The following is a 56,580-nucleotide window of genomic DNA, read 5'->3' as shown; positions in this document are numbered from 1 at the left end:
CAGCGTCGTGTTCCGCAAAACGGGCGCCCCAGAAGTTCAGCGACATGCCGAATCCAAGCTTCCTGAATGGGGTTGGATAGCGGGGGCTGAGCCTTGGATGTAGGAACAAGGTGATCATGTTCGTTAGAATCGAACAAATGGAAGGTTTTAGCTGCTGGCGAAAATGCTGCTGAAGAGGCATGCAATGGCATCCGCCATTTCCTCGCGGCTCCTATGCCAATCTGGTCATCTGCGATTCCCTGTAAAGGACTCGCGACCGGTTCCTCCTTTAAACTAGCTTCATAGAGTTCGACAATTTCTGACATATTGATCGAACCCCCGCCCACTCCGTTAGCGGCAGCGCCGGTTAGGTCGAGGTTCTGGAAACGGCGCAAGAGTTCTGCTCGGTTGCAACCAACTGCGCGCAGAAAGATATTGGATTGTGCGCTCCAATTCACATCAAGCGGCTTGAGCGTCCCGGCGTGGGCGCCGATCCGGCGGATCACCAAGTCCGCCTCGGCTTGAGAGCAGCGTTCAAAATGAGAATGACGGCAGCGAAGCTTATGCCGCTGGCGAGGCACATCGCCACGCTCCCAGATTTGAAGGACGCACGGGACGTCAACCACCCTGCCTGCATGGCTAAACGAGCGCGAGGGGATATCTTGCTGGTACATCAGGTGCATGTTCGAAGCGACCCGGTTTTGCTGGCTCTTTTTCTTAAAGGTCGCAGGCAGAATGAAGGCGACCACATCAGCGAACGCCGCTGCATGGTTGAGGAACTTCATGGCAGCGCCCCCAGAGAAAGGTGGGTTGCCAATGACCAGGCAGCGTCCCGTGAGAATTTCTGGCTGCCAGGTCAGAAAATCGGCGGTCTGGATGTCCGGTGCCTTTGGATCGAGGTCGAGAGCGATACAATTGCTCCCAAGCTGCCTTGAGAAGGCGCCCGTGCCGGCGGAAGGTTCGATGATGGTTTCGAAGGGCTGGTCCGCATAGTAGTCGAGTGCCTGATCGATGCAATCTTGGGCGACCTTGGGGGCCGTGTAGAACTGATCCAGAGCTTTAGCGGTGGTGGGTGAAGTGTCGTTGAACTTAATCTTCATGGTGCATTCCTCGTTTGTGTGACGAGGACGTGCGTTCGACGAAGATTTTCAGAAACGCGGTTTGAAACCCCTTTCTGGGCCGGCGTTAAACACCGAGAGAAATTCGTGAAAACTCCTGTAAGTGTATGTAACTTATAAACTTATCCATATAAATTTTTCGACGGATGCAAAGCGCCGGAATGTCCCGGAACTCTCTAAAGGATACTTTTCTTTTTAGAAATTGGTTCTTGGGAACAGACCAACACCCGTTTTTGGAAGCCCGTTCCGAAGAGCGACAAGCCTTAAGCAGCTCACGCCTGCGCCGCTCAGCCAAAGGCAGTCACGACAAATCCTAAACGGAACATTCTATGACAGAGGAGCTTAATCTCGCGACCGCTGTTGTGCAGCGAGAAACCTTCGATATTCTTCAACTGGGATCACTGCGTTGCTCATACCGGACACGTTCAGGGCAGCCGCCCTGTTTCCGGCCGCTGTTCTGAAGCCTTTAGGCGTCACTTGCCGGAACTGGATGAACAGCGGGCAGTTGCCCTCAGGCTCCGGCATTTTGAGTCTGGGGATGCCGGTTGCAGCTGGATCTTGAGGCTGGAGATAGTGCTGGTTCTCAAAGATTGAGGGTTGATAGCGCGCCCATGTAAAGCTTGCCCGCCCCGATGCGGTTCTCATCTATGAAAATTCTCGGAGCCTATTTTATGGCAGTGAAACAGGGGAGCGGCCCCCATAGGGCCGTGGACCTGCGATCTGATAAAATGTCTCGCGCTGACAAACGGTGCGGCATTGAGGGACCTTCGCCTCGAACCACGGACGGTCAAAACTTAAAATATGAAAATTTTGGCTGCGTGGTCAGGGGAACAATCTTCTGCACATGGAAGATGATAACGACTATAACCTGACCGTTGCAGAGGTTGCCGCGCATTATAGCCTGTCTCCCCGCACGGTCCGTACCTGCCTGAAAAACGGAGCGCTGGAGGGCGTTCGCCTGAGCGGTAGCTGGCGGTGTTGCTGGACCGATGCCTGGGGGGACCTGCGCCGCGCGGAGCGCGTTCCAAACTCTATAAGAGACCGTTGAAGAGCAAAAAGGCACTCGCCACAAAATGGCAGGTCAGCGAACGCACGGTTGAGCGCTGGATCGTAGAGGGGCTCCCAACGCGCAACGTCTTTGGGAGCGTACGAATAGCGCCGGAAGATGCGGTGGACTGGACAGAACAGACGTTTGGCGCCACAAAAAAAGGCACGCTTATGATAGGGCCGCACAGTCAAATGATCGAAACCACGACATGCTGGAACTTCTCGCGACAGGCGCACATTGGCCCCCAAACATTTATTGGCGAAATGTTTGCGGACCTTTTTGCGTAAAGTGGCAAAACCCCGACAACTTGTGCGTTTTCCGCAGTGAAGTAAGAGCAGACTGAGGCCGGGGCCGGCGGCCCCCGACGAACTCTTTTTGCGCGCCTAAATTGGGAGCCGTCAAATCCGAGCTTTCACGGGGTTCTTGTCCTTGTCGATCCGGGTCAGACGGTCGAGTTGCGGCACGCCTCGTCCGCTTGAGCTTGGCGTGCCGCGTTAATCCGATCAAACGTCAGTTTGACTCTTGGCGAGCTTCTCCACCCAAAGCCTGTGATCGGGGCGGCATTCTTCGGAGCAGTCCTCTTGGATGCTGCTCAGCTCTGGCAAGGCTTCTTGGATCTCGTCGGAAACATCAGCCCAGATCTCTCGGCTAAGCTTAATGTCGAGCTCGTAGGCTTCGATCACGCTGTGACGATTTTCCAAGGCGATGCGCCCCGGGCCAGTGAGTTCACCCTGTTCGTCGAAAGGTAGCAGGAAGGAAATGACGTGGTCATCGTCAGCGTCGCTGATTTCGAAAACGCCATACTCTCCAGAACGGGCGGAACGATTGACGCCATGAAAGCTGCCGAACATTTCCCACGCCTCGGAGATCGGTTCATCCCGAAGTAGTTCTGCTAGCCCCTCAACATCATAACCAAAGTTCTCCAAGAGTGGATACATTTCGGCGTTCGCTTCGAAGCGGTCCTCGGCGGTTTGGTCGTGAGTGTTCATTGCGTTTCTTCCTGGGTTGTAAGTTGAGGGCAAACGAGGGTCAGAGGCTGGGAACTGCAGCAGTATGTTGGGTCCCAAGAGGTTTTTTCCTCTCCGTGACGGTTGTTCGATTTTTGTAACAGTTAGACATGAGCTATCCTTGGTGTGGTGAAAGGGCCCGCGCCGCCGTGATGGCAATGCAGGTCTCGTTTGAGGGTGAAGCAATCGGCCGACCGCCTGCATTCCGATTCCAGAATGCGTTACAAAGCAACATGGGTATGAACGCGGAAAGAAAGGCAGCAATCTATCGGCGTGTTCCCAATAGGTTCGCGCAGAGGTCTCCAAGAGCTTTGTGCCAGGATTGGTTTTAGGGTTTTTTACATCTGAGATATCAGTAGACAAAGAGGTGCCAGCACCGCAAAACGGTGTTGAAACAAAGACGCAAACCGGGTAACAAGCCTGTGCTAGAGAACTTGAAAGCCCTTTGAAGCCTCGGTTTCGGAGGGTTTTCTTCTGTCTGTTGCTGCTCCTTTTTCCGTTACACTCTTGCCTCGAAACGACCGAAGAGGTTGTGACCGCAATTCGCGGTTTGTCTCAGGTGCTTCGAAACACACCCTCTGCTTAGACATATTGCTGAAATTTGAAAATGGGTGGATTCAAACCATTTCGCAAACCTCCTATTTGCATTTTTATTCATTTAATATTAATGTGTTACAAAGGGGCATTCTAGAAACTCCCGGCTTCCAAAGCGCCTTGATCACAAAAGTGTTACCAGGAAATTGACAGACAATTCATGTGGCCGCTGACGATCACTGAATCCCACGTTCTCAGCGCGACAGTCTACAGTTGACGGGATGGACAGGCGTTCGCGCTGCATCGGTGCTGTTCGAGCACCACTGTCGGTTTTGACGATCTGCGCACAGCATAGCTCTAGGCCCCTTTAAAGCGTCTGGTCGCATCAGGCTTTTATGGCGCATGTATAAATCGTCGCCGATCTCCAAGCCGAACTGGTTGGACTGGCACGCCATAGCATATTAAGAGGCGCGGTCTGTTCATGCCAGAAGTTCCGGCAGCGACAATTCCGATAGCGTATAAATGAACTCCAAAGCGCCACTGAGAAATCGCTGACCCAGCAGCCAGTAAACTTTATTGAATGCGGTTTTGCTTTAAACAGACTTACTCTCCGGGCATGTGCTTGCGGCTAGGTAGGAGCCGTCGTCACCGACTATACGCAGATCGACGGTGCCGTTAGGCTTACGGGTGAGAATTTCGATATCCGGTTCCACAATGAGGCCTCTGAGCCCTGCGAACGCGTTTGCGATCTGATAGGGAGTTGGATTTGGTGCGGTCATTTCTTTTCCTTTCATTTGTCAGACTAGGAGGTGCGGGGCACCTGAGAAACAACTTGGCGATGTCAAAAAGCTCTTTCGCGTTTCCATGGCGGGGGCTCGGAGATTTTAGCAGAGCCGGGCTTTTCTTGGCGTCCTCTCAAACGCAAAAAGATTAAGAAAAACCGTACAGCCGTTTTGAAACTGCGTTCATTTTCCCTCTGTCCTTTTCACCCCCAAACCGATGGAGTGAAAATGACAGAAAAACTACCCACCCCAATTTCCAATGACGTGCCAGTTTTGCTGGAACGTCCGTTCCTGATCCGGCGCTGGCAGAAAGGGAGCGACGCGTTCTTTTGGCGGCAAGAAAAACTCGGCAAGCTATGCGTTGTGAGCGATGGCACGAAGCGGCGCTACACCTGGGATGCTGTGTTTGCGTTCGAAGGCGGCGCGCCGCCTGAGGGCATGCGCGCGGCGTATCAAAATAACTTACTGACAGAGCATCAAGCGGCCGGGCTTTGCTCTGTAAAGCCGTCGTACATTCTGAGTGCGGCGCGGCGCGGAGACTTGCCCTGCCGGCGCATTGGCAGCGCCTACCGCTTTGTGCCTGCCCAAATCGAGGTGTGGCACAAAGCACGGTTCGTGAACCGTAATGCACGGAAAATAATAGTAAATCCGAGCGATGAACGAGACGGGGGTGAGCTTTATGGCCCAAAGTGTACCCCCGTTTGGTTCATCTTGCTGCAGATGAACGCTCTTAATTTCAAATGAACACTCCCAGAAGGTAATGAACGATGACACGACACACCCCCATCCAGCTCGTCTCTTTGAAAGATGTAGATCTGCTGCTGCCCGCGCTTTACTCAGCAGCCTCTGCGGCGGTCTACAGCGCTGCTCTAAGACGCGTGACAAAGCTTACAGGCAAGCCCCTGTCGCATATCCCTGCCGATGAAAGCGCTTGGTTCTTATTTAGCCGCGGGATCGTCTGGGTTGGCGAGTTTCGCGGCGACACACCTGGCGCGCGGCAAGAAGCTTTTGAAGCTTGGGTCAAGAAGGTTGCCAATGCGATCCGGCGGGCGCAGGCGCATATTGCAACGCCGGTGGTCTCTATGTCTGAGGATGCGGCATGGGCGCGCCTTCAGACCTATGCCGCGGAAGTGGAAAACACCCGAGACCAACACGGCGCTCTTTTGCTGCCAAACATGTTCTCTCTCTCCATTGCCAATTTGCGTGCACGCTGCAGAGAGACCCATCCCGCAGAGCTAAATACGCAGGCAGCAGCGCAAGCGCTGGAACATTGCCGCTCTGACAAAGCAGCCACTTTGCGCCGATCAATCTTAGCCTTCAACAAGCTCATCGGCGAGCGCAACCGGCATCCGGCCATTCAGGATCTGGTGCCCCTCGCACCCATCGGAGACCTGCCGCGCCTGCGAGATCGTCCGCTGGATTGGTCTCAATTCAGCGCCAAATTTATAGCGTCGCGGGACCGGGCCCTCAAAGTGGCGGTCCGCAATGATGCCCGCAAAAAGAAAGATCGCTTTGGCGATAAGCTTGGCGCTGATCCCCTGAATGGGCGTGACCGCACGCGCCGAACGCGCCCCATTCGCAACCCCGAAGCTGCCCGGGCGCGTCATTTGAATGCGTTGAGCTGGCTTGTGCGGCACGCGTTTGAAGACCGTAGGGCGGCCTACCGCATCGACAGCATTGAAGCGCTGGTAACAAGTGAGGCCGTCGAACAGGCGACGATGCGCTATATCGCGCGGGCTGAAGCCTCACCCGTCCTTTTGAACCCGGCGCAGACCTCAAGCGGTGCATCCATCTTGTCCGCACTTGAGACCCTGGCGCGGCGCAATGACTTGGATCAAGACGTTATCTGGGCTTTGGAAGATGCGCGTTTTGATCACGTGGATAGCTATCAGACCCGTGAGATGTCCGCGGAACGCGAAGCCTTCATTAAGCTCGTTGAGCGCAACCCGGCAATTGCCAAGGCCATTGTTTCGGGACCCCGTCTGCTAAAAGCCGAGGCCGAAGCTGCCTTCGCCACCTGGGATGACCTGGGGGCGCATTCAAAGAGCGAGGCGCTGCATCTATCGATGGGTGCTACGATGATGGCTTTGCAATTGGCGCGGTCCGTACGCAGCCGGAACCTTAACGGTATGATCATTGGCGGGCCCGACCCTGAACTCATCCGACCGCTGCGCGAAAGCCGCCCTTGGCTTGATATCCACCGGTCTCGGGTAAAGAACCGCCGTCCCATCGAAGGAGAAATCCCCGAACGGCAATGGCAGGTCATTGTCGCTTGGCTCGATGAAGGTCTGCCGCGCTGGTGTGCAATCAAGGAGATCGACGCTGAGGCGAATATCTTTTTGTTTCCCGGGCCCAATGGTGTGCTGAGTCGTCAGAGCTTCAACCGCATCTGGAACCGCTGTGTGAACCGGATCGGTGTGCCAGGGTTGCGGCCGCATATGATGCGTCATGTCGCGGCGACGCTTTGGCTGGCCGTCAATCCGGGGGACTACGCCACGGTCGCGGCGTTCCTTGGAGACAGCATTGCTACTGTCGAGAAGTTCTATGCCCGCGGGGAAGGTGCTGCGGCTGCCAAACTGTTCGCCGGAGTTATGGAAACCATCGATCCCACGCTTGCGATTTTTCTTAGGAGAACCTGAACATGCCAATGTCAGCCGAAGAACGCGCGGCAAACCTTGCAAAACGCGGACCTCATATTCCTGCCGACGTAGTGACGCGCATGCAAGCGCAACTACGGGCAGGGCAGACCCTTGAACGCGGCATGCCTGCTGCGATTGAGGATTTTTACAATCGGCTGGCCCAGGCCAAGCTACCTCCTGATCTCGTAACTGAAGAGATCTATGCGGCTGTTGCCACATCGCGTAGCCGACTGCGAACGTTGCTGAAGGGTTTGCGTCTTTTTGCGCCCGCCGTGCCGTTAAGCCCGGCGGCGCCGGTCACACAGCGGTGGGACGCTTGGCTCAACGCGCGTTATAATGCCAAACCGGCGCGGCCGAGAGATAGTCGGCGCGTTGGTTTGGCACCGGAGGATTGGCCGAAAGCTTGGGCGGCAGCTGTGCCAAACTTGGGCAGGACTGTCCGGCCGTACGGCAACCGTCTGCCGCGCTTGGCAGCTAAAACACAAGTCGCTGTGATCAGTGCAGTGGGTCTTCTCGCAAAAAGCCGCGAATGGGCGGCAGCACAGGGAGTGGAGATCGCACCCACCCCTTCGGCGGACCTTTTTGAAGCGTTTTTTCGGTATCTGATCACACAGCGCGGGGTCTCCTTCGGAACCGCTGCAGATTATTGCGAACGGCTGCGCATGTTTTTTATGCGCGCGGGTCTTTTTGATGAGGCCAGTCTGGCCGCTTTGGCAAACCTTGCGGGGGCGTTGACGGAAGAAGCGACGGAAAGTGATCCGGGCAAATGGACGAAGCTGCGCGCGTTTCGCAAGCACTTCACCATGAGCGATCTTCTGCATGCTGCAATGGCTGCCGCGCAGGAGGCGGAAAAACTGCCGGGTCACACCACTTCGGCCCAGCGTCTGCGGCAGAAGGCGGTGTCATATGCATTGCTCGTCAACACCGGGGATCGGCAAGGCGATCTGCGGCATTTCGACATCGGTGTGGATTTGATCCGCGATGCGCAGGGTGACTGGCATCACGCAATCCGGACGTCGAAGACCGGCCGCCAAAAAGAGATTGATGCGCTTTGGCCGGGAACCTCAAAACTGATCGACGCCCATATTTTAGGGGATCGGCCTGCCTGGATGATTGAGCGGCGTGTGTCGGAGTTGCAGGGTGCTAATTTGCTGACCCTTGCCGACGCCGTGGTCAATGAGGGGTTCATTAACCTCCGGCTTAAAGACGACTTCAAAATCCACGGGCATCTGGTTCGGACACTTTTGACCGATCTGATGCGACGCGAACGGCCCGGTGCACGGTGGGCAGCCCAACATATGCTGGGGCATGAAGACCGCTATATGCAGGAAACCTACCGCAGCGACTTTGCCGAAAGTGGTGCGATCCAAGCGATGGACCGCTGTATCGCGAAGCTGGAAGGGGGTGATCTCGGCGTGAGCCGGGCGGGGCTTCTTTGCTGCCTTTGCCCCGCTCAAGTCCGACGCCGTTACGGCCAATTCAACTGGGAGGGGCAGGGCGCTCTTGATAACCCGCCCCTCCTTCTGTTCGCGGAAAAACTTTTTTCATCAAAATGCACGATTTGATTATCGGCCTCAGAAAAAGGTTCCCAGTTCATTTTTAGGCACTGCACGTGCCGTTCAACTGAAACCATCACATTGGAAAGGATACACAGATGGGGCTGGATATTGGCTTTTATCGGGATGGGGAGGAGCTGTTCTACCTGCGCAACCACGACGATCTCTTTGAGGCGCTTGCGGAAGGCTCTGGCGGGAATGTCTATGAGACCTATAGCGACTTCTATGTCTCTCTCGGCACGTTAGCAGTGGTTGCGACCATGCTCAAAAAGGAGTTCGCGGCCTTGGGGCTCACCACCGCCGATGCCGTGTCCGACATCCCTGAGAAATTTTACGATTTGGATGCACGGGATGCGGAATGGAAGGACTTGCTGCGCTACTACCCTGCGGTTGTCACGTTCCTTGCCAAGGATATCGTCGAAAACGGCCCTCTCATCTGCAGCTGGTCTGCCTGAATGCGAGGCGCCGGGTAGAGCACAGAAGAGCTTCCGGCGCCGCGAAACAGAACCCTACTCCCCCTGAAATCTCTGCTCGGCGACGTGCCTCCGCTTTACGTCCCGCAAATTCAAAAATCAAAAAAGGTAAACCATGACCAAATCTCCTCTGAACCACACCAAAGACATGATTGAAAAAGCCCAGAAGGGGCAACAATGGATGGGGTATCGTTCCGACCCTGTGCCCTCGATGGAAACAGAATTTTCACCTGAGGAGCATTGGCAAAGTCAGTTGACTGCTCTTTGTGCCCAATGGGAGGGCTCCAGCGCCGAAGTCCGAGCCATCTCTTTCGTGTTCACCGATGAGCCCTATCACCTCAGCAAATTTGTCTTTGACGCTGTTGTTGTATGGGATGAAGAAGCGTTTCGACGGGTCGAAATTGGTGACCTGCCGGAACGTCTCAGAGACGCGCTCTCGAATTTTCAAAAGCGCCACGGACCCGAACTTCTTTGTTATGTAGGTGATACATTGATGCGGATGGCCGACGAATATTCCCACACGCTTCTCACCGGGCAAGCTTATCTGACGATGGATACGCTCACCGTTTTGAACGTCTGGGGAGCAAACTGCTCGGGTGTCAAGCAGCTTACGCCTGCTCTACCATATGCTATTACTGCGTTGGTCTCAGGTAGTATGCACGATGCCGCCGCGCGCCTAAGTCAGGACACGCGCCAAGGTGGTCTTTTGGACTTCCTGGACTGGACAACTATGGATCAGGATCAGTCCCGGGTGTCAAAGTCGCATGTCCGAAAATTTATCGCGCCCCCTCCGCCGCTGACCGTGCCGAAATTGGACGATGACCTCCTGCGGGAGCTTGGAGTAATGTGACGTATCGCGTCACGACGTTTGTCGTGCCCTCCAGATTGCTTTTTTTATTGTGTTTTGAAAGGAAAGAGCCCCATAAGATTGCTAGAGGGAGGATGGCTCTTGGTGGTTGCGCCCAGCCCCGCAGCGAACCGAGGCGATTTCCTTCATGTTTCCCCTTGAGGGGTTAGGGCTGACCCGGTTTCGACCGGCCTCCTATGTTATTGTCCCCTATGAGGGGGCTCGGGAAAGGCGGCCTTCGGGTCGCCTTTTTTGACTGCGGACGTTCCCCGAGAGGGATCCCAGTGCAGCCAGTCCTCGTATGGTCTGGCTCTTCCAGAGCGACCTTTCCGTGGAGCGCCCTCGCGCGCGGTCATGCCGCCATAGGACACTAAATATTCTTCCTTTGTTGGTTCGGAGTAGCTTTCAGGCTATGAGTTGTGTCGGCACATACCAATACAAGCTGCCGCACAGATCTTTCTTGAAAAGGCTCCGGCTTTAAACGGTTCCGCGATAGCTCACAAAAAATTGCTGGCCTGAAGTGCTTCAGAACGCACTTCAGGACTTATCACTGGGACCGGCGCGTTATTCGGTGGCAGATGTGCTGCGGACCCTCGTCTCTCCAACCGATGCGGATGTGCAGATGCGGGTCGTCGTTTGGGACATTCGGATGCCGATGGCCATGCTCGCGGTGACGGTCGGGGCAAGCCTGTCGCTTGCCGGGGCGCAGATGCAGACCATCCTGGCGAACCCTTTGGCCAGTCCCTTCACGCTCGGCCTTTCGGCAGCAGCCAGTTTTGGCGCGGCGTTGGCGATGGTGTTGGGGGTCGCACTCTTTCCGGCGGCGATCTCCCTGATGGTGCCGATCAATGCTTTTCTGATGGCGATGGCAGCCGCTCTGCTGATCTTTGGACTGTCCACTCTACGGGGCGTGACGGTCGAAACCATTATCCTTCTAGGCATCGCATTGGTCTTCAGCTTCAACGCGGCCTTGGCGTTGTTGCAATATTTTGCCTCGGAGCAGGCTCTATCTGCCGTGGTCTTCTGGACCATGGGCAGCCTCACCAAAGCCACTTGGGGCAAGGTGGCGGTGACGGCGGTGGTCCTCGCGCTCTGTGTGCCGCTCTTTGCTCGCCGGGCATGGGCCCTGACCGCCATTCGACTGGGTGAAGCGCGCGCGGCGGCAATGGGCGTGCCGGTGCGTCGGCTGAGACTGGAAGCTTTGTTTCTCGTATCGCTCTTGGCGGCCGTGCCGGTTTCCTTCGTCGGCACGATAGGTTTCATCGGCATTGTCGGTCCACATGTGGCACGGCTTCTCTTGGGTGAAGATCAACGGTTCTTCCTGCCTGGAGCGATGTTAGCTGGCGCGCTGATCCTTTCGGCCACATCTGTGCTCTCGAAGGCCTTGCTGCCCGGCGCTGTCCTGCCCATTGGCATTATCACGGCATTGGTGGGCGTTCCCTTCTTTGCCGCTCTTATTCTGACCAAGGGGCGTAAAGCATGGTGACGCTGCAACTTGAAAACCTCGGTGCGCGCTATGGTCGGCATGAGGTCCTCAGCAAGGCAACAACACCGCTTATTCGAGGAGGCAGCTTGACCGCTCTTGTGGGAGCCAATGCGGCTGGTAAGTCCACGCTGTTTCGGCGCATCGCAGGTCAGATGCGGGGGCAGGGACTGTGCGTCTCAGCGGTGCAGCCGCGGAGGACTTGCGCTACATGCCTCAGGATACGGGGATGAATGCAGCGCTGACGGTCTACGAATCCATCATACTCGCGCTGAAGCAGGGTGGGGGCGGCTGGCGACTTTCAGCTTCCGAGTTGACGGCCGTGAACGACGTATTGGCCAGATTGGGCATCACCGCACTTGCTGAGCGGCAGTTGCCGGAACTGTCCGGCGGGCAACGTCAGGTCGTGTCGATCGCACAGACGCTGGTGACGCGGCCCCGGGTTATTCTGATGGACGAGCCCACCTCCGCGCTCGACCTTTACCGGCAATACGAGGTATTGGAGGCGTTGCAATCCTATGCCGCTGAAAGCGGAGCTGTGATGATCCTCGCTTTGCATGACCTAAATCAGGTGATGCGGTGCAGCACGACCACCATCGCTTTGGGCGAGGGCAGCATCCTCGCCACCGGTCCGACGCTAGAAATACTCACACCCGCGATGATCCGCCGCCTCTATGGTATCAACAGCCGCGTTGAGCGCTGCTCGCGAGGCTGCGCAATGATGATCGTCGATGGACCAGCTGAGAGCAAAAGGGTTGCGGTTTGACGGTGAAGCGGTCCACCTTAGGCGCCTTCATCACAGAATGCTCGGCCGCCATTTTACCTGATAATGATGTCAAGCTGGTCAAAATTTCTGTCGAGCGGTCTCTCCGCGCTCCAGTGTCATAGTCGCAGTTTGCTGTGAAATCGGCCAACTACAGCAGCTAGGTCTCTTGTCGATCCACCCGGATCAACAACAATGGTTCCGGAATGGACTAACAGAAGCACGCCGCGAGTGGCGAGTTCTGTCAAGAACCAGTTCACGTCACGTTCTGACAATCCCAGGCATTCTGGTGCCGTCACAACGACCTTATCCCCTTGATTTACCGCCAGCAGCAGTTGCTCTCGTTGGATGAGATGCTTTCGAGGACGCGTAGTTTGCCCCTCAAACTGGTCACACCAAACCTGTTCAATTACCCCATGCAGCGAAATGTCTTGTCGCTGCCGTTTGACGGACGGCCTACCTTGGGCGGACAGGATATATCCCCACGTAGCACCGGATTTTGAAAACTCTGGGTCCATCTAAGGTCTTTCTCCCCTTAATCGTTCTTAGAAGCGGGAGGGCTAGATCGCGATCCAACATACCGAGGGATTGGCTCCGGCTAGGCTCACACCTCTCTGCGGAACCATCTTCTTATCTGACCTAGTAGGCGCTGAAGAAATGCTCCAGCGCGACCCATAGAGCGAAGCCCCATAGGAAAACCATAGACGGTACCACGCCCCAAATCAAAAACCTACGATGCCTAATTTTCTCGCACTCTTCGTGTATGTCATCTTCTTTTCGGCGCATGCTAGCTCCCCTTGGACGGCATCTAGCATGAAAAGACAGTTCGGCAAAATTCCACGGGGTTCGGGCTGATTTCGGTCTTCAAGCGCGGCCCAGTTGCCTTTGGTTGACCTGTAAAACATACTTTTCTGGGGAATGCCGATTCTCTGTTCGGTTTTCTCAGAAAGCTCGCGTCCCCCGTCCAGACTGGCGCGGGCTTTCGCGCATGTAGGGGCTCTTGTTAAATACAGTTTTCGCAAGGTTCTGGTTGTTCGGACACCTTCACTTTTCATCTAAGGGGGTGCGGACGAAAAGTTGGGACTATCTTGGAGATAGTCCATGTACAGCTACGAAGAACGACTGCGCGCGGTTAAGCTTTATCTCAAGTTCGGTAAGCGTGTGCAGGACACAATACGTGAGTTGGGGTATCCAACGAAGAACGCCCTGAAAGGGTGGCATCGAGAATACGAACGCCTGCAGGACTTGCGTTTAAAATCGGTACCGCGCCCGCCTAAGTTCTCGACGGCACAGAAGCAGGTTGCGTTAGAACATTATGCAACCCATGGCCGCTGCATCTCATGGACGCTGCGTGCTTTAGGCTATCCTGGCCGGGCCACATGACGGATTGGGTGCGCGAGGCCTTTCCTGACATGAAGCCGGCTTCCAACGCGGCATATGGCCCTGGCAACCACACTGACGCCGTGAAGCAGGCTGCTGTGGTCGGGCTATATAGCCGTCAAGAAAATGCCCAGGCCCTGGCCGAAAGGTTCGGAGTTAGTCGGCCGACGCTCTATGCTTGGAAAACACAGAGCCTTGGCCCGGAGGCTCCTGCCATGATGAAACGCAAGAAGAGCGCCCTTCACCCAGAGCTTGAAGAATTGGAGCGTCAGCGTGAAGCTCTGCAGTGCGACATCCGCGAGTTTCCCGATTGAGCATGATCTGCTCAAGACTGCGAGTGGAATGATAAAAAAGGAACTTGGCGGCTATCCGCGGGACCTGAGCAATCGGAAAAGACCATGCTGTCCATCACGGCCTCGGTGCACGCCGATATCAAGCTGGGAGATGCCTCAAAACTGTAGACCTCCTCGATTTGCCGTTGGGCATCACGGGTCGTCATGCCGCGCCCATACATGCTGAAGATCTTGCGGCGACAAGGGACCGTGCTTGCGCGGAGCGCGATGGGATTGAAGGACAATCGCATATCGCCGCGGATCGATTACAGAAAGTAACGAAAAAATGCCGTCGCGAGAACGTATTTAAGTCAGATTCTTAGGGCAGCAATTTACTTCACGGGAGGAGTTTCCTTCCTCTAAGGGCCACACTATGCAGCGATCTTGGGATACAATCAGAGCCGATCAAGCGAGCGTTTCACGTCGTGTAACCGGATTCTGTAAGGATGATCAGGGCTCTGCTACGATTGAATCAGTGATCTGGCTGCCGATTTTCGTTTTTGTACTAGCGATAATCATGAACGTCTCGATGGTATTTTTCTATGAGTCGCAGTTGACGCGGATTGTACATGATGGCAACCGCGCCTTTTCCCTAGGTCGTCTTCCCGATAGTATAGCCGTTCAGGATTACATTATCGGACAGGTTGCACATCTCGATGCCGATATAAACGTTGCAACTACGATCTCAGGGGGCTTCGTAAAGACGGACCTCACAGCTTCCGCTGGAAAATTGATGCCGTTGAATTTAGCCAGGAGCACGTTTGACAGCGTGCAAATTCTTGTCAGCGCTCAACATATCGTGGAGTTTTGAGGCTGTGCCTATAAAAGCTCATCTCAAGTGGGTTCATAAAGAAGATGGAGCCATTACGCTTCTTTCCCTCTTCCTGCTCTTGATATGTCTCATTCTTGGTGGGCTTGCCGTCGATATTAACAAAGTAATCTCTGAACGGACACAACTACAAGTGGCTGCCGATAGTGCGGCTCACGCTGCACTTTACAGCCGAGAAAAACACAGTCCAGACGAATCCATCGCGAGGGCAACTGAAACCGTAGCATCTATGCTGCCTCCAAACCAGTTCGGTTATAATGCTCTATTGGCTACTGATGTGAGTTTTGGGAAATGGGATTTTGCGGAACAGAGCTTCGTTCTAGATCCAAATTCTAGGTCTGCGGTGCAAGTTCACGCAATGATGGAGGAGGCCCGGGATAATGCCTCGCGCAACTTTCTACTCCGCCTAGTCGGCCGCGATACATTCGATGTCAGAGTCGAGTCAGTTTATTCTACATATTATCCAGGCTGCTTTACCGAAGGTTTCGTTGCCGAGGGCGTAGTGGATGTCCAATCAAACAACAATTTCTCAAATGGCTTTTGCATTCATTCAAATGAATACGTCAGCATGAATCAGAACAACTATTTTGAACCAGGAACTGTTGTATCGATGCCGAACATCGATGACCTCGACATCCCAAGATCTGGTTTCGAAAAGAACGACGGCCTGCAAACTGCTCTTCGGAACGGAAAGTACCGTCTGCGGTTGCTCAATCAATTGCCTGATATCATCGATAGCTTCTGGACGGCAGAAGCTGAGCATCTGCCGCCGTATGTCAGCCCTAGCTATTACTACGACATCGATCTAAGAGAATTCCCCGGTCTCCCGCCAGGGGAACCAGAACCGAAGGGAAACACCAACTCACTGAACTCTTATCACTTCAAACAAAATGCAGTGAATCGTATGATTTGTGGTGGTTCTGGCTCTATCACCATGGACGCTGGTCTCTACAGTGAATTTGTTTTCATTTCCGATTGCGAGATCAAGTTTTCTAATGGTGTTGTCTTGGAAGATGTGGTGATCGCAACAACTCATGAGGGAGCAACATCCTTAAACTCCCCTCAAGGCTTACAGATTGGCCGTGATGATGATTGCACAGAAGGTGGCGGTGCTTCGCTGATGACCCTCGGAGGTTTCAAGGTCGCCTCCTCTCTGAGCGTCTACAATGGACAAGTCTTGGCGATGGGGGACATTACCTTTTCTGCTAATGCAGATGGAGTTAATGGGGCATCGTTCATTTCCTACGGCCAAATTGACGGAACAAGCAACATGGATATGGGCTTTTGCCGGAACTCTGGCATGGAGAATGCGTATCGAGCTCCATACTTCAGAATGGTAAATTAAGAAATTTTTCTGTCATTGCATGCGGCTCTTAAGTTCAGGCCTCCGGGCATCTAGGGCGCGATCCACTAGAAACACGTAAATCGCTCCTGACTGCCCCTCTCTTCACTTAGCCGTAATCTGCTTTCACCCACCCAAGACATTGGCCTACCTAGTTGGAAATCTCCGTTCTTAACGGATTGAATTCCTTATCATTGATCGTGCTCAACTAGACCTCGTATTGCTGCTCCAGCATGCTTGTCCCCATTGAACCTCACGTCCAACGGGGACCCAAGGCGGCTCTTGAGAAAACCGATAACTATCGCCAGAAATCACTGCTTCTGTCTGCAACTCCAGCGATCGCTCCTAATCAACGCGCAGCCCTAACTTTTATGCTTTTTTTATACGAGCTAGTGAAAACAAGCATAGCGTCTTTACGTGCTCTCGATGCAAAAGTAGCGCTGAATGCTCCAAGATGCTGTGATTTCTGAGGTAAACCCAATCAACCGTCCTCGCCAAATGCCGATATTCAGACTTCACCGTGCACGGACGCATGCAGGAAGCCGCAGCTATCTGGGCGCCTGTCTAGTGATGGTTATGGTCACGTTTGCAGCCAGGGTGCTGGAAGCCACCTTACCAGTTGGCGAGTTAACTCTTGTCTTCATGGCTGGTGTCGTTGTTGTTGCATCGTTCGGCGGTCCCGGGCCTTCAATCCTGGCATCCTTTGCTGGGTTCGCTGCATACAATTACTTCTTCACTGAGCCACGCTTCACATTCCGTGTCCTACAAGAAGCTGATTTGGTAACCCTTGGCTTGTTTCTTCTGGCCTCCTTTGTCACCGGCAGTTTGGCTGCGCGACTTCGGACCCGCGCCATGGCGCTACGTGGGAGTGTGGAGCGTATCACGATCCTTCATGAGTTCGCTCAGCAGATTGCGCGTGCGCCTTCGTCGCAGGCTGTGGCGCACGCCGCAGTGGATCATGTCACCGCCACAATGGGCGTGGAGGTGGCGCTGTTTCGCACTTTTGCAGATGCTGTCGAAAAGATTGCTTACAGCCCGGCATTAGCGGTTGAGAACGAGGGTATCAAAGAGGCCTGCGGCCGAACGATTGCCTCTGGGGAGCCTGTCATTGTCGCCAGCAATTCAGCAATTTCCCCCGAGTGGTTGATCTTACCTGTGCGTGCTGGCGAAGAAACATTGGCTGCGCTTGGTATTCGGTCTAGAGCCATCGAACGCGATGATCGACGTCTGCTGGAAGCTTTTGCAAGCCAGTTGGCATTGGCTTTTGAACGTACTGATCTCACGGAAACGCTCGAAGCTGCCCGCCTCGCGACGGAAACTGAAAAATTGCGCTCGGCACTTTTATCATCAGTCAGCCATGATCTGCGAACGCCTTTGGTCAGCATTATCGGTGCTGCATCTACTTTAGCAGAAGGGGGCGACCGCTACACTGAACCAATGCGCCAAGACTTGGCCGAGACGATCCGGGAGGAAGGCGAGCGTCTGGACCGCTATGTGCAGAACCTTCTGGACATGACACGTCTGAGCCATGGAGCGCTTCGGCCTCGATGCGTGGCCTCCGATTTGCTCGAGATTATCGGAAATGCCCGGCGGCGGCTCCGCAGTAATCTCGCCCCCTACAAGATTGTACTAAGCCTGCCCGACAGCATGCCGTTAATTGATGTTGATCCCATCCTGATCGAACAGCTCTTGGTCAATGTGCTGGACAATGCCGCCAAGTATGCACCGGATAATTCTGAAATTTTGTTATCCGGGCACGCGGAAAGCACTTGGTTGAAACTTGCAATCAGTGATCAGGGGCCTGGCATACCGGCGCAGGCACGCAGCGACGTTTTTGAGATGTTTTACCGCGTGACGGCGGGCGATACGCAGCGCGCCGGGACGGGCCTTGGCCTCGCGATCGCGCGCGGCATCGTCGATGCGCATGGCGGTGACATCTATGTTCAGGCAACCAACCCAGACGAAAGCGGGACGACAATCGTCTTTCGCCTGCCGATCGCCGGTCAGGGGGTCTGATGGCCCGTATTCTTGTTATTGACGACGAAGATCAGATCCGACGCTTTTTGCGGATCGCGCTGGAATCCGAGGGGCATACTGTTCTTGAGGCCGCAACCGGCCGGGAGGCTATCGTGCAGGCCGCCACAGGTGCGCCGGATCTGCTGGTTCTTGATCTTGGGCTGCCGGATCGGGACGGAAAAGATGTGCTACGAGACATTCGTACTTGGTCAAATCTGCCGGTTCTTGTTCTGTCAGTGCGCGCCGATGAGACTGAAAAAGTGGCAGCGCTCGACCTTGGGGCGCAGGACTATGTGGCGAAACCCTTTGGTACGCGCGAATTGCTTGCGCGGTTGCGCGCCTTGCTTCGGGACCGTGGCACCGAACAGCAGGACATTTCCCGGATTGAGATTGGCGGACTTATTCTAGATGTCGCTGCACATTCAGCACATTTGGACACCCAGGCCCTCAGTTTGACGCCCAAAGAGTTTCAATTGCTCTGGCTTCTTGCCTCCCATCCCGGTCGGCTGGTGACACAGCGCATGGCGCTCGAAAAGGTCTGGGGCGCGGCTCACGCCGAAGACAGCCAGTATCTACGGGTATTTATCCGGCAGCTGCGCACCAAACTTGGCGACGATGCGACGGACCCCGTCTGGATATTTACCGAGCCCGGCATCGGCTACCGGTTCCGCGAGAGCTAGGGCGGCATGGCAATCGTGGTATTCATCAACGGCCTACTTTTGCTCGGCCTTGGCGTTCTAATGGCCTTCGATGCGCTCATCTTCCCCGCAACGCGGGTGGTATTCTTCGAGGCAGCGTTGATCACCATGTCCATTGGGGGTGGTGTTTGTGTCAGCGCTATGGGTCGCAGCCCAGGATTGGACCGTCGGCATTCCTTCCTTCTCACCGGCAGCGCATGGTTCGTCGCGGCTTTGGCAGGGGGCCTTCCTCTGTGGCTTTGGGGGCTGTCTTTTTCCGACGCGTTCTTTGAATCCATGTCGGGGATTACCACCACCGGCTCAACCGTAATGACGGGACTCGACAACACGGATCACGGCATCTTGCTTTGGCGGGCACTGCTTCAATGGATCGGCGGGGTCGGTTTCATTGTCGCAGGCATAGCTCTGCTGCCAATCATGCGCGTTGGTGGCATGCAGCTTTATCAAACAGAAAGCTCAGAAAAAGGGGAGAAGGCACTCGCCAGTGCCGCTCGGTTTGCTTCAGCAACGGTCTGGATTTATCTTGCCCTGACCTTCATTTGCGCCATCGCCTACCTTTCTGGCGGCATGACCGGATTTGAAGCGCTCGTACACGCCTTCACGACCGTATCATCCGGCGGCTACTCTACCTCAGATTCCTCATTCGGCCTTTTCGAAAGCGCTTACCTGCAATGGATGGGAACGTTTTTTATGCTGACAGCGGCCCTGCCGTTCGCGTGGTATATCCGCGTGCTGACAAGGGGCGCCTTCCGTAGCGAACAGATTCGCGCCCTGCTCATCTCTCTGTCATCGGCGATTTTCATCCTGACACTATGGCGTGTCATTACAACACACACACCGCTTCTTGAGACCCTGCGGCTGGTGGCTTTCAATGTCGTCTCGGTTGTAACCACCACAGGATTTGCGACAACCGACTATACGCTTTGGGGACCCTTTGCAGCGACTACCTTTTTATGCCTCACGGCCCTGGGTGGATGTACGGGCTCTACATCGGGAGGCGGAAAAATGATGCGATGGGTGGTCGTGATCCGCAGCGTATACGCCCAGATGCGGCATATTCATCAGCCTCATGGAGTTTTTCCAACCCGCTACGAAGGGCGGGTGGTCGACTATGATGTTATCAACGGGGTGATGACCTTCTTCACCCTCTATGCTGCTACAGTAATGGGCCTCGCAGTTGCTCTTAACTCGTTCGGTTTGGACATGACGACCTCAATTAGCGGTGCCCTCACCGCAGTGGCTAATGTCGGGCCCGGTCTAGGCAACATCATAGGCCCGGCAGGCAACTTCTCCTCGCTACCCGATGGGGCAAAATGGCTGCTGTCCTTGGGCATGTACGCTGGTCGGCTAGAGATGCTGACGGTCTTCGTACTTCTCTCTCCGTCGTTCTGGAGAGAATTGGTGTAGGAGGCGCCTGTCATACTTGGTGAGGCCTCCCCGCAAGAAATTGCCTTCCACCAGATAGAAACTTTTTGGCGAAGCGGCCTTGTGCGCCGTTTGCTGATCTACGGAGAACACGATGCGTCTAGATGATCTGGAGAAGGAAAAAAGCGCGATAAGATTAAGCAGCGACGGCTATTTATCTGGGCCGTGATGCCCTCTATGGCGGTTCTGTGCACCTTTACTCTTTACGTTGCGATCAACCACTTCTTCGGCGGGTCCTTTTGAATCTGAGTGGGCGAAAGTGGCGGTACTTCCCGTCACCCTCCTCGCTGAGGTGAATTCATTGCGAAGGGCAGGCGGGAAGCGTGATAAGAAACTCAGCCCCCGGCCCACCACAGGCCTCGATTGATAGCTCACCGCCCATTCTTCGGATCGCCTGGCGGGAAATAGTGAGCCCGAGGCCGATACCCTGCTGCGCTCTTGTGTCAGATGTGTCTTGCTGCCAGAAAGGCTGAAATATCTTCTCCTGAAGATTACCGGGAATGCCGGGGCCTGAATCTTTTACACGGATGCTTAATTGGCTTGTATCCCTCGCGATTATAACCCGAACCTCAGTATCCTCAGGAGAAAATTTAGCAGCATTTGAGAGCAGGTGCCTAAGCGCTTTATCCAACAGAACCGGATCGCATTTCCAGGAGATCTCGCTTTCCTGTAGGATCATGCGGGCTGAACTTTTATGCTGATCCATGACGGGTTGGCTCTTCAGCAGCGCCTCTCCTAAAATTTCGATAATATTTGTTTCAGTCAGGTTGAGGGATAAAGCTCCGCCTGACACTTGTTCGAAGTCGAGTAGATCTTCCAACGCCGTGCGCAACCGGTCACCGCCGCGTTTGGCAATTTTTACAAGCTGCTGCACTTTTTCTATTGGACCATTGGGACAAACGACGTCGAGCATATCCAGCGCCCCTACGACTGCCGTCACGGGCGTGCGTAATTCATGAGCAATGATGGACATGAACTCGTTCCTGAGGAAATCCAACTTCCGAGCCTCAGTTATGTCTAAGACCTGAGTTATGTAGTGCAAAGGTTGGCCATAATCGCTCCGCACAAGAACCACGCAGAGATGCCCCCAAACGATCTCTCCATCGGGGCGCACATACCTTTTATCGAGTTCGAAAGCGTCAATTTCACCACTTAAAAGTTTTTGGACTTTCAAAAGGCAACTATCCAGATCGTCCTCATGCGTTATGGACTGGAAATCTGTGCTTCTCAGTTCTTCTTCTGAATAGCCAAGGAAGGCAGTCATTGCTGCATTTGTCGCCAGCCACTGACCCTCCAATGAAACCAAGGCTGTTCCGATGGGGGCATTGTTCATCAGAGACCTAAATTGTTCTTCGCTACCTTGCAGCGCTATCTCGGCGCGTTTTCGGTCTGTAATGTCTCGTTGCGTGCCGACCAAGTTGAGAGCATTCCCCTGAGCATCCCACTCAGTTGCTTCGGCATCTGTACGCATCCAGAGCCAGTCCAGCCCATCACGTGAACGTAGCCGATATTCTACTGCCACCCGGGGAGCTTGGCCATTTACGTAATCAGCCAATGCACGTTCGATAAGCACTTCGTCGTCAGGGTGGATTCTCTTTCGCCATTCTGTTTGAAAGTCGACGCCGTCGGACAGGTCGACATCCATAAGATCACGCCAAGTTGCTGAGACATTCGAGGTGTCTGCAACCAGATCGAGTTCAAACACGGCTATCCGAGCAGCTGCCAACGCCGTTTCCATAGTTTCGATCGCTATGGCATGCGGTACGCTATTTACCGGAGCATCTCGACCTTTAAGCTGGTCGGTCGGACAACTTGCAGGAGAGGCGCTGTGCGTATGTTTTTTCATAGGTACACCTTCCTCGGACAAGTGCATTTTTTAGCGATGCGAGCCATTGCTACTTAACCATCCTCCTAGCGTGGAGGAAAGAATCCGACGGATACTCAATGTTGTTAAATATTTGTCGGGAAAATGGCTTTAGTGAGGAAGGGGGGCAGGTCAATTGAAAATGACATAGAACGCTTATCTAGCAATGATATGTAAATCTCAGCGCATAGGAATATCTCTGTTATGATCGTTAGTGATGCATGCGGCGTTCTCGTCGTAGAAGCTGATCCATTTTTGCGCCTCGCGGCCATGGGCCTTGTGGAGGATGCGGGCCTCTCGGGATACGCTGCTGCACATTCGGCCAACGCGTTCACAGTTCTCACTTCGAATAATGACATAGGCATCATGTTCACAAATATTGAGATGCCTGGCTCACTAAACGGTTTAGAACTGTCAAAGATTGTGCGCCGCAGATGGCCGCACATTGCGATCATTGTCGCATCCGGAGCCTCAAATGTGGCGGCAAACAGTCTTCCTACCGGCACGACATTTATTGCTAAACCCTATCAGCCCGAGACTGTTATAGCTTTTTTGAAAGAGGCCGCTTCATCTGATCGTTGGGATGCTGCGCACCGCGTGATCTAGCTCGCACCCGGAGAGCAGGCATGCACTCCACTTTATATGACCATCTGGAACTTGGCTGGCTCCGCTCCAGCCGCTCAAACGCACAGCGATTCTGGCGAGAATAAATTTGAAGTGGTTGCAGTTTGCATCGCGGGTGCCCAATTAACTTAGGAATGAAGGAGGCTTAACCGATGCAATGTCCGATCGATGGAACCCAGCTGGTGATGACAGATCGCTCCGGTGTAGAAATTGACTACTGCCCTCAATGTCGTGGGGTTTGGTTAGACCGAGGCGAGCTAGACAAGATCATTGAACGCTCGGGCCCCGAACCTGCACCCCGTGAGGTCGCCTCCTTGCGCAACTCCGGACAAGATCACGGTCATGGCAGGCCCTATAAAAAGAAGCGGCGCGAAGGCTTCTTGAGCGAGCTTTTTGATTTTTAGAGGCCTTATAGGCTTAGGTGGTACTTCTTGAAAAATTCTGCGTTTCGGACGAGCCGCCTCGGCGTGCTTCTGGCTGTCGCTTCGCTCTTTGGCACGTCCGCGATCGGGCAGGAACCGGAGCAAGAGAAACAATTGCGTATGCTCGGAAGATGTCCCGGCTGTGCCTTCGAGCAGCTGGACCTTACGGGTCGGAAACTGACCGGAATAGACCTGACCGAAGCTGAGCTTCGAGACGTGGACTTCTCTGAAGCAGGCCTCAATCTTTCGCTGTTTGATTATGCAACCTTGGAGAATGTCTCCTTTGACTCTGCCGATCTGACGGGCGCCAGCTTCACCGGCGCCAAGCTCATCAACGTGTCGTTCGAAAACACGGTTCTGAAGGCCGCTGTTTTTGAAGATGCCGTTTTGGTCGACACTGATCTTGATGCTGGGATCTACTGCAACACGCAGGTGCCAGATGAGACGATGGTCAGCACAGAATGCGATTGAGCGGCCATCTAATCGGTCTGGCTTGAGCTACATCTTCATGCGACCCCGGCCGGGGATATTCAGGAAGGCTAGCTGATCGCGCCGCTTTGGAATAAGTATCCAATGTAGACAGCGTAGCCCGCTATGAACAGGAAGCCTGCTACTCGACCAATGCGCTTGGCTGCAAACAAAATCACCGCTAGGCCGCATGACAGAAGCAGCATGAACACCATGTCAAACCCTTGAAACCGGTCGCTGACTTCGATGGGGACAATCGCGGATGTGATCCCGAGGATCGCCAAAACGTTGAAAATATTACTCCCGATCACATTGCCTATGACTACGTCAGACTGTTTTTTAAGGGCCGCAGAGATAGATGTGGCAAGTTCAGGCAGGGAGGTGCCGATGGCTACGAGGGACAGGCCAATCACAGCATCGGAAACCCCAAAGGCTTTGGCGATTGATCCTGCACCTGTCACTAGAAGGTTTGCGCCCGCCACGAGTGCTATGATGCCACCTACAACAAAGACGGCGGCTACGCTCGTTCTGGAAACGCCAGAGCCTTCGAAGTTTTCGGCCTCATGCTCAAACATCTTGGAGTCACGGCTGCGTTTTTCCATCCAAAACGTCGCACCGAGGTAGACAGCTAAAACCGCCAGCAACAGAGCGCCCTCGAGCCGGTCCAAAAACGCTCCTTTGAGCAGACCAAACAGCGCGAAAGCGACCAAGGCCGCTACCAGAGCTTCCCGTACAGCAGACCTATCCCAACCGGCGATCGGCATGATTAGGGCACCTGCGCCGATAATAAGAAGAATATTGGCGATATTGCTCCCGACCACATTGCCCAGAGCAATCTCAGGGGCTCCGCTGAATGCGGCCTTCAAGGAGACCAGCAACTCCGGTGCTGAGGTGCCAAACCCCACGATGGTCAGTCCGATGACCATTTTGGAGAGCCCAGCCCGTTCGGCAATTGACACGCTACCGCGTACAAGCCCTTCACCACCCGCGAAGAGCAGAATGAGGCCAGCTGCGATGTAGATCAGATCAACGCCCATGCGGTCTCAGCTCGTAAGAATATTGCATTGGCTCTTGGTTCCCTCAGGTTCATACCCAAATAGAGTTCCATCCAGTTCTCTACAAGAGTGGAACAGGGCGGATTCCAAAGGGACCTGCCAACCAATGCGCCGGGCAGATTGGCCCCAAGTTAAAGGCAGGCCAATGACGACCATCCGAGAGACATTTTTCTTAACGCCTCCCCATCGGGGCTTAGGAGAATTGTGACAATCAACTCCAGTTTTCCACTGTCGAAAAGGCAAAGAACCGTTAAAAGTCGTTCTCTATCGTTCAATTTGCTTTGCGTGCTTCGGAGTGAGCGCCAGCGCAACGCGATACCCCTTGGTCATCTCTTAGAACGGTTGGGGGAGCGGTCATTCGGTTGGGCCATTCTGCTCTCATCCCTAATTAATCTGTTGCCGCTGCCTCCCGGCGCCACGCTTGTAACGGCCATCCCCCTGGTGTTCTTTAGTGTTCAACTGGTGCTAGGGCGTTCTTATATTTGGCTGCCGCCTTGGATTGCCAAACGGTCATTGTCCTGTTCCGCTCTGAGAAATACTGTGCTGCGTCTACGGCCGATTTCCCGACGCGTTGAGCGCCTGACTCGACCGCGCCTGCAAGGCGTATTCCAACCCAAAACTGAGCGACTAATCGGATTGCTTCTTTTGGGAATCGCCGTGGCACTGTTTGTGCCTTTACCGCTCAGCGGGTGGTTTCCTGCTATTTCGCTTTTCGTCGCAGGTATTGGCTTCGTTGAACGCGACGGACTGGTTGTCCTTGCAGGTATCGGCATGGGGCTGGCTTCGATAGTCCTGACGGTTCTCGTCGCGTTGTCAGTTGCAGCCGGAGCGGATGCCATAATGCATTGAGGGTGCCCTACGTAATTTAAACCAAATACCTATTACGTTGGATACAGCCCCTTGGAACGACAGGCCACCGGGCGGGGTAAAGGGGAACCTAATAGGGTTATTGTCCTTCTTGGGCCCCGTTAGGCCTAACCGAAGACGGTAGGATGCGCGGGATAACGGCTAGGATGATCAGCACGATCACCGTCGCTAGGACCGCAGTTGCCTCGAGACCGAGCCCCGCAACGATACCAATCCCAGCGGTAGCCCAAATGTTTGCAGCGGTCGTCAGACCTTGGACCTTTTGTTCTGCTGCGCGAATAATGATCGCTCCTGCGCCCAAAAAGCCAATGCCCTGAATAATACCTTGCAGAACCCGGGACATGTCTGGTGTGGGCATGCCACTTTGTAATGGTCCAATCACGAAGAGCGCCGCACCTACAGCCACCAGCATATGGGTGCGCACCCCGGCGCTTCGCGCCTTGAGTTCTCGTTCATAGCCAAGCAATCCTCCCAGAAACGCGGCCAACACCAAGCGAAGTGTTATACTGGTCATGGTCGACAAGTCCGGAATATCGGAAAATTCGTTGATGATGGTTGCCCAGACTTCTTGCCACACGGGTTTAATCCTTATTCAGCGCAACCTCGGCCGAGGTGCAACAACACCAGGGCGTCCCAGAACACCCTGCGCAGTAATCGCTAGGGTAACAGCCTTACAAGCGCCACTCAGTATTCAAAGAAAGTTTGGGAACATGAGCGGGCACTCCGATCCTGAAAAGCTCTATGATCACCTAAAAGCTCAGCGCAGACCGTTAACGAGATTGCTTTTTAGAGATACTTGTTGTGGCCCGTCTGTAGCTGTCCTGTAGGCCTAATGAGGTCATTCTGTAGGCGCCTTGTAGACGTGACGCTGAAGGAGGACTTCTCTCCCGAGGCCTTATGCCGATCGGTATAAAGGGGGTGGGCGAAATGCTGGTAGCTGCGCATCAGGGAAAAACCATTCTGAAATGCGCAGCTAACCATCAGTCTCGCTCCCCGGATGTCAGGTACTTTTCGGTCCCGAAATAGTTGAAATTCTAGGCTTCCACCGGTCAGATACGCATAGCATCGGGCGCGGTGCCGCTCTCGACCTGACTACGGAACCAATTCGGCTGTCGGCCCTTACCCGTCCAGGTCTGTTTCTTATCGTCTGGATTGGCATAAATTGGTTTTGAGGGCTTCGAAGTTTTCTTAATCTTGGCCCGCTTTTTCGCAGGAGCTGAGGGTTGCGTTTCAGAAATTTCCCCTAAGGAAAATCCAAATTCTGCGGCCGCTTTAGTAGCAGCTTTTCTTGCCTCTCTCTGATCCCGGGTTCGAGCAGCGTCCAATGCCTTTTTCACATCAGACAAAAGCCTTTCGAGTTCTTTACGGGACATTGCTTTCAGGTCACTTTTGGTAAACATATCAACCTCTATTTCAGATATGCCCCCATATACGTATCACTACACACCAACGTCGACCCTCTAAGGACGTGGAGGCTCAGTATTTTCTTTTCCCCGCAAAGCAGATTAGAAAGGATGGGCACCAAGGGCCGCCCTATATTTACTACTGCCCTCATACTCCTTCATGCCGCTTGTTAGTTCCTGGAAGAGCGCTATAAACATCGTCGGCAATATGACCATTGTCAGCGTCGAACTTCAGTTTGAGCTCGGAATCAAACCCCACGGTCGACTAGGTTCAAAAGTCAAATTGCCCGGGTTGCAGAACCAAAGGCTATCCGAGGATGAAGTACCAGGCACTTAAAGCCAATCCAGTGGCAATGACGAACCAACGGATCAGGCGCTGCGACACCAGCCGTCCGACAACCACGCTCCCCCAGCCTCCCAGAATGCTTGCCGTTGCGACAATCGCAACCGCCCGATTGTGAGCGATACCTGAACCGCGACTCCTGTCGAGCTCAGGGTAGGGGTGTCATCGCATTTCCTCCAATATCTTTTCGCGAAAGACCTCGGCTGGCGTTTTCCATCCCAGGCACTTGCGCGGCGTGTTGTTGAGGCGATCACAGATCACCTTCATATCGTGATCTGTGCATTGCCGGATGTCGCGTTTGCGGGGCAGCCACCTTCGAAGGCGTCGGTTTGTGTTCTCGACTGTGCCTTTCTGCCAGGGGCTGGAGGGGTCGCAAAACATGGGGTAATCGCTCTGTCACTCCGCGTTTCGTCATGGCAGCGAAATGTTTTTTCTTCGGTATGATCCAGAGCGTGATCCGAAAGGGTCTTGTTCGAAGCAACAGATGGAGATTGAGCATGGGCCAGTACATAGGGCTTGACGTTTCGTTGAAGGATACCGCGATCTCAATCCGAGAAGACGGCAAAAGAGTATGGCGCGGGAAATGTCCCTCAGACCCGGGTATTATTGCGCAGACGGTTCGGAAGCATGCGGACGACCCCGTGAACGTCGTTTTCGAAGCTGGCCCACTCGCCACTTGGTTCTATCATGCTTTAACGGGGGAAGGACTTCGGGCGATCTGCATTGAGGCACGGCATGCCCAGAAAATTTTGGGTGAGACGTTGAACAAGACCGATGCAAACGATGCTGAGGGATTGGCCAAACTTGCCGAAACCGGCTTCTATAAGGCTGTTAGGGTCAAGTCGTTCGAAGCGATGCTGATCCGGTCATTGGTTGCAGCCCGCACGCAACTCCTGGCCATCACGACACAATTGACCAATCAGATCCGTGGTTTGATGAAGACTTTCGGTCTTGTCGTGCCCAAGAGCAAAGGCCGGGTGTTCGTAGAAAAGGTTAACGGTCTGCTGGACGGACATGTCGAGTTGAAAGGGATCATCTATCCGCTGCTCGAAGCCTGGCAAGCTGTCAGGGAGCAGGCGTCTACACTCAGCCGCCAGCTCTTGTTGGCGGCGCGACAGTGCCGAAGCACGCGTTTGCTTATGACGATACCAGGCATCGGGGCGATCACAGCAGTTTCCTATGTGGCCGCTATCGAAGACCCGAAGAACTTTCCGAAGTCCCGATCTGTCGGCGCATGGCTTGGCCTCACCACACGCCGATACCAATCGGGAGAGATGGATTTTAACGGTCACATCTCCCGAAGGGGGATCAACGATTGCGTGGGCTGCTCTACGAGGCTGCGACCTCGTTGCTTACGAGGACTCGAGCCGAAACGGTCAGTGATCTAAAAACCTGGGGGCTTCAATTGCGCGAACGCCTTGGCTTTAAGCGGGCGGCGGTCGCCGTTGCTCGCAAACTCGCCGTCATCATGCATTCCATGCTGAAGACCGGTCAAACCTTTATTCCAACGCGCGAGGAACTCGCCTAAGGTACTGTCCCTCGCACACCGAGCTCAGCGCATCATAACTTGATGCGAGGAGGCGTCCCTGTCGTGGACGGAGGTCAGGCCAATCCGAAAGACGTGGCAGCAGCTGTTACAGACTGCGTGCAAAACAAAGGAAGGCTTCACCTGCGGAACCCAGAATGCGGCAGCCAAGTGTTGACCGCGAAGACAACCATGCCCCGGACACACGCATGACCTCAATCACGTGAACGTGCTGAGAAGGAACTGAGCAAGAACCGGAGATCGAAATGCTCTGAAGGCATTTCGATAGGCCGTGCTTTTGCATCAAGACTTGACTGCGGCCTTGCGATTAGACAACCACGTCTGGGTTCCGATCTCGGCTTGGAGGTGCGGCCAACTGACAAACTCGGTTCCGCGGTCAAAAGTAATGGATCGACGGGCGACGAGGGGGAGGTCTTTGAGAGACTTCATGATCTTTCCCATGACCGGTTTGGTGCGCTTATTCGGGTTCTTCAGGATCACGGTGAAGCGGCTGACGCGCTCAACCAATGAGGTAACGTTGGACTGGCCAAGCTTTTGTTTGAACAGCATCAAATCAGCTTCCCAATGGCCAAACTGACGGCGATGAGCGACATCATCGGGTCGGAACAGAATACTGACATCGCGGTGGAATTTGGGTTCTCTGCGCCTTCTGGTGCGACGTGGTCTGCGGGCGACACGATGGGTCGGTAGATACCACCACAGGTCTTCGCGCTGACCTTCCTTGGAATAGATGTAGCGATAGATGGTTTCCTGACAGACCCTGAGGGGAGCGCGCTCGTGGATCATACGGTTACTGATCTGCTCTGGTGTCCAGCCGTTCTTTATACGCTCGATCACGCGCTTTCGAAGCTCAGGATGTTTGATCAGTTTGCGCTCTCGAGCACGACGTTCCGCTTGCATCAGGTTCGCAGCGGCACCGTAATAGCCATCGCATCCAGGCATGTTTTCATCCGAGAAATTGTTGCGCTTTAGCTCGCGGAATATCGTTGATCTGCAGCGCTTCAGAACGCGCGCCATCTCATCGACAGGGACCTTTGCGTGTTGATTGTCACCGAGAACTGACCCGGCAACTGCAGAAATTGTCATTGAGAATTGACCCATGTGTAACCTTGCCCCTGCTTGAATCAGCTGGGAGCTATTGGAGTGTTAGACATGGGATTTCTGAGGATTATTCGGAAATGGGCTCTGCGAGACAAGATGCCCATCCGCGAGATTGCGCGCCGGACAGGGGTGTCTCGCAACACGATCAAGAAGTATCTGCGGACAGGGATAGTTGAGCCCGAGTTCCAAATTTTGGACCGACCGAGCAAGTTAGACCCTTATGCTGAGAAGCTGACAGGCTGGTTGCTGTCTGAGCAGCGTAAATCACGCAAGGAACGGCGAACGGCCAAACAGATGCATGCAGATCTGGTTCAGCTCGGCTTTGATGGTTCATATGAGCGTGTCGCGGCCTTCGTGCGGAACTGGAAGGGCGAACGCCAGCGTGCTCAACATACGACTGACCGGGGTGTTTTCGTGCCCTTGGTCTTTCAGCCGGGCGAGGCGTTCCAATTCGATTGGAGCGAGGACTGGGCCTATGTCGGCGGCGAGCGCCTCAAGCTTCAGGTCGCTCATATCAAGCTGTCGCACAGCCGCGCATTTCTGGTGCGGGCCTATCTACTGCAAACGCATGAGATGCTGTTTGATGCCCACTGGCATGGCTTTCGGGTGTTTGAGGGTGTTCCGGGGCGTGGCGTCTATGACAACATGAAGACAGCCGTTGACCGGATTGGTGTCGGCAAGAAGCGCGATGTAAACGCACGGTTCCTTGCGATGACCAGCCATTATGTCTTTGACCCTGAGTTCTGCAATCCTGCGGCAGGGTGGGAGAAAGGTCAGGTTGAGAAGAATGTGCGCGACGCCCGCCATCGGCTTTGGCAACTCATGCCCGCCTTTCCGGACCTCAATGCGCTGAATGAATGGCTGGAGGAGCGCTGCAAGCTTCTCTGGGCCGAGACACCGCATGGCAGATTGCCTGGCAATATTGCGGATATCTGGGACGCCGAGAAGGCCGCGCTGATGCCACTGCCCACAATGTTTGACGGCTTTGTCGAGCAGAGCAAGCGGGTATCCCCCACTTGTCTGATAGCATTCGACCGTAATCGCTACTCAGTGCCTGCCAGCTTTGCGAACCGCCCTGTCAGTCTCCGCATCTATCCTGAACGGCTGGTCATCGTCGCCGAAGGCCATGTGGTCTGCACGCATGAGCGCATTATTGAACGCTCACACCGTCAGCCAGGGCGCGTTATTTATGACTGGCACCATTATCTGGCGGTGGTTCAACGCAAACCCGGCGCGCTGCGCAACGGGGCGCCCTTCGTTGAGATGCCAGAAGGGTTCCGGAAGCTGCAGGATCATATGTTGCGTAGGCCAGGTGGTGACCGCGAGATGATCGACGTCCTATCCTTGGTCCTCCACCATGACGAACAGGCCGTGCTTTGCGCAGTAGAAATGGCGCTGGAGGCGGGCGTACCAACAAAAACCCATGTCTTGAACCTACTTCACAGGCTGGTGGATGGCGCACCGATAGACCAGCCCGATGTGACCCCGCCTGCGGCCCTTTCTTTGAATAAGGAGCCCGAGGCCAATGTCGCACGATATGACGGGCTACGCACCACGGGAGGAACACGTCATGCGTCATGATCCCGCCGGTGCTGCCATCGTCATCATGATGCGTAGCCTGAAGATGCCAGGCATGGCTCAGGCCGTGCAGGACCTGCATGAGCAGGGATCGCCTGCTTTCGATGCAGCGATCCCCATGTTGTCGCAGCTGCTTAAAGCCGAGATTGCTGAACGTGAGGTGCGTTCCATTGCCTACCACATGAAGGCAGCACGCTTTCCGGCATACAAAGACATCTCTGGCTTCGACTTTGGCGCCAGCGAAGTCCGTGAAGCTTTGGTCCGCCAACTTCACCGATGCGAGTTCATGGACGCGGCTGAGAATGTAGTGCTGATCGGAGGCCCTGGAACGGGAAAATCGCATGTCGCTACCGCCCTCGGCATTCAAGCAATCGAGCATCATCGCAAGCGTGTGCGCTTCTTCTCCACGGTCGAGTTGGTCAATGCGTTGGAGCAGGAAAAGGCCCAAGGCAAGGCAGGAAAGATCGCCGAGGTGCTGGTGAAAGCCGATTTAGTGGTCTTGGATGAGCTGGGATACCTGCCGTTCAGCGCTACGGGTGGCGCGTTGCTGTTCCACCTTCTAAGCAAACTCTACGAGCGCACCAGCGTCGTCATCACAACCAACCTGAGCTTTAGCGAATGGGCCAGCGTGTTCGGTGATGCAAAGATGACCACCGCGCTCCTCGACCGCCTCACACATCGTTGCCACATTCTCGAGACCGGCAATGACAGCTACCGGTTCAAGGCCAGCTCCGCGACAGCCAAACAGAAACGAAAGGAAAAAGCGGCATTGACGCCATCATAACGCAAAGAACATAACAACTGGGTGGGTCAAGTCTCGGTGAAAATGCCGGGTCAGTTCTCGGTGACAATCAACACGCAGCTTTCACACAGTCATATCCTCGGCATAGTCGGCCCACAGGCTAAACGCGGCAGCCCGGGAGTGGCGGTAGGTGGGCCAACTAATCCAATAGTATGATCAATTGAGGCGCGTCGAGCCAACACGTCCATTAAGGAGTTCAGGCGCTTAGTCACTCCCTCTTGGCGTGACGTCACCCCAGCCTCCGAGTTAGGATGGAGGCGGACATCCCGTGGGCCACGGCCGATCCGAAGATCGCGAGGCTGACAGGTTCAACCCTGCCTGCCGTAGCCCCGTTCCACAGGCTTTCTATACTCGCTGATCATCTCCAACGACATGGATATGGGCTTCCAGTCCACAGGCGAGATAGCAGAGGTCCACTCGATGTGGCGGAGGAAGGGCACCACGGCGCAATAGCTGGGTGCCAAACCCCACATGCTCAGGCTTGGTCACCGGGGGACCGCCGTGCTCCTTCCAGTGCAGCTCCAGCGTCCCCTCAACGGTGCTCTGCCAGCTTACATCGATACCGCCAGCCGGGACCGAAAGCGCGCCATGCTTGACGGCATTGGTGGCGAGTTCATGGAGCGCCATGGCAAGGCCGGAAATCGCCTTGTTCGGAACGAGCACCTGTGAGCCCTCGACCCTGATTTTACAGGCCTCATCCTTGAACGGGGCCAGCACGTGGTCGACAAGCTCCGAAACCGCGAGCGCACGGGCTTCTTTTCCGAACATCAAATCGGTGGCGGCCGACATCGCGCGCAGACGCGCCATAAAGCTTTCGTAGTGCGCGTCCCGGGCCCAGGTTCGACCGGCGATCGCTCCCATCAATGCTGCCAGGTTCTTCAGCCGGTGGCGAAGTTCATCGGCGACAGTTGCGATGCGTTCTTCCTGTCGTGCCTGTTCGGTAATGTCGAACACCACCCCGATTGCACGTTCCCGCCCGGTATGATCGACCGGCGCCAGCGCGGCCCTGAGCAGAAACACTCGTTCCGATCCATCAGGAAACAGATGACGCACCTGTGTCTGAAGCTTGTTTTCACCACTTGCCCGCGCCTCTGCTCCAGCCTTTGCGAGGCGCTCGCCCTCGCCCGGAGCATAGCGCGCCCGGAAATCATCAGCAGCGGGCTTGGCATCGTCCGGGAAACCGTAGAGCCGGTTCAACTCTACCGAGGACGTGACGATATCGCTCTCGAGATCGATCTCCCAGACAGCCATCTGGGCGGCATCGAGTGCAATGCGCAGCCGTGCCTCGCTTTCAGTCAGGGCGCGCCGCATTTCCTCCCGCTCGGTGATATCCTCGATCGAGCCGCTGTAATGAACGGCCTGGATCTTGCCCTCGACCTCAGCAAACCGCGCTACCCCATGAGCTCTCACCCACCGAAGTTCACCGGTGTCAGGGCGCGTGATCCGATAGACATAGCTCTCCTGTAAGCGGTTCTCCGGATCGAGGGCGTGCTCCAGCGCGGCAAGCATATCGGCAGCATCATCGGGATGGGTTAGCGAGCGCACTGTGGCGAAAGTTGCTGGCTCATCTTGCGAAAGACCCTGAATCTCTCGCGCAAGAGAAGAAAAATAGATCTCGTCCGACCGAAGATCCCAGTCCCAGACACCAACTCCTGCGGCAAGGCAGGCAAGTTGATAGGGATCGCTGTCGCGGGGTTCCGACCTCTCTTCGTTTTGCATGTGTGGCATATCCTTATTTCCCGCCACCGGCCACTTTGAACAGGAAGCCAAGAATGGGCAAGCGAAACGCTTTGGTGACAACACTGACGTCTGCCTAAAAGCCGCAGCCTATTCATCTTATGCCAAAAGACGGCGTCATCCCGTCTAATTTGCTGGGCAGGCTTCAAGTTTTCGAATCGCGCACCTCTTGAGACTGAGGTTATGGCGGAGTTTCGGCAGCGGTCATTGCCATCGGAGCGTCAGGGGCTGAAGGGATCGATGATCTTCGATCCCTGCTTGCAGAATGGCAGGAGATCAATGCCATCGTAATGATCGTCCTGCACCGGCCTTGGGAGAAAGACACTCATCTGCGCCAAATCTTGCAACGTGCGGCGCGAGCGCCTTTCCTGTAGGGCTTTTCGCGTTTGCTGCGGTGCAGGAAAGATCTTGACCAATTTCCGGAGATTTTGGGCGGTTGCGGCGAGCAGGAATTCGTCATTTGCACCGCATGGGCCACGTAATCAGAGCCTTCCGAGGCCGAGGGTGCGCTTGAGATGCGTGAAGAGCATCTCGACCTTCTTCCGGAGCTACCTTCTAGGCAGCCACGGAATGTCCTATTGCGCAGCCAGACAAGTCGAGATGTTTGTTCCGCCCTCATAGCCCGGCCTCTCGGTGCGCTCAATGGCTGATGGTCTGCGTCGGGAAATGGTGCCGGACCTTCTGACCGATTTTATCGGAATTGGTTGCAGGGGCGTCTAAAATCTGTTTCTTACTGTTTCAGTCAAGTTACTCCAAACTGGAACAGGACCCTGATATGACCTTCTGCAAAACATCGACTGCCGCCGCCGCGCTGATGTCGCTGGCACTACCCGCGCTGGCCGATGGCGAGTTGAACCTCTACTCCGCCCGTCACTATGACACCGATGAGCGCCTTTACTCCGACTTTACCGAAGCAACTGGCATCACCATTAACCGCATCGAAGGCAAGGCCGACGAACTGCTGGCCCGTATGGAAGCCGAGGGTGCCAACTCCCCCGCCGACTTGCTGCTGACCGTCGACACCAGCCGCCTCAAGCGCGCCAAAGACATGGGCCTGCTGCAAGCGGTGGAGAGCGACACGCTTGAAGAGCGCATTCCCGGCAATCTGCAAGACGACGACAACCAGTGGTTCGGCCTGTCGCAGCGCGCGCGGATCATCTTCTTTAACAAAGAGACGCTGGACACCCCACCCGCGACTTACATGGACCTCGCCGATCCTGCCTACAAAGGTCAGGTCTGCATCCGGTCCTCGACCAACACCTACAACCAGACTCTGTTGGCTGCCATCGTGACGCACGAGGGTGAAGAAGCCGCGACCGAATGGGCACAGGGCGTGGTCGACAACATGGCGCGCGCACCGCAGGGCGGTGACACCGACCAGCTGCGCGGCATCGTCTCGGGTGAATGCGACATCGCGGTATCCAACAGCTACTATTTCGCCCGCGCGATCCGCACCGATGTGGACGGCGTGAGTGCCGATATCGACAAGATCGGCCTGATCTGGCCGGACCAAGAAGGCAACGGCGCGCATATGAACCTCTCCGGCGGCGGCGTGGCCAAGAACGCGCCGAACCGTGAGAATGCTGTGAAGTTCCTTGAGTATCTCGCCTCTGATCAGGCGCAGGTCTATTTCTCGGCCGGTAACGATGAGTTCCCGACGGTGGAAGGCGTTGAACTGGCTGATAGCGTAAAGCAGTTGGGTGAGTTCAAAGCCGACGAGGTGAACCTGTCGGACGTGGCCGAGAACATCGGCACCGCGCAGAAAATCTTTGACACGGTTGGCTGGGAATAAGACTTCACATCAAGTAACGCAGAAGGCGGGCTTTCGAGCCCGCCTTTTATTTTAGCTTCGATCATCGCCGATCCCGGTACCGTAAAGGGCGCGACCCGAGCCGCTCGGCCATCTAGCTGACCGTCGCTAGGATGAAAAACCTGCGCTACATAGTTCCGCTTGAACTCGTCCTAAACCGATTGTGCGGCTGAATCCGCGCTTCTACTCGGTTCCCAAATTGCCAAGTAAGTATCTACAAAATCTAAGGACACCTCATTCATCGTCAATTCGATCCACCAGATCCCGGAACTATTGTCACGTTAACTCGCCGACATTTCAAGGTGGCATGCCGAACGTTGATCAAGGGGCTGAATAACCGCGCAGAGAACAGCCATTTGCCTTTCCGAAAGCGAGAGCTTGCAAACTCGGCGAGTTAACGTGACAACACACTTCGGCCGCCCGTCAGAGGCGCCCCACGACGCCAACCATCCGTAAAAGTACCAAAGATCGGAGCGGATATCGGCCAATCAAATGCCTTCAGCAATGGCTTCGCCACTGACGGTACCTTATCGGCTGCCCTTGCTCTTCTGAAATCTATTAGATACGTACATCTTACGCAGGGGAGTCCCAACTGAGGGACTGAGAGGCGACTGACAGCAAGGCTGTAGTGTCGCGACCCTTTGAACCTGACCCAGTTGATACTGGCGTAGGAAGCATTGGTCGCCCCTCCCGAACTGGGTGCGTGGCCAGACAGGGGCATGCGCCCGTTTCCAAGCCAAAAATCGTCTGTGTCTTTTTGAGTTATCAACTTGAGGAGCACGCCATGAATATTCCGAATCCTAAAGTCACAACAGGTGAATTGCCTGCATCGCGCAAAATCTATGTGAAAGGCAGTCTATATCCCGAAATTCGTGTGCCCCTGCGCGAGATTTCGGTTCACCCGACCGCAGGTGAACCGCCGCTGCCAGTCTATGACAGTTCTGGTCCATATACCGATTCAAACCATCTGACCGACATCAGACATGGCTTGCCCGTTTTGCGCCGAAACTGGATCATCAGACGCGGCGACGTCGAATCCTATCAGGGGCGGAACACGCAGGACGCTGATAATGGCTTTGTGCAGGGTGATCGCTTGACACCTGAATTTCCGGTGCAACAGCAACCCTATCGTGCAAAAGAGGGCAAGGCGGTAACGCAACTGGCCTATGCCCGGGCAGGTATTGTCACGCCCGAAATGGAGTTTGTGGCCATTCGCGAAAACCAGTTGCGTGAAGCGGTATCTGCGCCGCGCGATGGCAATGACTTTGGCGCAAACATTCCAGACTATGTAACGCCCGAGTTTGTGCGAGGTGAAATCGCCGCCGGCCGGGCGATTATTCCCGCCAATATCAACCACCCAGAGATTGAACCGATGATTATCGGTCGCAATTTTCTAGTGAAGATCAATGCCAATATGGGCACGTCTGCCGTCACATCTTCGATGGAAGAAGAAGTGGACAAGCTTGTCTGGGCAATCCGCTGGGGGCCGATACGGTCATGGACCTTTCGACCGGTCGCAACATCCATAACACGCGCGAATGGATTATCCGGAACAGCCCTGTGCCCATTGGGACCGTGCCAATTTATCAAGCGCTGGAAAAGGTTAACGGAATTGCCGAGGATCTCACATGGGAGGTCTTCCGCGACACATTGATTGAACAGGCCGAACAGGGGGTGGATTACTTCACCATTCATGCGGGCGTGCGTTTGCATATGGTGCCAATGACGGTGAACCGAGTGACGGGGATTGTGTCGCGCGGGGGGCTATCATGGCAAAATGGTGCCTGCATCACCACAAGGAAAGCTTTCTGTACGAGAATTTCGACGAGATTTGCGATATCTGCCGCGCCTATGATGTATCGTTCAGTCTTGGCGATGGCCTGCGCCCGGGGTCGGTTGCAGACGCCAATGACGAAGCGCAATTTGCTGAGCTCGAAACATTGGGCGAGTTGACGAAGGTCGCTTGGGCCAAGGATTGTCAGGTGATGATTGAAGGGCCGGGCCACGTGGCCATGCACAAGATCAAGGAAAACATGGACAAGCAGCTTGAGTGCTGCCACGAGGCGCCGTTCTACACACTTGGACCACTAACGACCGATATTGCGCCGGGGTATGATCATATCACCTCTGGTATCGGCGCTGCGATGATTGGTTGGTTCGGATGTGCAATGCTGTGTTACGTGACCCCAAAAGAGCATCTTGGCCTGCCAGACCGTGACGATGTCAAAATTGGCGTTGTCACCTACAAAATCGCCGCTCACGCTGCCGATTTGGCCAAAGGGCTGCCCGGTGCACAACGGCGCGACGATGCCTTGTCCCGCGCCCGGTTTGAGTTCCGTTGGGAGGATCAATTCAACCTTTCGCTGGACCCGGAAACCGCGCGTGACTTTCATGATCAAACGCTGCCGAAAGAGGCGCATAAGGTGGCACATTTCTGTTCGATGTGCGGGCCGAAATTCTGCTCCATGCGGATCAGCCATGACATCCGGGCCGAAGCGCACAAAGATGGGATGGAGGCAATGGCTCAAAAGTTCCGCAACGGCGGCAACCTATACATGCCGGTTGATGTGTCTGACGAGTGATAATAACCGCGGGGCAGTCTTGCCGGGCTGGTCTCTGCCATTGAGCTGGCGCGACATGGAGCAGACGTGCGGTTTTTGAGCTCGGCGACAATCGGGGGTCGCGCAGCCTTGCGCGCTTTGCGGGCGGTATGTTGGCGCCTTGGTGCGAAAGCGCAGCGGTTGAACAGCAGGTTATCAAGCTTGGGACAAGGGCGGCGGATTCACGGTCACAGATTACGCTTGTCACGCGGCGCGGAACTCGTGTGCTCGCCCCGCCGCGCGATCGGGGAAAACTTACACGAATTGCCAGGGTGTTGTCACGTTAACGGGCCCGAGGTTACTGGTCCATTGATCTGGGCGTAGGCCGTTTCGATGCAGAGATTGGGGCTTTATGGCGATCGAGTAGCGCTTTCGTCATCTTGGCGTCTCCGAAGACCGATGGCCACTCAGCGAAGTCGAGGTTCGTCACGATGATGGACGTGCGCTCGTAAAGACGACTGACGAGGTAGTACAGCAGCTGGCCGCCGGTCTGTGCGAAGAGGATATAGCCGAATCAGTCGAGGACCAGGAAGCCGAGGCGGCACAAGCGAACCGCAGCTTCCCACGCTCACCGGGAGGCGCGAGGTAAGGCGAAGTGACGCCTTCAGATCATGCTTTTGCTTGGGTTTAGGAGTTTTCGGGTAGGAGATCGAACTCAATCCAAAAGGTTGAGCCCTTTCCTTCAACCGACTTGAACTCGATCTTTCCGCCCAGCAAATCAATCAACTGCTTTGTGATGCTCAAACCCAGGCCGCTGCTCTGAGTGGTGCCCGTGGTGCCCGGATTGACCTGGTGAAAGGGGGTAAAGATCGCATTTTGTCGGTCTATCGGTATTCCTATGCCATGGTCGGTGACCTCTATCCGCACCTTCTGGTCAATTTTTTTCAGGTTTATTTCCACGACATCGCCTGAAGACGTAAACTTTGTAGCGTTTGAAATCAGATTGGCCAGAATCTGACTGACGCGGGCGCTGTCCGTCAGAGCTTTCATCTCCTCGTCCGGTGTGTTCACGCGATAGCTGACGTTGTGTTTGTCACCGTAAGCTTGGCACCCTTCGACAGCTGAAGACACGACTGTATTGAGATCGACAGGTTTGCGTTCCACTTTCACTTTACCCTCTGTCAAAGCCTGCGCGTCCAAAATGTCATTGACCAGCGCCAAGAGCCGATCTCCATTGCGAGATGCGACATCAAGTAGCTTGAGCGCGGCTTCATCCTTCATCGTATCTGCAACTCGGCTTTTCAATAAAGCCAGGCCACCGATGATGGAGGTCAGAGGCGTCCTTAGCTCGTGACTGACGATGCTCATGAAATTCATTTTCATGCGGGCAGCGGATGAAGCTTCCTCAGCAAGATGGCGCATCTCTTGTTCAGCATGCTCGGCGGTTCTTAACTCCAGCATGAGTAAAAGAATGAAGATCCCCAGAAGCCCCAGAATGGTGGCGCTGAGATAGGCCACGGTATGAGACAGAGTGAGGAGAGCCGCCCTAAACTCCGCCATGGCTTCGGATTTTTCTTGCGCGACGGTTAGTAAAAATTCCCGGATAGAGAGATCAAAGCCTTCCAGTGCAAGGAGAATACTTTCCGCTCTTTCGCTGCGTTCTTCGCCAGTAAGACGATCGGTGTTGAGATCTTTGATCGCAGGCTCCAGACGCTTGAAGGTTGCCTCAAGCTCCGGCACCACGTCGGCATTGATTTGGAAGGTTGCGATAAGCTTCGGAAGCTCTCCCTTCTGAAGGATATTAATCCGGCTCCAGGCGATGTCAAATCGCATGGCCACATCGACCGCTGACTTATACCCGAGAGCATACTCGCCGAGGGCATTCTCGAGTCGTAGCAATTCAAACTGCAATTGCGAGGCAACCCACAGAGGGTCACTCTGCTCAGCAGTTTGAATATTCTGGACTCCGTCGTCCAGCTTGGAAAGCACGATAATCCCAAAAATCACTGCGCCGATAAACAATAGCAGGAGCAGGCCGCGGATAAATTTCCTGTAAGGAATTAGTCGACGGAGATGCTCTTGAGCTGCCATACCAACCTATCATTGTAGATCTCGTCATGAAGTTCCGGATTGCCGTCCATCGGGTAGATAACCCAAATCGGTCCCTTGTCACGAACTGACATTGTCTCACCGTTCAATAAGACCGCCAGAATGACGTCATACTCAAACGCGTCCGCAGCTGGCACTTTCGATGAGAAATCGTTGAGCGCGACCATTTTCAGGGTCGCACCTCGCGCAACATCCATCCCTTCAAGAACTGATCGCAGGGCCGGTCCTTGAAAGGTGGTCGCTTCGTCAACGTAGTCATTTTTCGTCACAACGGTCGTCTGCGGCATCGCGAGGATTTCTTCGAGCGTGAAGCTCTCCGTTCTATCCGGCGTCGTAACAGTTAGGATGTCCTGCGCGTAGCCCAAGGTTGGAGCTGCAAGTAGCAAGGCAAGCAGGCCGGTGAGGAAAGTTCTTTTAATTCGCATCATTCAAGCCCTGATTGTGTTGCGCGGTAGAGCCTTTCCTAATGTGATTTCATGTCAATATTTTGTCGACCCGATCAAAATATCTGAACCTCGATCATCAGTGAGGATGGTCAATTTGCGTTGGTCGATTTAGCGCCCCATTCTGGGCCATAAAATTCCATTATCCTCAGCGGATTAGCGCCCATGATATCGCGTCATTTTAGCAGATTTTCGCATCTTTTTCGGGGTTCCGTGGACCTTCTGCGCGACAAACGTAACTAAAGGATCATCGGACACAAATCGGAGAAAATATCATGGTTAAATCGCTTAAAACTTTCGTTCTAACGACCACATTGACTGCCCTAACTGCTGTTCCCCTTGCGACGGGCTTCGTCTTGTCGAGTAGCGATGTGGCTCATGCTCAGGGAAATGGTGGCGGCAACGGTGGCGGAAATGGTGGCGGCAACGGCGGCGGTGAAGGTTCTCCCGGGGCTGAGGGAACAACTGGCAATCCTGGCAATGATCAGGACGTTGGCCGCGCAGGCGAGGCACCTGACGGTGATGAAGATGGATGGGGCGAAGGGGGCCGCGGAAAATCTGACGCAGTCATCGACGATCAGACTGTAGAAGAACCTGAAGAAGACGAAATCGTCGAAGAGCCGGACGAAGAGGAGTCGCTGGACGAGCCCGAAGACCGCTGATCCCATCCTGAATTTTCGGTTGCCTTTTCGAAGCGATGTGGGTCCTATCGGTGGACCTACAGCCGTCATCGCCTCGAAAGAGGGCTGACGACTGTCCCTCCATTAGGCCCGGGCTTTGCCTGGGCCTTTATTGCACTTGAAGCGTGATTCATTCTTTGAGGTCGTCCCGGACCCGTTCACCCGCAGCGCCCCAAAAAAACGCCCTCAAGGGCGGAGCCTAAGAGCGCAAAGTTTCTGAACTTGAGCAGCAAAAGTGTTGCACGGTATTGCGAATTGCGCAACCTGTACTCCCGCGATACGAGAACATCAGAGCAAAGTCTTTTTCATTCAATGGTTTGGCAACGGCGGACACCGCCGTCGGTTATGCCGTTTTGCTCCCCTTTCGGCATACGAGACCTCGACCCTCAGGAACAAAGTGCAAGACCAGCTTTGCCAATCTACGCAGGAGTCCGAAAAGGCACCGTGATTGCTGGCTTGCTGGAAAAATTGCTTGCAAAACAATATGCTACTCGACGACCCCATCAGCTAAATTGCTGGGCATCACGCTTCGTTAATCTGGTTCCGGCGCTGCCAAATTGAGCGCGGTCGCGGCTTTACGAACGGTGAAAACAAGGCGATCCCGGCTCCGGTCGAAGGACTGATCCCTTGAGAACATAAGGCTGATGCCCCGGTTTGCGTCGGGCATCTCCAGCGGTCGGACGGCGACTTCTTCACGATGCACTGCCTGGCGGCGCGCGAACAAATCGGGCAGGACTGCGACCCCGGCGCCGGTTGCAGCCATGAGCAGGATGGAATCGAGGCTCGTGCCCTCGTAGTCATCGGAAACAATACCGCCACTCGCCCCTGCCAGTCCATAGACGATGCGCGCCAGCCGGTGCCCGGTGTCCAGAGTCAAAAGACGCTGGCCAGTTAGGTCCGCAGATCCAACCCGGTCCTGCGCGGCGATCGGGTGATCCGGTGCCACGGCTACCCATAGCGCTTCGTCAAACAGCGGGTGCTGCCAGGTATTGGGATGATCTTCTGGTGTAGAAATGATGGCGTCAAAACGGCCATTTCGAATCCCTTCGTCAAGACTCAGGGTATTCTCCTCACGGACGATGACCCGGAGATCAGGTTGATCGCTGTGCAACGAGCGCATCACTTGCGGTAGAAGATAGGGGCCAATCGAGGGCAGGACGCCCAGCCGCAATCGTCCGCCGAAAGGCAGCGCCGACGTCATGACGCCGCGCAGGGCCTCTACCTCCGCCAGGATGCGCCGTGCGCGGTGGACGCACTCCAGCCCCTTGGCCGTGGCTTGCGCCCCGTCTCGGCCACGTTTGAAAAGGCGAACACCAAAGTCTGCTTCTACCGCCGCGATCTGGTTCAATAGACTCGGCTGACTGACGTTCAACATCTCGGCGGCCAAGCTGAAGTTGCCCAGCTGATGCACCGCAACGACATATTCTAACTGGCGTAGAGATGGTCGCATCTATAGCCTCAAGCTATTCGGGAACAGGTCAGAAAATATTTAATCTATGCTCTTCGACGCGGCAATGGCGGGGGACATAACTGGAGTTCTCCCGATGACCACCGTCTTCGACACCCTTGCAGGCAACCTAATGGTGCCTACCATTCTCTTTTTGTGCTTGGCCTACTGGCTGCCTTCGTGCGGAGCGATCTATCGATCCCAGAAGGCGCGGCGAAGTTCATGTCGCTTTACCTGCTGCTGGCGATCGGCTTCAAGGGTGGGCACAGCCTCGCCGAACACGGGGTGAGCAGCGAGCTGCTGCTCGCGATAGTAGCAGGGATGGCGCTTTCCTTCCTCATCCCGTTCTTAGCCTTTATGCTGCTGCGGGTGATGACCCGGCTCGACGCCACTAATGCCGCAGCGGTGGCGGGCCATTACGGATCAATCTCCATCGTCACTTTCGTGGCGGCGACGAGCCTGCTTGAGCTATCTGGTGTCGCCTTCGACGGCTACATGGTGGCCGTCGCCGCCAGTATGGAGTTTCCAGCGATCCTCTCGGCGCTGTGGATTGCAGCGCGCCATTCGGGGGCCCGAGATGCCGCCCCTGTCCCGGCGCGGGAATTGTTCGCCAATGGCTCAGTCTTACTGCTGACCGGAGCCTTCGTGATCGGCGCCGTCACGCAGGACAAGGGGATGGAAATGATCGCCCCCTTCGTCGTGACGCCCTTCCTCGGCATCCTGTGCCTCTTTTTGCTGGACATGGGGATCACGGCTGGGCGGAGCCTTACGACCAATCGGCACATGTTGAATGCGGGCCTCTTCTCCTTCGGGCTGGTGATGCCGCTGTCCGGCGCGATGCTCGGCTGGGCTCTTGGCGCTATGATCGGCTTGCAAACCGGGAGCCAGTTCCTGTTGATGGTGTTGGCCGCCTCTGCCTCCTATATCGCTGTGCCGGCAGCGATGCGCATCGCCCTGCCTAAGGCAGAGGCCGGGATTTATCTTACGCTGTCGCTGGGGGTCACCTTCCCATTTAATATCACGGTGGGCTTGCCGCTCTTTCTGTGGCTGGCAAATCTCGGCGCATAAAGTTTGCGAGACAATGGGAGTTGGTGTTGTCACCTTAACGGGCCTGAGGTTGCTGGTTCATTGATCTGGGCGTAGGCGGTGTCGGTGCAGACAGTGGAAATCAACTACAAGCGCCACCGGTTCCCGGCTCAGATCATCCCACATGTTTTCTGGCTCTACGTCCGGTTCAACTTGAGCCTGCGCTAGGTCGAGGAGCTGATGCTGGCACGTGGCGTAGGCGTTTCGTATGAAACGATCCGACGCTAGACCGTCAAGTTCGCCCCCTGATCGCCCACGTTCTACGGCGACGGCAGCCGCGCCCTGGCGACGTATGGCATCTGGACGAGGTCGTCGTGAAGATCGCGGGCCGGTCATACTGGCTGTGGCGCGCGGTTGATCAACACGGCGTCGTTCTTGAGGAAATCCTTCAATCGAGACGAGACAAGTGCGCCGCAAAGCGGCTTTTGGTCAAGCCGATAAAACGCTGGGACTTCGTGCCCAAAAAGATCATTACGGACAAATTGCGATCCTACGACACCGCCAAGCGCGAGGTCGCGCTTGGCCTTGAGCATTGGTCACACAAGGTGCTGAATAACCGCGCAGAAAAAAGCCATTTGCCTTTCCGAAAACGAGAGCGAGTAATGCAGGGCTTCCGGTTACCGGGCGGACTGCAGCGCTTCGTTTCTATGCAGTCCGCAACCCGCAGCTGCATATCTGTCCCAGCCCCCGTCGGACCGCTCTCACCATCAGTTCGAAGCATTCGAGGCGTGGAAATCCGCGGCAAATACCCCTTGATGAATATCCGGCATGCCAACTTGCAAATTCGGCGAGTTAACGTGACAACTCCGTGCAAGGGATTGGGGAACAGACCCTGCCCACGGCGCCGTAGTGTTGGTGATCTCTGAAAAATCACTTACCCGCTGTGGCGTTTGGGCAAGATGGGCCCGCCCCCAAAATAAGCGTTATGGGCGAGTGCAGTTCACTTATGCCTCCCGAGTAGTGTTGCCGACGCGTTCTTCTTGGACAAAAGCAAATATACGAATTATCTATAGTATATGAGTTCAGGTGTTGAAGAGACGCATTCGGCGAGGATCGCCCGGATACTAACGGAACGTATTGTGTTGGGTGAAATCCCTCCCGGCACTCGGCTTCGGCAGGACCACATAGCCGCAGAATTCGGCGCAAGCCATGTTCCAGTGCGCGAAGCTTTCCGGCAATTGCAGACGCAAGGCTTAGCTGAAGCCCTCCCTCGGAGGGGGTTCCGTGTCACGAAGTTCGACTTGGCAGAGCTGCGGGAAGTGGCTGAAATGCGCGCGAGCCTGGAATCCCTTGCCCTCCGTCACGCCGCCCCCAACATTACTAGCAAAACTCTGGAGGAAGCAGAGCATGCTATTCGCCATGGCGAGACCGCCGAAAACGTCCATGACTGGGAAAAAGCAAACCGGCAGTTCCACCGCGTGATCCTTTCGCCGTGCCAAATGCCACGCCTTTTGCGCACGATTGATGACCTTCACATGGCGAGCGCCCGCTTCCTCTTCGCCGCTTGGCGTCGGGAGTGGGAAACGCGCACGGATCACGATCACTTGCGTATCCTTGAGGCGCTGCGAAAGGGGCAGACTGACTTCGCATGCGCAACTCTCAGTCAGCACGTTGGCAGGATTGGGAAGCGGATAGTGTCGAGAAAAATACTTCTGACAAAGTAAGATACAGCTTTTTCGGATAATTATCTATAATCTCAATTGAACGTATGATCATTTCTGTTCTCTATCGTGGAATACCCACTTATCCACCTCGGAGGACACCTCATGTCGTTACTTGCGCTTCAACGTACACATCTTCACCCGGCCTGGCGCCTGCCTGCTCTCGCGCTTCTTGGCGCAACCGCCATCACCATCTCCGCGAAAGTCCAGATCCCCTTTTGGCCTGTGCCAATGACGTTGCATACATTCGCCATTTTTCTTTTGTCAGCCTTACTGGGTCCCCGACTTGGAGTCGCAGCGATGCTGACCTATCTCGGCGCGGGCGCGATGGGCCTACCCGTCTTCTCTGGATCACCGGAGCGAGGAATTGGTTTAGCCTATCTGGCAGGTCCCACAGGAGGTTATCTTTTGGGCTATCTTGTTGCCTCCGGTCTTGTGGGCTGGCTCGCGACGGGGAGCGGGTGGCTTGGCCGCGTGACCGTGATGTTGGCCGCACTTGGGGTGGTCTACGCGGCAGGGCTTGCATGGTTGGCATTTTATGTTCCCAGTTCAATGTTGCTGGCAGCAGGTCTGACACCCTTCCTGTTGGGTGATCTGTTGAAGGTTGCGCTTGCCGCTACCGCAGTCACCGGCGCGAACCACTTGAAAGGGGCTCTGAAATGATCAGAACTGATTGGACCCTGGACGAAGCGAAGGCCCTCTATGAACTTTCGTTCTCGGAATTGACCTACCGGGCGCAGGAAATCCATCGCGAATATTTTGATCCAACCGCGATCGAAACCGCGAGCCTTCTTAGCATTAAGACAGGTGGGTGCCCTGAAGACTGTGGCTATTGCTCACAGTCTGCTCATCACAATACGGGAGTTAAGGCGACCAAGCTTATGGCTCCTGAAGAGGTGCTCGCCGCTGCGGCCCGCGCCAAAGCTGCTGGTGCGCAACGTTTCTGCATGGGCGCTGCTTGGAGAAACCCAAGAGATCGCGACATGGACAAGCTGTGCGAAATGGTCCGGGGGTTTCCGCATTGGGATTGGAGACCTGCATGACACTCGGCATGCTGACATCTGAGCAAGTCGCGCGTTTCAGCGAGGTCGGCCTCAATTTCTACAACCACAACATAGACACATCGCCCGAATACTATCCCGAGATCGCTGCCACCCGCTCGATGGAGGACCGGCTCAACACCGTCGAACGCGTCCGCCAAGGCGGTATCAATGTTTGCAGCGGCGGAATTTTGGGGATGGGTGAAGCGGAAGATGATCGCATTTCCATGCTGGTCACCTTGGCAACGCTGCCGACGCACCCAGGAAGTGTTCCAATCAACCTCTGGAACGAGATCCAAGGAGTTCCGATCCAGAGCCGGGCAGAGAAGGTCGACCCCTTCGATCTGGTCCGAATGATTGCCCTGGCCCGCATCATGATGCCTAAATCTGTGGTTCGTCTATCTGCTGGCCGGACAACCATGAGCGACGAGTTACAGGCCTTGTGCTTTCTGGTGGGAGCGAACTCCATCTTCGTCGGCGATCAACTTTTAACTACCGGCAACCCGTCACCGGGCAGCGATGCTGAATTGCTCAAGAGGCTTGGGATGCATATTGCCAAAGCAGCACCGTCCGAAACCCCGGCTGACAAGAAGCCGCGTAGAGACCCCGAACTTATGATAACAGGGCAAGGCGGAATAGGCAGCTGACAGGTTTGCACTAAGACCGCCAAAGATCACCAATGGGGGTTTGCTTTGGGCGGCAGGGAGGGCAAAACTCAGACGTCTCTGTTACCGACGGAATCGACCGTTTGTTGAACGGTTCACTAGACCAGAAATTGGCGCATATGCAGCGAAAGTTCACTTTGTCGTGATTCTGTGAGAAACTAACGTTTGCGAGCACAGAAATGGCTGCCCAAAATGCGGCGCGAGCGCCTTTCCTGTCGGGCTTTTCGCGTTTGCTGTGGTGCGGGAAAGATCTTGACCAATTTCCGGAGATTTTGGGCGGTTGGGACAAGCAGGAATTCGTCATTTGCACCGCATAGGCCACGTAATCAGAGCCTTCCGGGGCCGAGGATGCGTTTGATGCGTGAAGAGCATCTCAAGCTTCTTCCGGAGCTTCATGGAGATATCGTATTGCTTGGTCTTAGCGATGCCTCGGGCGACCTGGCGGGCGTCTTTTGTTCTTCGCGGGTGATCGATCTGGCGTCTGCGTTCGGGCAGCATTTCGTCCTTGCGGGGCAGGCCTGGCAGGTCAGTTTTAGGGCACGGTATTTGGCTCTACCCTGTCCGGTCGGCCCTCAGTTCGGATCGGAATAGTTCCGCCGGAACTGCTTCAGTTCTTAGCCCTCGGGGCAGATGTATTGATCGTTCTCTGCGTCCCACTCGAAGTCAGCCCGGCTCCAGATGCCGTCGCTGCCGCCAGATTTGTCGAAGACGGGGATGTGCGGGTCAATCTTGCGTTCAACCAGCCAACCCAGCCGGCCCAATGCCATAGGCTGTGTCCACTGCCCGGCAGTGCATCGCGTAGCGATGTCACGAGAGGGGGCGATCAGGCGTTCGGGATGCAGGTCGAACTTTTCTTTGACCCGCTACAACATGGTCTTTGTCGACCCGACCTCGGCTTGCCGGGTGGAGCGGGAGGATTCCACATCCAAGATGACACCATCATCTGTGTCGATTGAATCAGCCCAATGCCTCTTAATCAACCACGAGTTCTTCAACAAAATAGGTCCAAACTAGGCCTTCATTAAGCACGATACGCTGCCCTGCGGATTTCGGGAAAAAGGCATCTGCGAATAAATTGTCGTTCTTTAACCTAAAAGGCGGACCAGATATTTGCCTCGGCTATCGTTTGCGAATTCAGGACGCTTCTACTTCAAACGATATACCGATCCCAACTACCATAGTGCTCCGCACTGCGTTTCCCACGTGGCAAGCTCAGCGCTACCAAAGCGATACCAGAGAGCACACCGATCATGCTGCCCGCAACAGTGCCGCCGCTCAAAACCCATGGCGCCACGATCAGCCATAAACCAAAACCAATGTTCAGGAATCGTAGCGGGCGCGCCACTTCGGCCCAGGCGATAACAGCAGTCGTCAGGACCAATGCGCCAACCAAGTGATCACTGCCCGCAAGCGGCATGGCGTTGCCGAAGATCGCACGCGACAGCATCAAAAACAGGCCGATGGCCGCACTCCCCCTAAGGTCCAAGGGACAGTGACCCCCCGCGCACTTTGCCGGGCGATCTCGCGCGGGGGTGTATCGAAACCCATCGTGCCGCCTTTGCTCGATCCCGGCAACGCGTCACCTCGAAAAAACGCGCGCCAGAAAGGGCGCCCGCGTCGGGTGTTCCAGACCATGAACTGCATCATTGCGACGATCTCATCCAAAGAGAACGGGATCATGATCAGCATCGCGGCCGCGGCGAGTAGACAGATTGTGCAATAGGTTCCGATTGCGATGGGCTGGATGATAATGAAATAGATGCTGATCACCCCTAGCGGGCCTACCACAATGCCAAAAAGCGCGACCATCCATGGCATCGTGCGCCAGCGCATACGGCTACCCATAACCCCCATGAGGATCTCGAACATATAGCTCATCGCACCCAAGCCGCCGTCGGCGATGGGCCAGGCCTTGGAGACATCAGAGGTGACGATATATTCGCTGCCGTTGAGGTTAGATGGAGAGGAAAAGAACGGCTCCCGAATTCCATCGACATGCCCCAGTTGGTAGGCCGAGAGAATGCGCGACAGCAGGAAACCAACCACCCCGAGCGCAATAATTGGCAGGCGCTGGACGTAAGTTGAAGGGCAATATGTCCACCCCGGCGGGATGTCTCCATCGTCCATCATGCCCTCGCGCGCCATGCCGGGCATCATCGGGATCAGGATCGTCAGGGCGATCACCAGCGCGCCGATCAGAGTGTCATTGGCATAGACCGCAGGGTCAGGCGTCCAGAACACCAAGGGCGCGGCAAGCAGCCAGACTCCAAGCGCCGCGTTTGCCCATTGCGCCCAACCGTTGCCGGGCTTCATCGAGAAAAAGGCCAGCGCGGTGATGGCCAGACCGGTAAAGACATTGTTCCACGCCGTCAGCCAACTGCGCATTGAAGCCGCCCAGAGACCGCGATCTTCCGTAACGCGCTGCACGGCGGCACTGAACTCGGTCTGGTCAAATGTGCCGAACACCGAGGGCGCGGTGGCGAGCCAGAGGCCAAGTGTCGCAACCAGCCAATGCACCCAGAGCATCTGAAAATGCATCGTGCGCATGTGGTTGTCATGCTCGCGCGCAGCGCTTTGCTGTTCGGCGACACTCTCGTCTTTCTCTTCGGCGGCGGCCTTTTCTGTCGCCTGTTCCACCTTGGCCGCAGAAACCCGTGCGGCGTTCAAGCCGTTGTCCTTATACCAGTGATACGGATCGTCTTTCAGCTTTTGCAGCATGAGGGGCATGTCGTGACGCAGGCTGTGCTTCGGGGTCCAACCCAAATGCTCCTTAGCCTGTGACAGATCAAGCTCGTAGTGATCGCTTGAAATATCCACCATCCACGCGCGGATAAAGGCGTCCTCGCCAAAAATGCGGTTCTCGGCCCATGCCCCCAGTTTCGCGGCGGCAGGCGGGACATTCCATGTCACCCAATCTTCGCCATGCAACTCGCGCCCGATCAACCGCTGCAACTCGCCAAAGGGGATCGGGTCAGCTTCGCCTAATAGCACTGGGAAAACATCCGGCAGGGTCTGGCGGCGGTCGACGATGCGTTCAAGGGCATCGAGCAGATCGTCGAGATGTAAAAACGCCTGACCCCGGGACAGATCACCGGGGTAGACCTTTCCACTCAGCCGTTTTTCGTAAATGCGGGATATTTGATGGGCCAGGAAGGTCGAATGTCCGTCATCATCGTAGATACCGGCGGGTCGTATAAGGACAAGTTTCTCGTCGCCATTCTCCTCCCGCAACATCGACTCTGTGCGAATTTTCGAGGCGCGGTAGGGCAGCTTAGGGTCAAAGGGCGCGTCTTCGTCTATAGGGTCGCCGGGCGCGGTGGGTGCGTGTGCCAGCATCGTCGAGGTGAAAATGAATTGCTCCAACTCGAAGTCTTGGAGGCCTTTCAGCAGCCGTTTGCTTCCTTCCAACGTCACCGCGTCATAGGCGGGGTCATCCTCTCCACTCAGATCGAAGAACGCCGCAAGATGGACGCAGGCCGCGATACGGTCTCCGTAGGCCAACCGCAGTCGCGCCAAGGCTTTATCAACGCTGCCCGGGTCAGTTATGTCGAAACAAATGCATTCAGCCTGATGGGGCGGATGCGGGGGCGAACTGCGGTCTAACCCGACAACGCGGTAATTTTCGTGCAATCTCTTAACGACCGCCGCGCCGAGATAGCCGCTTGATCCGGTCACGACGACGACTGGCTTATCCGACGTTTCCATAGCTCGCCTCTCGCCTTACCTGCGCAGATATTTAACCAATGCCGCGATCACCAAAACCAAAAGCACGATAACCAGAAGCCAGCCGACCCCCATGCCAAACATCATGCCACCGCCCATCATATCACCGTCCATCATCGCTTTTCTCCTTACTGCACACCTCAGAAACGAGGCTATACAGTCTCAACCAACCTCCTCCGCTGGAAGGTTCCGACTTAGCTTCACCCGATTGCGCCCAGGATTGGGAAGGTTTCCAATAGCCACCAAGAAAAAGCGCTAAGCTGACCCGTCATCATCCCGATTCCCATGAGGACCATGACCGCGCCCGCCACTTGATGCAGACGCCGTCCGACCGCACCAAGCGTCCGCAAGCGCGCTGCAACCTGATCGGTAAAAGCGGCCACGATCAGAAACGGCACGCCAAGACCTGCCGAATAGACCCCCAACAGCCAGACGCCTTCTGATATTGTGGCGCTTGCTGCACTGGCCGTCAGGATCGCGCCAAGGATCGGTCCGATACAGGGGGTCCAACCAAAGCCGAAGGCAAGGCCCAGTACGTAGGCCGCCACCGGCTGCCCGCCGGGAAGGTCGAGGTTGAACCGCAGGTCACGCTCCATTGTTTGAATGCGCGCGGCCCCCAGCATGAACAACCCAAAGAGGATCACAACCCCGCCCCCGATCAGGTTCAACTCCAACCGCCAGCGCAAGAGCGCCTGCCCCAATGCTGTGGCCGACGCACCGAGCGCCATAAAGATCGTTGAGAAGCCCAGCACGAAGCAGAAGCTTAGCCAGACCGCTTGGCTCTGACCGCGCTCCGCGCCCGTGGCACCAGTGCGCCCGGCGATATAGGAGACGTAGCCCGGCACCAGTGGCAAGACACAGGGTGAGACAAAGGAGATCGTCCCGGCCAGGAAGGCGGCAATCACCCCGAGAGAGGAGACATCAAGCACCCGGCGCCCCCTTCCCCTTTGATAAGCGCCTGAGCGCACCGAAGTAAGCTGCGAAAGGCACGATGAGCCATTGCAGCATCGGCGTTAGGCCCGCGTCGATGAACGGGATGACTGGCATGATCTCGCGGTAGGCCCAAGCCTCGCGGACCTCAATATTTAGCCATTCGCTAAAGACCGTGTAGCCAAATCCGATCGCAAGCATCGCGCCAAAAACGGGATAGACCCGCGCCTGCGGCCATGTGCCTGTGCCAAAGAGAAACAGTGCGAGCAGAAGGCTGCTCATGGCGATCAGTAGATCGCCTCCGGTGCAATGGACCACGGCAAAGACGATCTCGCCCCATGTGCCCTCAACCCAAATCGTGTAGAGCGGAATATGGGCAACCTCCCAAAGAAGGTGCCCCAACAGCGTGAACAACGCAAAGCGGCGCAGGGCGGGGAGCCAATGCGGCGTGTCCAAACTTTGGCTTGTCATTGAAACCATCCCGTTATGCGTTGCCAAAAACCGGGTTCGGCATGGGGCCGCAGATGCGTCAGCCCGTTGATGTAAAGCACGAGGTTCGTCGGCTTAAAGTCTGCGCCGTGAAATATGCCAACCTGCGCGCCCTCACGGTTGAGCAAATGCACCATCGGGGCTTCTTCGTTCCGGACACTTACAGAGGCGAAGGCATTCACCGTGCCCCCAAGGCGGTCGGCGTCGAACAACTGGGCAGACGTCCAGTTCTGCTCTGCCGGGGGAGCAGAGGCCGTATCGCGCAGGGTAACAAAGACGACCATCTCGCGCATCGCGCTGGCATTAAGCGCGGAGAGCGTCTTAGCAAGTTGTTCCTGCTGCGCATCACAGGGGCTGCCGCAAGTATCAGGGGCAAAACTAAGCACCGTGATCTTGCCCCTCATCGCGCCCAGAGACCCCGTGGCCCCATCTGGCTCCGCCCATTCCACCTCCGGCACCTCTCGCGCCGCAATGGGTTCAAACGCGGCTTCCTTACCCACCATCGCTTGGTTCAGATTCTCCCCGGGGTGGTTCGCAAAAGCGGGCGTAACAGTCAGCAGGATCACGGCACATATGCGCGCGGCCTGCGACACGAGGCGGGGTCGCGATGGGAATTTCAGTGTCATTGGTTTCTCTTCTCTTTCGCGATCCGCATAGAAATTTGTTCAGCCATTTCTTCGGCCGGCTGCGCGCTTTCGAGAAAGACAGCATCGAACCGACCGTCAGGGGCCATCAGGTAAATGTGACCCGCGTGAGCCATGGCGTAGCCGTCAGCCGCGTCCTCGTCCGAGAGTTTCTCATGGTAGACCTTGAAGGCATCCGCAGTCGCAGCCACCTGCGCTTTGTTCCCCGTCAGCCCGATCAACTGGGGATGGAAGTTCGCAACATAGTCTTTGAGAACCTCGGGTGTGTCGCGTTCTGGGTCCAAAGTCACAAACAGCGGGGCGACCTGATCTGCGTCAGGTCCAAGCAAGTCGAGCACGCTGCCCATATAGGCCAACGTGGTTGGGCAGATGTCGGGGCAATGGGTGAAGCCGAAGAATACAAGCTGCCAGCGACCTTTGTAATCGTCCTGCGTGACAGTCTGGCCGTCGTGGTTAATTAACGTGAACTCGGAACGAATATCCGCATCGCCGCGATAGACGGCCTGATGCGAGGGGATATGGCCGGGGCGCATAACCGCGAAACCTGCAACGACAACGGCAGCGGCAATTGCTGTGGCCCATAGGATTATGCGAAGCCGACGATGGGTCGTGGTGATCTTGGTCATAGTATGTCTTTCACTGGTGGTTCGCCCGCCCCCTGGACGAGCGAACCAAGGGCGTCAGCCTTTTTGATCTTCGGTATGGGGCGTTTCCATGTGCTCTTTCATGGACTGCATCATCTCGTTGCAGGTCTCCATCATCGGCCCCATCTCGGCCATCATCTTCATCATGGGCATCATCCCTTCCATGCCTTCCATGCCCTTCATGTCAGCCATGTCGCCTTGCATGTGCTGGCCATCGGCCATCGGCATATCCCCGGCCTCGGGTTTAGCCTCCTGCGCCCGAGCGATAGTGGCGACAAGCAGCAAACCGGTCAGAGCTGCGGTGGTAAGTTTCACTGTATAGGTCATGTTAGTTCCTTTCGATTGAGGTTTAGTCTGTCGAGGTGTCCGATCTTGCCACCGGATCGTTTTTGGCGCAGCTTGAGCTGCCGCGCATGCACAGCCCCAAAGCGCACATGGCGGCACAAGGGGCGAGGCTGAGGAGCAAGGGCGCAGCCCCTACGGCGGTCAGCCATTCCCAATTCAGCGCGGCGCCCCCGCCAATGGCGGCAAAGCCCGTCAGCATGAGGGTTTGGCGCCGCGCGGGCATAGGGATCGCGAATGAGGGCCGGTTTGCTTTTGAGAGTTGGGTCACTGTCGGGTTCATCCTTCTGTGATGACGCGTTGGATTTGGGAAATGGCCGCCGGGCTGTCCCACGCGGCGGGGCCGACCTTGCGGGCAACCTCGCGGCCTTGGGGGTTAACCAGCAGCGTCGTGGGCAGGCCGACAACGCCAAAGGCCATCATCCCCCGCAACTGGTCTGCCAGATAAAGGTCGAGATGCGTGATGCCGATCTCTGCATAGAAGGCGCGCACAGCGTCGAACCCGCCCTTGTCGATTGAGAGCGCGAGAACGTGAAACTCCGCCCCGCCCAACCGCGCTTGCAACCTGTCGAGGGTCGGCATCTCATGGCGGCAGGGCGCGCACCATGTCGCCCAGATGTTGAGCAAAAGCGTCCGGCCACGAAAGTCCGCCAAAGTCAGGCTCCGTCCTGCTCCATCCGTGATGGACGGCGACAGCATTGGCAGAGGCTTTGGATGCTCCGCCATCAGGGTCCGCGCCGCGGCAGGCGTGGCTCCAAGCGCCAGTGCCCCGCCCAGGAAACCGCGCCGCTTCACGCCCCCTGCTCCTGTTGCAGACGACGCACCAGTGGAAGAATGTCGTTCTCCAGAGACTGACGGTCAAATGGACCGACATGTTTGTAAGCGATGCGCCCTTCGGCATCGATAACAAAGGTTTCCGGCACGCCATAGACGCCCCAGTCGATCGAGGTCCGGCCAGAGTTGTCGGCGCCGATCCGGTCATAGGGGTCGCCAAGCTCAGCGAGGAATCTTCGGGCGGCAGCGGGCTTGTCCTTGAGGTTGATACCGTGGATCGGCACGCTTTTAGTTTGGGCCAGTTCCACCAGCAGCGGCATCTCAACCCGGCATGGCACGCACCAAGAAGCCCAGACGTTTACCAGTGAAACTTCGCCACGCAGATCAGCCGCAGACAAGCCGTTCTCGCGTCCGTCGATGGGGGCAGATCGAACTCCGGGATGTCCCGGTCGATCATTGTGCTGGGAAGGCTGTCTTCATTGTTGAAAAGCCCCCACAGGAAGGCCGCTGCGATTGCCGCGAAGACCGTCACAGGAAGTGCGGCGATCAACACTGACCATCGCGGCTTGCGGACATTTCGCTCTATACGGCTCATGATCCCTCCTCGCTCCTGGAGGTAATCTCGGCTTGATAGTCCCGTTCCCGCTCGGGCCAAGTGTTCTTGATATAGCCGAGGATCGCCGCGATCTCGGCATCACTTAAAATGCCGTCAAACACCGGCATGTCGCTTTCATAACCGGGCACGACCGAGGCCAGCCCGTTCTTGGTAGTGTCGAAAAGCTGCTGATCGGCATGGTGCCACGTATGGCCCGTTTCATCATGCGGCGGCGCGGGCATGCGGCCATTGTCAAGCCGCCTGCGCCAGTCCGGTTGGCCCTCGAGGTCTGCACCGTGGCAGGAGGCGCAGTTCTCCGCATAGAGTTGAGCACCCTTATCTATCATCTCCGCATCCACAGGCATGCCAAGCACGGCGAGCACCGGGGGCTGTCCTCCTTTCCCCCGGCCCAGACAGCGACTGCCGCCGCCCCTGCAATGCCGATAGTGGCGCTCATAACCATCCGGTTCATGCGGGCCGCCGCAGGTATTTGATCAATGCCAGCACACCCAGCACCAGCACCGCCAGCATCAAGAGGAACAACAAACCACAGCCAATCATCATTGCGACGGACATCGGCCCGTTCATCATTTCCATCATTTCAACCTCATTCATTCGAATAGACGGCCACGCCGTCCTTGCCGAAAGCATAGGTCTTGAGCGTGCCGCTCTTACCTGCCATGCCGGGCGCGTTCTGGGGCATACCGGGCAGCGTGATGCCGGTGATCTCGGGGCGCTCGGATGTCAGGCGCTGGATAATCTCAACAGGCACCAGACCGCTGACGTAGTAGCCATCGACCTCTGCAAGGTGGCACCCCAGCCCCTGCTCCGGCACGCCGACCTCAACCGAGCGTTTGTCAAAATCCCGGTCGTCAATGCGGATGACGTGATAGCCGT

51 protein-coding genes, 10 pseudogenes and 1 riboswitch (1 of these 62 only partly in view) are annotated in these 56,580 nt (G+C 55.7%); of the genes and pseudogenes, 31 read left to right on the top strand and 30 right to left on the bottom strand.

Translation table 11 applies throughout. From position 1 onward, the window contains the following. Positions 1–1,079 carry the 5' portion of a hypothetical protein gene (locus ACFQAU_RS21450; protein WP_132446905.1) on the bottom strand. It extends 160 nt beyond the left edge of the window, so 1,079 of the gene's 1,239 nt are visible here — the first part of the coding sequence; its start codon is at positions 1,077–1,079; its stop codon lies off the left edge, out of view. A 1,062-nt stretch (positions 1,080–2,141) separates the two neighbouring features. On the opposite strand from ACFQAU_RS21450, the gene ACFQAU_RS21445 reads away from it, so the two are divergent. After that, the gene (locus ACFQAU_RS21445; protein ID WP_132446903.1) at positions 2,142–2,432 is read left to right on the top strand and encodes a MerR family transcriptional regulator; all 291 of its coding nucleotides are present in this window, start codon (positions 2,142–2,144) and stop codon (positions 2,430–2,432) included. Positions 2,433–2,648: 216 nt separating this feature from the next. Here the strand turns inward: ACFQAU_RS21445 and ACFQAU_RS21440 are convergent, their stop codons facing one another. Beyond that, positions 2,649–3,134, bottom strand: a complete 486-nt coding sequence (locus ACFQAU_RS21440; RefSeq protein WP_132446901.1) for a hypothetical protein — start codon at positions 3,132–3,134, stop codon at positions 2,649–2,651. A 1,562-nt stretch (positions 3,135–4,696) separates the two neighbouring features. On the opposite strand from ACFQAU_RS21440, the gene ACFQAU_RS21435 reads away from it, so the two are divergent. The 10 genes from ACFQAU_RS21435 (at position 4,697) to ACFQAU_RS21390 (ending at position 13,923) form a co-directional block, all read left to right on the top strand. After that, positions 4,697–5,212: a hypothetical protein gene (locus tag ACFQAU_RS21435; RefSeq protein WP_386285242.1), complete on the top strand. Its 516-nt coding sequence runs from the start codon at positions 4,697–4,699 to the stop codon at positions 5,210–5,212. Between the two features lie 338 nt (positions 5,213–5,550). Continuing rightward, positions 5,551–7,107 carry a hypothetical protein gene (locus ACFQAU_RS21430; RefSeq protein WP_386285237.1) on the top strand — a complete coding sequence of 519 codons (1,557 nt, stop codon included), beginning with the start codon at positions 5,551–5,553 and terminating at the stop codon, positions 7,105–7,107. Between the two features lie 8 nt (positions 7,108–7,115). Then, on the top strand, positions 7,116–8,672 hold the full coding sequence (locus tag ACFQAU_RS21425) for a hypothetical protein (protein WP_386285234.1): 1,557 nt from the start codon (positions 7,116–7,118) through the stop codon (positions 8,670–8,672). Positions 8,673–8,761: 89 nt separating this feature from the next. Further along, positions 8,762–9,118, top strand: coding sequence for a hypothetical protein (locus ACFQAU_RS21420; protein ID WP_132446892.1), 357 nt, complete (start codon positions 8,762–8,764; stop codon positions 9,116–9,118). Positions 9,119–9,251: 133 nt separating this feature from the next. Then, a complete protein-coding gene (locus ACFQAU_RS21415) occupies positions 9,252–9,986 on the top strand; it encodes a hypothetical protein (RefSeq protein WP_132446890.1) in 735 nt (244 codons plus the stop codon). 517 nt (positions 9,987–10,503) lie between these two features. Continuing rightward, positions 10,504–11,469 (top strand): FecCD family ABC transporter permease, encoded by a 966-nt coding sequence (locus tag ACFQAU_RS21410; protein ID WP_206054346.1) that lies wholly within the window; start codon positions 10,504–10,506, stop codon positions 11,467–11,469. Then, positions 11,463–11,699, top strand: coding sequence for an ATP-binding cassette domain-containing protein (locus ACFQAU_RS21405; RefSeq protein ID WP_386285228.1), 237 nt, complete (start codon positions 11,463–11,465; stop codon positions 11,697–11,699). Before ACFQAU_RS21410 ends, ACFQAU_RS21405 begins: the two co-directional genes overlap by 7 nt. Continuing rightward, positions 11,678–12,232 carry an ABC transporter ATP-binding protein gene (locus tag ACFQAU_RS21400; protein WP_386285224.1) on the top strand — a complete coding sequence of 185 codons (555 nt, stop codon included), beginning with the start codon at positions 11,678–11,680 and terminating at the stop codon, positions 12,230–12,232. Before ACFQAU_RS21405 ends, ACFQAU_RS21400 begins: the two co-directional genes overlap by 22 nt. A gap of 1,098 nt (positions 12,233–13,330) precedes the next feature. Then, positions 13,331–13,612: a transposase gene (locus ACFQAU_RS21395; protein ID WP_132446886.1), complete on the top strand. Its 282-nt coding sequence runs from the start codon at positions 13,331–13,333 to the stop codon at positions 13,610–13,612. Beyond that, a complete protein-coding gene (locus tag ACFQAU_RS21390) occupies positions 13,609–13,923 on the top strand; it encodes a transposase (protein ID WP_165935628.1) in 315 nt (104 codons plus the stop codon). The genes ACFQAU_RS21395 and ACFQAU_RS21390 overlap by 4 nt, the downstream gene beginning before the upstream one ends. Positions 13,924–13,934: 11 nt before the next feature. On the opposite strand, the gene ACFQAU_RS21385 is transcribed toward ACFQAU_RS21390, so the two are convergent. Continuing rightward, a complete protein-coding gene (locus tag ACFQAU_RS21385) occupies positions 13,935–14,192 on the bottom strand; it encodes a transposase (protein WP_276321505.1) in 258 nt (85 codons plus the stop codon). 122 nt (positions 14,193–14,314) lie between these two features. Here ACFQAU_RS21385 and ACFQAU_RS21380 point away from each other — a divergent pair, with 122 nt between their 5' ends. The 5 genes from ACFQAU_RS21380 to ACFQAU_RS21360 all read left to right on the top strand — a co-directional run bounded on the left by ACFQAU_RS21380 (position 14,315) and on the right by ACFQAU_RS21360 (position 20,233). Then, positions 14,315–14,752, top strand: a complete 438-nt coding sequence (locus ACFQAU_RS21380) for a TadE/TadG family type IV pilus assembly protein (RefSeq protein WP_132446882.1) — start codon at positions 14,315–14,317, stop codon at positions 14,750–14,752. Continuing rightward, the gene (locus tag ACFQAU_RS21375) at positions 14,721–16,115 is read left to right on the top strand and encodes a pilus assembly protein TadG-related protein (protein WP_240791684.1); all 1,395 of its coding nucleotides are present in this window, start codon (positions 14,721–14,723) and stop codon (positions 16,113–16,115) included. Before ACFQAU_RS21380 ends, ACFQAU_RS21375 begins: the two co-directional genes overlap by 32 nt. A gap of 441 nt (positions 16,116–16,556) precedes the next feature. Further along, positions 16,557–18,128 carry a DUF4118 domain-containing protein gene (locus ACFQAU_RS21370; RefSeq protein ID WP_132446880.1) on the top strand — a complete coding sequence of 524 codons (1,572 nt, stop codon included), beginning with the start codon at positions 16,557–16,559 and terminating at the stop codon, positions 18,126–18,128. Further along, positions 18,128–18,808: a response regulator gene (locus ACFQAU_RS21365; protein WP_132446878.1), complete on the top strand. Its 681-nt coding sequence runs from the start codon at positions 18,128–18,130 to the stop codon at positions 18,806–18,808. Before ACFQAU_RS21370 ends, ACFQAU_RS21365 begins: the two co-directional genes overlap by 1 nt. A 6-nt stretch (positions 18,809–18,814) precedes the next feature. After that, a complete protein-coding gene (locus ACFQAU_RS21360; protein ID WP_132446876.1) occupies positions 18,815–20,233 on the top strand; it encodes a TrkH family potassium uptake protein in 1,419 nt (472 codons plus the stop codon). Between the two features lie 316 nt (positions 20,234–20,549). Here the strand turns inward: ACFQAU_RS21360 and ACFQAU_RS21355 are convergent, their stop codons facing one another. Then, positions 20,550–22,097 (bottom strand): PAS domain-containing sensor histidine kinase, encoded by a 1,548-nt coding sequence (locus ACFQAU_RS21355; RefSeq protein ID WP_165935626.1) that lies wholly within the window; start codon positions 22,095–22,097, stop codon positions 20,550–20,552. A gap of 222 nt (positions 22,098–22,319) precedes the next feature. Here ACFQAU_RS21355 and ACFQAU_RS21350 point away from each other — a divergent pair, with 222 nt between their 5' ends. From ACFQAU_RS21350 to ACFQAU_RS21340, 3 genes are all read left to right on the top strand, one after another. Continuing rightward, the gene (locus ACFQAU_RS21350) at positions 22,320–22,721 is read left to right on the top strand and encodes a response regulator (RefSeq protein ID WP_132446872.1); all 402 of its coding nucleotides are present in this window, start codon (positions 22,320–22,322) and stop codon (positions 22,719–22,721) included. 170 nt (positions 22,722–22,891) lie between these two features. Further along, positions 22,892–23,143 (top strand): TFIIB-type zinc ribbon-containing protein, encoded by a 252-nt coding sequence (locus ACFQAU_RS21345; protein ID WP_132446870.1) that lies wholly within the window; start codon positions 22,892–22,894, stop codon positions 23,141–23,143. Between the two features lie 27 nt (positions 23,144–23,170). Then, positions 23,171–23,632 (top strand): pentapeptide repeat-containing protein, encoded by a 462-nt coding sequence (locus ACFQAU_RS21340; RefSeq protein WP_240791683.1) that lies wholly within the window; start codon positions 23,171–23,173, stop codon positions 23,630–23,632. 68 nt (positions 23,633–23,700) lie between these two features. Here ACFQAU_RS21340 and ACFQAU_RS21335 read toward each other — a convergent pair whose 3' ends face one another. Further along, complete coding sequence (locus tag ACFQAU_RS21335) at positions 23,701–24,666, bottom strand: calcium/sodium antiporter (protein ID WP_132446868.1); 966 nt, start codon at positions 24,664–24,666, stop codon at positions 23,701–23,703. Positions 24,667–24,888: 222 nt separating this feature from the next. Between ACFQAU_RS21335 and ACFQAU_RS21330 the strand changes: the two genes are divergently transcribed. Next, positions 24,889–25,533 (top strand): exopolysaccharide biosynthesis protein, encoded by a 645-nt coding sequence (locus ACFQAU_RS21330; RefSeq protein WP_240791682.1) that lies wholly within the window; start codon positions 24,889–24,891, stop codon positions 25,531–25,533. A gap of 97 nt (positions 25,534–25,630) precedes the next feature. Here ACFQAU_RS21330 and ACFQAU_RS21325 read toward each other — a convergent pair whose 3' ends face one another. The 3 genes and pseudogenes from ACFQAU_RS21325 to ACFQAU_RS21315 form a co-directional block, all read right to left on the bottom strand. Continuing rightward, positions 25,631–26,128, bottom strand: a complete 498-nt coding sequence (locus ACFQAU_RS21325) for an MgtC/SapB family protein (RefSeq protein ID WP_206054345.1) — start codon at positions 26,126–26,128, stop codon at positions 25,631–25,633. Positions 26,129–26,600: 472 nt separating this feature from the next. Next, a complete protein-coding gene (locus ACFQAU_RS21320) occupies positions 26,601–26,951 on the bottom strand; it encodes an H-NS histone family protein (RefSeq protein ID WP_132446866.1) in 351 nt (116 codons plus the stop codon). A gap of 508 nt (positions 26,952–27,459) precedes the next feature. After that, positions 27,460–27,681, bottom strand: a pseudogene (locus tag ACFQAU_RS21315) (transposase); the annotation flags it as partial. Positions 27,682–27,794: 113 nt separating this feature from the next. On the opposite strand from ACFQAU_RS21315, the pseudogene ACFQAU_RS21310 reads away from it, so the two are divergent. Next, a pseudogene (locus ACFQAU_RS21310) lies at positions 27,795–28,825 on the top strand (IS110 family RNA-guided transposase). Between the two features lie 333 nt (positions 28,826–29,158). On the opposite strand, the pseudogene ACFQAU_RS21305 reads toward ACFQAU_RS21310, so the two are convergent. Continuing rightward, positions 29,159–29,929 (bottom strand): annotated as a pseudogene (locus tag ACFQAU_RS21305) (IS30 family transposase); the annotation flags it as partial. Positions 29,930–29,995: 66 nt separating this feature from the next. On the opposite strand from ACFQAU_RS21305, the gene istA reads away from it, so the two are divergent. Both istA and istB read left to right on the top strand, forming a co-directional pair. Further along, entirely contained in the window at positions 29,996–31,525 is a 1,530-nt protein-coding gene (istA, locus tag ACFQAU_RS21300; protein WP_132447149.1) for an IS21 family transposase, read from the top strand. Further along, on the top strand, positions 31,515–32,306 hold the full coding sequence (istB, locus tag ACFQAU_RS21295; protein WP_386279912.1) for an IS21-like element helper ATPase IstB: 792 nt from the start codon (positions 31,515–31,517) through the stop codon (positions 32,304–32,306). The genes istA and istB overlap by 11 nt, the downstream gene beginning before the upstream one ends. A 363-nt stretch (positions 32,307–32,669) precedes the next feature. Here the strand turns inward: istB and ACFQAU_RS21290 are convergent, their stop codons facing one another. Beyond that, positions 32,670–34,043 carry a sensor histidine kinase gene (locus ACFQAU_RS21290; RefSeq protein WP_165935607.1) on the bottom strand — a complete coding sequence of 458 codons (1,374 nt, stop codon included), beginning with the start codon at positions 34,041–34,043 and terminating at the stop codon, positions 32,670–32,672. Positions 34,044–34,450: 407 nt separating this feature from the next. Further along, a pseudogene (locus ACFQAU_RS21285) lies at positions 34,451–34,606 on the bottom strand (transposase); the annotation flags it as partial. 230 nt (positions 34,607–34,836) lie between these two features. Between ACFQAU_RS21285 and ACFQAU_RS21280 the strand changes: the two are divergent. Further along, positions 34,837–35,853 (top strand): Fe(3+) ABC transporter substrate-binding protein, encoded by a 1,017-nt coding sequence (locus tag ACFQAU_RS21280; protein WP_132446264.1) that lies wholly within the window; start codon positions 34,837–34,839, stop codon positions 35,851–35,853. Between the two features lie 587 nt (positions 35,854–36,440). Next, positions 36,441–36,562, top strand: a riboswitch (TPP riboswitch). 93 nt (positions 36,563–36,655) lie between these two features. Further along, positions 36,656–38,453 (top strand): annotated as a pseudogene (thiC, locus tag ACFQAU_RS21275) (phosphomethylpyrimidine synthase ThiC). Between the two features lie 373 nt (positions 38,454–38,826). Here thiC and ACFQAU_RS21270 read toward each other — a convergent pair. The 3 genes and pseudogenes from ACFQAU_RS21270 to ACFQAU_RS21260 all read right to left on the bottom strand — a co-directional run. Next, positions 38,827–38,982, bottom strand: a pseudogene (locus tag ACFQAU_RS21270) (ATP-binding protein); the annotation flags it as partial. 116 nt (positions 38,983–39,098) lie between these two features. Further along, a complete protein-coding gene (locus ACFQAU_RS21265; protein WP_132446268.1) occupies positions 39,099–40,502 on the bottom strand; it encodes a sensor histidine kinase in 1,404 nt (467 codons plus the stop codon). After that, a complete protein-coding gene (locus ACFQAU_RS21260) occupies positions 40,472–40,948 on the bottom strand; it encodes a putative pterin-binding protein (protein WP_240791662.1) in 477 nt (158 codons plus the stop codon). The genes ACFQAU_RS21265 and ACFQAU_RS21260 overlap by 31 nt, the downstream gene beginning before the upstream one ends. A gap of 290 nt (positions 40,949–41,238) precedes the next feature. Here ACFQAU_RS21260 and ACFQAU_RS21255 point away from each other — a divergent pair, with 290 nt between their 5' ends. Further along, entirely contained in the window at positions 41,239–41,625 is a 387-nt protein-coding gene (locus tag ACFQAU_RS21255; protein ID WP_165935605.1) for a hypothetical protein, read from the top strand. A gap of 550 nt (positions 41,626–42,175) precedes the next feature. Here ACFQAU_RS21255 and ACFQAU_RS21250 read toward each other — a convergent pair. Then, complete coding sequence (locus tag ACFQAU_RS21250) at positions 42,176–43,093, bottom strand: hydrogen peroxide-inducible genes activator (protein WP_132446270.1); 918 nt, start codon at positions 43,091–43,093, stop codon at positions 42,176–42,178. Between the two features lie 94 nt (positions 43,094–43,187). Between ACFQAU_RS21250 and ACFQAU_RS21245 the strand changes: the two are divergent. The 5 genes and pseudogenes from ACFQAU_RS21245 to bioB all read left to right on the top strand — a co-directional run bounded on the left by ACFQAU_RS21245 (position 43,188) and on the right by bioB (position 47,524). Continuing rightward, positions 43,188–44,158 (top strand): annotated as a pseudogene (locus ACFQAU_RS21245) (sodium-dependent bicarbonate transport family permease). Positions 44,159–44,242: 84 nt separating this feature from the next. Further along, positions 44,243–44,932 (top strand): annotated as a pseudogene (locus ACFQAU_RS22140) (IS6 family transposase). 260 nt (positions 44,933–45,192) lie between these two features. Further along, positions 45,193–45,840 (top strand): GntR family transcriptional regulator, encoded by a 648-nt coding sequence (locus tag ACFQAU_RS21235; protein WP_386285181.1) that lies wholly within the window; start codon positions 45,193–45,195, stop codon positions 45,838–45,840. A gap of 102 nt (positions 45,841–45,942) precedes the next feature. Next, positions 45,943–46,500, top strand: a complete 558-nt coding sequence (locus tag ACFQAU_RS21230; RefSeq protein WP_132446276.1) for a biotin transporter BioY — start codon at positions 45,943–45,945, stop codon at positions 46,498–46,500. After that, positions 46,497–47,524: pseudogene (gene bioB, locus ACFQAU_RS21225) on the top strand (biotin synthase BioB). Before ACFQAU_RS21230 ends, bioB begins: the two are co-directional and overlap by 4 nt. 176 nt (positions 47,525–47,700) lie before the next feature. On the opposite strand, the pseudogene ACFQAU_RS21220 reads toward bioB, so the two are convergent. The 15 genes and pseudogenes from ACFQAU_RS21220 to ACFQAU_RS21150 form a co-directional block, all read right to left on the bottom strand. After that, positions 47,701–48,495, bottom strand: a pseudogene (locus ACFQAU_RS21220) (transposase); the annotation flags it as partial. A 197-nt stretch (positions 48,496–48,692) separates the two neighbouring features. Then, positions 48,693–48,989, bottom strand: coding sequence for an SPW repeat domain-containing protein (locus ACFQAU_RS21215; protein ID WP_386285171.1), 297 nt, complete (start codon positions 48,987–48,989; stop codon positions 48,693–48,695). After that, entirely contained in the window at positions 48,989–51,247 is a 2,259-nt protein-coding gene (locus ACFQAU_RS21210; RefSeq protein ID WP_386285164.1) for an NAD-dependent epimerase/dehydratase family protein, read from the bottom strand. The genes ACFQAU_RS21215 and ACFQAU_RS21210 overlap by 1 nt, the downstream gene beginning before the upstream one ends. A 218-nt stretch (positions 51,248–51,465) precedes the next feature. Further along, complete coding sequence (locus ACFQAU_RS21205) at positions 51,466–52,194, bottom strand: cytochrome c biogenesis CcdA family protein (protein ID WP_132446282.1); 729 nt, start codon at positions 52,192–52,194, stop codon at positions 51,466–51,468. Then, complete coding sequence (locus ACFQAU_RS21200; protein ID WP_132446284.1) at positions 52,187–52,666, bottom strand: hypothetical protein; 480 nt, start codon at positions 52,664–52,666, stop codon at positions 52,187–52,189. The genes ACFQAU_RS21205 and ACFQAU_RS21200 overlap by 8 nt, the downstream gene beginning before the upstream one ends. Then, the gene (locus ACFQAU_RS21195) at positions 52,663–53,310 is read right to left on the bottom strand and encodes a thioredoxin domain-containing protein (protein WP_132446286.1); all 648 of its coding nucleotides are present in this window, start codon (positions 53,308–53,310) and stop codon (positions 52,663–52,665) included. Before ACFQAU_RS21195 ends, ACFQAU_RS21200 begins: the two co-directional genes overlap by 4 nt. Further along, positions 53,307–53,954, bottom strand: a complete 648-nt coding sequence (locus tag ACFQAU_RS21190) for an SCO family protein (protein WP_132446288.1) — start codon at positions 53,952–53,954, stop codon at positions 53,307–53,309. The genes ACFQAU_RS21195 and ACFQAU_RS21190 overlap by 4 nt, the downstream gene beginning before the upstream one ends. A 54-nt stretch (positions 53,955–54,008) precedes the next feature. After that, a complete protein-coding gene (locus ACFQAU_RS21185; RefSeq protein ID WP_132446290.1) occupies positions 54,009–54,299 on the bottom strand; it encodes a hypothetical protein in 291 nt (96 codons plus the stop codon). 22 nt (positions 54,300–54,321) lie between these two features. Then, positions 54,322–54,585: a hypothetical protein gene (locus ACFQAU_RS21180; RefSeq protein WP_132446292.1), complete on the bottom strand. Its 264-nt coding sequence runs from the start codon at positions 54,583–54,585 to the stop codon at positions 54,322–54,324. A gap of 8 nt (positions 54,586–54,593) precedes the next feature. After that, complete coding sequence (locus ACFQAU_RS21175) at positions 54,594–55,109, bottom strand: TlpA family protein disulfide reductase (RefSeq protein WP_132446294.1); 516 nt, start codon at positions 55,107–55,109, stop codon at positions 54,594–54,596. Then, positions 55,106–55,486 carry a DsbE family thiol:disulfide interchange protein gene (locus ACFQAU_RS21170; protein WP_386285154.1) on the bottom strand — a complete coding sequence of 127 codons (381 nt, stop codon included), beginning with the start codon at positions 55,484–55,486 and terminating at the stop codon, positions 55,106–55,108. The genes ACFQAU_RS21175 and ACFQAU_RS21170 overlap by 4 nt, the downstream gene beginning before the upstream one ends. Continuing rightward, entirely contained in the window at positions 55,447–55,683 is a 237-nt protein-coding gene (locus ACFQAU_RS21165; RefSeq protein WP_386285147.1) for a thioredoxin domain-containing protein, read from the bottom strand. Before ACFQAU_RS21165 ends, ACFQAU_RS21170 begins: the two co-directional genes overlap by 40 nt. Beyond that, positions 55,680–56,066 (bottom strand): c-type cytochrome, encoded by a 387-nt coding sequence (locus ACFQAU_RS21160; protein WP_386285144.1) that lies wholly within the window; start codon positions 56,064–56,066, stop codon positions 55,680–55,682. The genes ACFQAU_RS21165 and ACFQAU_RS21160 overlap by 4 nt, the downstream gene beginning before the upstream one ends. 85 nt (positions 56,067–56,151) lie before the next feature. Then, on the bottom strand, positions 56,152–56,283 hold the full coding sequence (locus ACFQAU_RS21155; RefSeq protein WP_276321499.1) for a hypothetical protein: 132 nt from the start codon (positions 56,281–56,283) through the stop codon (positions 56,152–56,154). 7 nt (positions 56,284–56,290) lie between these two features. Next, on the bottom strand, positions 56,291–56,580 hold a 290-nt coding region (locus ACFQAU_RS21150; protein WP_386285140.1), incomplete at its 5' end, for a DUF411 domain-containing protein.

The sequence above is a fragment of the Sulfitobacter profundi genome, assembly GCF_042661425.1.
Lineage (GTDB): Bacteria > Pseudomonadota > Alphaproteobacteria > Rhodobacterales > Rhodobacteraceae > Sulfitobacter > Sulfitobacter profundi.
This window is presented reverse-complemented; position numbering and strand designations above follow the sequence as displayed.

What these genes read in the sequence shown, in the direction of transcription:
- ACFQAU_RS21320 (WP_132446866.1), bottom strand. Translation starts at nt 26,951, where the DNA reads ATGTTTACCAAAAGTGACCTGAAAGCAATGTCCCGTAAAGAACTCGAA.
- ACFQAU_RS21215 (WP_386285171.1), bottom strand. Translation starts at nt 48,989, where the DNA reads ATGCTGTCGCGTGCGATCTTCGGCAACGCCATGCCGCTTGCGGGCAGT.
- ACFQAU_RS21400 (WP_386285224.1), top strand. Translation starts at nt 11,678, where the DNA reads ATGCCTCAGGATACGGGGATGAATGCAGCGCTGACGGTCTACGAATCC.
- ACFQAU_RS21350 (WP_132446872.1), top strand. Translation starts at nt 22,320, where the DNA reads ATGATCGTTAGTGATGCATGCGGCGTTCTCGTCGTAGAAGCTGATCCA.
- ACFQAU_RS21435 (WP_386285242.1), top strand. Translation starts at nt 4,697, where the DNA reads ATGACAGAAAAACTACCCACCCCAATTTCCAATGACGTGCCAGTTTTG.
- ACFQAU_RS21210 (WP_386285164.1), bottom strand. Translation starts at nt 51,247, where the DNA reads ATGGAAACGTCGGATAAGCCAGTCGTCGTCGTGACCGGATCAAGCGGC.
- ACFQAU_RS21195 (WP_132446286.1), bottom strand. Translation starts at nt 53,310, where the DNA reads ATGACACTGAAATTCCCATCGCGACCCCGCCTCGTGTCGCAGGCCGCG.
- ACFQAU_RS21415 (WP_132446890.1), top strand. Translation starts at nt 9,252, where the DNA reads ATGACCAAATCTCCTCTGAACCACACCAAAGACATGATTGAAAAAGCC.
- ACFQAU_RS21235 (WP_386285181.1), top strand. Translation starts at nt 45,193, where the DNA reads ATGAGTTCAGGTGTTGAAGAGACGCATTCGGCGAGGATCGCCCGGATA.
- ACFQAU_RS21200 (WP_132446284.1), bottom strand. Translation starts at nt 52,666, where the DNA reads ATGACAAGCCAAAGTTTGGACACGCCGCATTGGCTCCCCGCCCTGCGC.
- ACFQAU_RS21185 (WP_132446290.1), bottom strand. Translation starts at nt 54,299, where the DNA reads ATGACCTATACAGTGAAACTTACCACCGCAGCTCTGACCGGTTTGCTG.
- ACFQAU_RS21370 (WP_132446880.1), top strand. Translation starts at nt 16,557, where the DNA reads ATGCTCCAAGATGCTGTGATTTCTGAGGTAAACCCAATCAACCGTCCT.
- ACFQAU_RS21430 (WP_386285237.1), top strand. Translation starts at nt 5,551, where the DNA reads ATGTCTGAGGATGCGGCATGGGCGCGCCTTCAGACCTATGCCGCGGAA.
- ACFQAU_RS21355 (WP_165935626.1), bottom strand. Translation starts at nt 22,097, where the DNA reads ATGAAAAAACATACGCACAGCGCCTCTCCTGCAAGTTGTCCGACCGAC.
- ACFQAU_RS21395 (WP_132446886.1), top strand. Translation starts at nt 13,331, where the DNA reads ATGTACAGCTACGAAGAACGACTGCGCGCGGTTAAGCTTTATCTCAAG.
- ACFQAU_RS21405 (WP_386285228.1), top strand. Translation starts at nt 11,463, where the DNA reads ATGGTGACGCTGCAACTTGAAAACCTCGGTGCGCGCTATGGTCGGCAT.
- ACFQAU_RS21345 (WP_132446870.1), top strand. Translation starts at nt 22,892, where the DNA reads ATGCAATGTCCGATCGATGGAACCCAGCTGGTGATGACAGATCGCTCC.
- ACFQAU_RS21425 (WP_386285234.1), top strand. Translation starts at nt 7,116, where the DNA reads ATGTCAGCCGAAGAACGCGCGGCAAACCTTGCAAAACGCGGACCTCAT.
- ACFQAU_RS21290 (WP_165935607.1), bottom strand. Translation starts at nt 34,043, where the DNA reads ATGCAAAACGAAGAGAGGTCGGAACCCCGCGACAGCGATCCCTATCAA.
- ACFQAU_RS21165 (WP_386285147.1), bottom strand. Translation starts at nt 55,683, where the DNA reads ATGAGCCGTATAGAGCGAAATGTCCGCAAGCCGCGATGGTCAGTGTTG.
- ACFQAU_RS21365 (WP_132446878.1), top strand. Translation starts at nt 18,128, where the DNA reads ATGGCCCGTATTCTTGTTATTGACGACGAAGATCAGATCCGACGCTTT.
- ACFQAU_RS21380 (WP_132446882.1), top strand. Translation starts at nt 14,315, where the DNA reads ATGCAGCGATCTTGGGATACAATCAGAGCCGATCAAGCGAGCGTTTCA.
- istA (WP_132447149.1), top strand. Translation starts at nt 29,996, where the DNA reads ATGGGATTTCTGAGGATTATTCGGAAATGGGCTCTGCGAGACAAGATG.
- ACFQAU_RS21390 (WP_165935628.1), top strand. Translation starts at nt 13,609, where the DNA reads ATGACGGATTGGGTGCGCGAGGCCTTTCCTGACATGAAGCCGGCTTCC.
- ACFQAU_RS21155 (WP_276321499.1), bottom strand. Translation starts at nt 56,283, where the DNA reads ATGATGGAAATGATGAACGGGCCGATGTCCGTCGCAATGATGATTGGC.
- ACFQAU_RS21280 (WP_132446264.1), top strand. Translation starts at nt 34,837, where the DNA reads ATGACCTTCTGCAAAACATCGACTGCCGCCGCCGCGCTGATGTCGCTG.
- ACFQAU_RS21265 (WP_132446268.1), bottom strand. Translation starts at nt 40,502, where the DNA reads ATGGCAGCTCAAGAGCATCTCCGTCGACTAATTCCTTACAGGAAATTT.
- istB (WP_386279912.1), top strand. Translation starts at nt 31,515, where the DNA reads ATGCGTCATGATCCCGCCGGTGCTGCCATCGTCATCATGATGCGTAGC.
- ACFQAU_RS21360 (WP_132446876.1), top strand. Translation starts at nt 18,815, where the DNA reads ATGGCAATCGTGGTATTCATCAACGGCCTACTTTTGCTCGGCCTTGGC.
- ACFQAU_RS21230 (WP_132446276.1), top strand. Translation starts at nt 45,943, where the DNA reads ATGTCGTTACTTGCGCTTCAACGTACACATCTTCACCCGGCCTGGCGC.
- ACFQAU_RS21190 (WP_132446288.1), bottom strand. Translation starts at nt 53,954, where the DNA reads ATGACCAAGATCACCACGACCCATCGTCGGCTTCGCATAATCCTATGG.
- ACFQAU_RS21250 (WP_132446270.1), bottom strand. Translation starts at nt 43,093, where the DNA reads ATGCGACCATCTCTACGCCAGTTAGAATATGTCGTTGCGGTGCATCAG.
- ACFQAU_RS21420 (WP_132446892.1), top strand. Translation starts at nt 8,762, where the DNA reads ATGGGGCTGGATATTGGCTTTTATCGGGATGGGGAGGAGCTGTTCTAC.
- ACFQAU_RS21335 (WP_132446868.1), bottom strand. Translation starts at nt 24,666, where the DNA reads ATGGGCGTTGATCTGATCTACATCGCAGCTGGCCTCATTCTGCTCTTC.
- ACFQAU_RS21385 (WP_276321505.1), bottom strand. Translation starts at nt 14,192, where the DNA reads ATGCGATTGTCCTTCAATCCCATCGCGCTCCGCGCAAGCACGGTCCCT.
- ACFQAU_RS21440 (WP_132446901.1), bottom strand. Translation starts at nt 3,134, where the DNA reads ATGAACACTCACGACCAAACCGCCGAGGACCGCTTCGAAGCGAACGCC.
- ACFQAU_RS21260 (WP_240791662.1), bottom strand. Translation starts at nt 40,948, where the DNA reads ATGATGCGAATTAAAAGAACTTTCCTCACCGGCCTGCTTGCCTTGCTA.
- ACFQAU_RS21255 (WP_165935605.1), top strand. Translation starts at nt 41,239, where the DNA reads ATGGTTAAATCGCTTAAAACTTTCGTTCTAACGACCACATTGACTGCC.